This window comes from Escherichia sp. MOD1-EC4550 (assembly GCF_963876935.1).
Classification (GTDB): domain Bacteria; phylum Pseudomonadota; class Gammaproteobacteria; order Enterobacterales; family Enterobacteriaceae; genus Escherichia; species Escherichia coli_F.
On sequence record NZ_CAWNSE010000034.1, the window covers coordinates 57,672 to 114,872 of the forward strand.

Genomic DNA, 57,201 nt, shown 5'->3' on the forward strand with positions numbered 1-57,201 from the left:
AAAGGCTCCAAAATTCCCTTTATCCGTTATGAGATAGATATCATCGCTACTCATGAAAAATCGAAGTTAAAAGAAGAGATTGTGCCTGACAGCGTACAGGTATTTTACCCTTCAGCACCAGAGCAAGAAGCGATATTAGCAGAAGCTGTACGGAAAACCGCACCAATGTCTATTGATTATGACGATATCACCTTTACGACATTTCCTGATTATCAGGTGAAAGTGAAATCCCCCTCTATGCCAGAAGCGATGACTCAGTATTGCCGGGTGCAAACGAAAAAGTAGTGAATAAACCCGACGGCATTGTGCCGTCGGGCATGTCAGGTTTACACCAAACTCTTTAAGCGATAAATCCATTCCAGCGCCTGACGTGGGGTCAGTGAATCCGGGTCGAGATTTTCCAGTGCTTCGACCGCTGGCGAGGTTTCTTCCGGTACTGACAGCAAAGACATTTGCGTACCATCCACTTGCGTAGCGGCGGCGTTCGGCGAAATGCTTTCCAGCTCACGCAGTTTTTGCCGTGCGCGCTTAATCACCTCTTTTGGCACGCCCGCCAGAGCAGCAACCGCCAGACCGTAGCTTTTGCTCGCTGCACCGTCCTGAACGCTGTGCATAAAAGCGATCGTGTCGCCGTGCTCCAGTGCATCGAGATGCACGTTGGCGACGCCTTCCATTTTCTCCGGTAACTGGGTCAGCTCGAAATAGTGGGTAGCAAACAACGTCAACGCTTTAATCTTATTCGCCAGATTTTCAGCGCACGCCCATGCCAGCGACAGACCATCGTAAGTGGACGTTCCGCGCCCAATCTCATCCATCAACACCAGGCTGTACTCCGTGGCGTTATGCAGAATATTGGCGGTTTCGGTCATCTCCACCATAAAGGTTGAACGCCCGGATGCCAGATCGTCAGCCGCGCCCACACGGGTAAAGATACGGTCAATCGGGCCAATCTCGACTTTTTGCGCCGGTACGTAGCTGCCGATATAGGCCATCAGCGCAATCAGTGCGGTCTGGCGCATATAGGTACTTTTACCGCCCATGTTCGGACCGGTGATGATCAACATGCGACGCTGCGGCGACAGGTTCAGCGGGTTAGCGATAAACGGCTCATTCAGTACCTGTTCAACCACCGGATGGCGACCTTCGGTAATGCGAATGCCCGGTTTATCAATGAAGGTCGGGCAGGTGTAGTTCAGGGTATAGGCCCGTTCCGCCAGGTTTACCAGTACGTCGAGTTCTGCCAGTGCGCTCGCGCTCTGTTGCAACGCTTCCAGATGCGGCAACAACAGGTCGAACAACTCTTCATAAAGCTGTTTTTCCAGTGCCAGCGCTTTACCTTTCGAGGTGAGTACTTTGTCTTCATACTCTTTTAGCTCTGGAATAATGTAGCGTTCGGCGTTTTTCAGCGTCTGGCGACGCATATAGTTGATGGGTGCCAGATGGCTTTGTCCACGGCTAATCTGAATGTAATAACCATGCACCGCGTTAAAGCCGACTTTCAGCGTGTCCAGGCCGGTACGTTCACGCTCGCGAACTTCCAGACGCTCCAAATAATCTGTCGCGCCGTCAGCCAGCGCTCGCCACTCATCCAGCTCTTCGTTATAGCCTGATGCGATAACACCACCGTCGCGTACCAGCACCGGCGGTGTGTCGATGATTGCTCGCTCCAGCAGATCGCGCAGCTCTGCAAACTCGCCCATTTTCTCACGCAGCGCCTGTACCGGTGCACTAGCGACATTTTCTAACTGCGCACGCAGCTCCGGCAGTTGCTGGAAAGCGTGACGCATACGGGCCAGATCGCGTGGGCGGGCAGTCCGTAAAGCCAGACGTGCCAGAATACGTTCCAGGTCGCCGACCTGACGCAGTACCGGCTGCAGCTCAGCGGTGAAATCCTGCAATGCGCCAATAGTTTGCTGGCGCTCAAGCAACACGCGGGTATCGCGCACTGGCATATGCAGCCAGCGTTTCAGCATTCGACTCCCCATCGGCGTTACAGTGCAATCGAGCACGGAAGCCAGCGTGTTTTCCGCACCGCCCGCCAGGTTCTGGGTAATTTCCAGGTTACGACGCGTCGCGGCATCCATAATGATGCTGTCCTGCTCACGTTCCATAGTGATAGAACGAATATGCGGCAGAGTCGTACGTTGAGTATCTTTCGCATACTGCAACAGACAACCGGCGGCACAAAGTCCGCGCGGCGCGTTCTCGACGCCAAAACCGACCAGATCGCGAGTGCCAAATTGTAGATTCAACTGCTGGCGCGCGGTGTCGATTTCAAACTCCCACAGCGGACGACGACGCAAGCCGCGACGACCTTCAATTAACGACATTTCAGCAAAATCTTCTGCATACAGCAGTTCCGCCGGATTAGTGCGTTGCAGTTCTGCCGCCATCGTTTCGCGGTCAGCCGGTTCGCTCAGGCGAAAACGACCAGAACTGATATCCAGCGTCGCATAGCCGAATCCTTTGCTGTCCTGCCAGATAGCCGCCAGCAGGTTGTCCTGACGCTCCTGCAACAGCGCTTCATCGCTGATGGTGCCCGGCGTAACGATACGCACAACTTTGCGCTCAACCGGACCTTTGCTGGTCGCCGGATCGCCAATTTGTTCGCAGATGGCAACGGACTCGCCCTGATTCACCAGTTTGGCGAGGTAGTTTTCCACCGCATGGTAGGGAATCCCCGCCATCGGGATCGGCTCGCCCGCTGAAGCGCCGCGTTTGGTCAGTGAAATATCCAGCAGTTGTGACGCACGTTTTGCGTCGTCATAAAACAGTTCGTAAAAGTCACCCATCCGGTAGAACAGCAGGATCTCGGGATGCTGGGCTTTCAGCTTGAGATACTGCTGCATCATTGGCGTGTGGGCGTCAAAATTTTCTATTGCACTCATGGGGTTATGTCCAGCTCCCTGATATTAAATGGGGTGTGATGGTTTTTATTTTCGTTGTAATCACATAAGGCGCACATGATACCGGAGTTAATCATTTCAGGGGAAGAAGCGAACGGCGAGTTCTTGATGTTGGTTCCGGGAAAGATGCTGTTTTGCAGCTTTTGCGTGATGCTTATGAAACAAGTACGCAAAATTGTGTCGGTTGGATAATCCTTCTTCTTTAGAGTCATAGTGCCCTTTAAGACTAAGTTGTAATATAAATGCATCTTAATGAGGTGGAGGCAGCATGTCCGGCAAGCGTATCTCTCGTGAAAAATTGACGATTAAAAAAATGATCGATCTTTATCAAGCGAAATGCCCGCAGGCGTCAGCGGAGCCGGCGCATTACGAGGCATTGTTTGCTTATGCGCAAAAACGGCTGGATAAATGTGTGTTCGGCGAAGACAAACCCGCCTGTAAGCAGTGTCCGGTGCACTGTTACCAGTCTGCAAAGCGTGAAGAGATGAAACAGATTATGCGTTGGGCCGGGCCGCGCATGCTGTGGCGTCATCCGATCCTAACCGTACGCCATCTCATTGATGACAAGCGTCCGGTGCCGGAGTTGCCAGAAAAATATCGCCCGAAAAAACCTCGTGAATAGTATACCGGACAGGCAGATCTGTCCGGTACCTCATGCAGTTAAACCAATGCCGATTTATCAATCCCCAGTCGTTTCATCCGTGATAGCAGTGTGGTGCGTTTTAGCCCCAGACGTTGGGCCGCGCCTTTCGGCCCCGCTACCACACCGTTTGTCTCTTTCAACACCCGGACAATAAGCTGATATTCGTCTTCCCCTTCCTGGGCGACTTCTTTCTCAACAGGAGGCTGTACTTGCGTCGCTGGGGCAATATCGGGTAACGAAAGTTGCAGCACGTTACCGCGTGTCAGTAACACCGCACGTTCAATCACGTTCTCCAGTTCCCGCACATTGCCAGGCCATTCCATATCACACAAGGCGCGAAGGGTTTCGGCAGGAATACTGTCGATATTACGCCCCATACGGCGGGCAATTTTATGAGTGAACGCTTTAACCAACAACGGGATATCTTCTGGCCGCTCACGCAATGGCGGTAAATGGATCGGGAACACGTTCAGACGGTAGTAAAGATCGCTACGGAATTCACGATCCGCGACCATTTTTTGTAGATCGCGGTTGGTTGCGGCGATCAATCGCACATCTGTCTGAATGATCTTATTACTGCCAAGCCGTTCAAACTCTTGTTCCTGCAGCACGCGAAGCAACTTCGGTTGCAATTCCAGTGGCATATCGCCCACTTCATCAAGGAACAGCGAGCTTTTATCCGCCAGTTCGAAACGGCCAATACGCTGTGTGCTGGCACCGGTAAAAGCTCCACGTTCGTGGCCAAACAGGTCGCTTTCCAGCAGTCCGGCTGGCATTGCGGCGCAGTTCATCTTTACCATCCGCCGACTATTACGTCCGCTCAGATTGTGAATCGCTCTGGCAATCAGTTCCTTACCAGTACCAGTTTCACCAAGAATTAATACGGTACTGTCACTTTGCGCCACCATCTCGACCTGTTTCATCACCCGATACATGGCATCGCTGCGCCCGATGATTTCACCAAAATCACTCTCGACGTTATTCAGTTGTTCGGTCAGGGCGAGGTTCTCATCGACAAGACGCTCTTTCAAACGATGAATTTCCTGGTAGGCAAGGGCATTATCGACGGCGATAGCCACACGTTCGGCAATCTGGCGCAGTAGATTCAGGTTAGCGGTGGTGAAGACTTTCTCTTCGCACTGTGCCAGTTTCAATACGCCGAGCATGGTATTACCCGACTTCAATGGCAGCAGGCATAACGTTTGAATTTGATTCCCCCAGGTTTCAAACAGCATCCGTTCATAAGGTGCCAGCGAATCACGCTCGTGGAGGTTAATCAGCAGCATCTCTTTGCTTTTAAAGACCCGTTCGGTCAGGGTTCCGGCTTCATCCACTTCACTCTGTTCGTGGGCAGGATGATGTTTATCGAGATAGTGCGTGGAATAGATATTGAGCTTATGTTTGCGATGACTACGCAGAACAATGCTGATGTCATCGATATTGAAATAATGGTGGATCTCTTTGGCAACTTCACTCACCAGTTCGTCCATATCCAGTCGTGATAACACCGCATTGGTTATCGCCACCAGGATGCGGAAATTATCCCGCTCACGACAAAGCAGGTCATAGTCGATATTGTTACTCACCCGGCTTTGAATTTGCTCGGCAACCACTGAGACAATTTGGGTAAAGGTTTGCAGGCGTGAAAACTCTTTTTCGCTCCACGGACGATCATCAACACGGGTAAATTCACAGCCACCAAAAATCCGCCCTTCAGCGGCGAGTGGTAATAAGCAGTAGTGTCCAAATTGTGGGTAAAGTGTACCGGCGGCCAGTTGCGGCCAGGTTTCACTAAATTCTGCATAGTTACAGTGCAGGGTATCCGGGCGCGATAAAATCCGCCTAATCGGCCCGTGAGCCAGTACGGTTTCATCTTCGTAAGCAATCGGACCGCTACTGCTACGCGTCGTATAGTACGACGCACGTTGCGTCTGCGCTTGCCACAACACGATGGCGGCGTTGTCGGCCAGCGCAGACTGCTTTACCAGTTGCGAAAGAGCCTCGCTCAGTGAGGCCAAATCGGGCTGCTGTAATAACGTACGAGTGATATCGAACAGCCCTTGTTGTCCGAGATCGCTCATTGGTGTATACGACATTTTGCTATCCAGGAATGCACCGCAACCTGCGGTGCTAAAAGAAAATTACTACAAGAAAAGAGTAGATCGAGAATGATGATAATGCCGCTTAATATCCCCAGATGCGTTGTATTAGGGGAGCGGCAATATCACTATCAACGATCTTAATTAGCATATACGCGGAAGCGGTTCGGCGTGTGGTAAATCGAGGGTTCGTTTCACGCCATACAGACCGGCAAGACGAACACCTTTACGTTCCACCACTTCACCAATCAGCGCTGCGTCTTTCCCCAGTGGATGGGAATGTAACGCCGCCAGCACTTGCTCTGCTGCGTTGCGTTCAACGGCGATCACCAGTTTGCCTTCGTTGGCAAAGTTAAGGGCGTCCAGCCCCAGCAGTTCGCAAACGCCGCGCACGGCAGGTTTAACCGGCAGTGCCGCTTCTGAAATTTCAATACCACAGCCACAGGCTGCCGCGAACTCATGAACTACCGCGTTCACTCCACCACGGGTGGCGTCACGCAGTGCCTTCACACCGGGAATATCACGCAGCGTCTGGATGAGCGGCGTCAGCACCGCGCAGTCGCTGACCAGTTCGCCATCCAGCCCCAGTTGCTCGCGCAGATTAAGAATAGTTGCTCCGTGGTCGCCGAGAGTTCCACTCACCAGCAGAACATCGCCTGCGGTTAGCGTCTGTGCGCCCCAGTGAATATTCGCTGGGATCGCGCCCATGCCAGCGGTGTTGATAAACAGTTTATCTGCCGCGCCGCGTTGCACAACTTTAGTGTCGCCAGTAACGATGGCAATGCCTGCCGCGCGGGCGGTTTCTGCCATGCTGGTCACCACGGCTTTTAGCGTCTCCATCGGCAATCCCTCTTCGAGAATAAAGCCACAAGAGAGATAGCGCGGAATAGCGCCACTGACCGCAACGTCATTCGCGGTGCCACAAATCGCCAGCTTGCCGATATTGCCACCAGGAAAGAACAGCGGGTCGATGACGTAGCTGTCGGTGGAGAACGCCAGACGGTCGCCTTCCGCCACCAGTTGCGCCAGATCAAGACGTGCCTGATCTTCCTGCTCTGCCAGCCACGGGTTGGCAAAGGCTTCCATAAACAGGCTGTTGATTAATTGCTGCATCGCCTGGCCGCCGCTACCGTGGGCGAGTTGGATATTATTCACGCTTCACTCTCCTGCTGACGATACTGATACCACGCGGCGCACGCTCCTTCGGAGGAAACCATCAGCGCACCAAACGCGGTTTGAGGATTACAGGTGTTACCAAACAGCGGGCATTGATGCGGCTTACATTTGCCCGTCAAGACTTCGCCACAACGCGCGCGCGGGTCATCGCAAACCTGCTGCGGTGCCGGGCGGAAATGCGCTTCGGCGTCAAATCGTTGATAGTCTGGCGTCAGGTGTACACCAGAAGATTCAATCACGCCTAAGCCACGCCATTCGCTGTCGCCGTTGACGCAGAAGACATCCGCAATCGCCTGTTGCGCCAGCAGGTTACCGGCATCCGGCACCACGCGCCGATACTGATTTTCTACCTTGCTGTGGGCCGCTATTTTCTGCTCCACCAGCATGACCACGCCTTGTAGTAGATCAAGCGGTTCGAATCCAGCAACCACCAGAGGACGATGAAAATCACTGGCGATAAAATTATAGGCGTCGGTGCCGATAACCATACTGACGTGACCCGGCGCGAGGAACGCATCGATACCGTTATCCGGCTGTTCCAGCAAACTGCGTAGCGTTGGGATCAGCGTAATATGCTGGCAGAAAAAGTAAAAATTTTGCACATCGCGGGCTTTCGCCTGTTGCAGAGTGATGGCCGTCGTCGGCATGGTGGTTTCAAACCCTAAGCCGAAGAACACCACTTTACGAGTTGGATTCTCCTGCGCCAGTTTCAACGCATCCATTGGCGAGTAAACGATGCGAACATCGGCACCGCGCGCTTTTGCCTGTAACAGCGACCCCTGTTTCCCTGGTACGCGCATGGCGTCGCCAAAGGTACAGAAGATGACTTCCGGATGGCTGGCAATCTCCACGCAGGTGTCGATTCTTCCCATCGGCAGTACACATACCGGGCAACCCGGACCGTGGATAAACTCAACGTTTTCCGGCAGTAACTGGTCGAGGCCGAATTTAAAAATGGCGTGGGTATGACCGCCGCACACTTCCATAATCCGCAGAGGGCGTTCAGCGGTGTAAGAGAGATGTGAAGCACGTTCGCGTAGATGCTCAATTAACTGCATCACCTGTTCCGGCGCGCGATATTCATCAACAAAACGCATTATTTTTCCTCGCCATACAACAGCGCGCCGACATCCGGCTCAACGTCAAACATGTTTTGTAAGGCGTCGAGGGTGTCGCGCGCTTCGGCTTCATTAATTACGCTCATGGCAAAGCCAACGTGAACCAGTACCCACTGGCCCACGCGTGGCTGACCGTTTTCATCGCAGCTGCCGACTAACGTTAGGTCGACGTCGCGTTGAATACCGCAGACGTCGACTTTCGCCTGGTTGCCGTCAATGGTGCGGATCTGGCCGGGAACGCCTATGCACATCGCTGTGTCTCCAGCCAGTTCAGCCACTGGTCCATCCCTTCGCCGCTGGTGGCGGAAATAAGGATGATTTCAATTTCTGGATTGACTTCGCGGGCGCAGGCGATGCACTTCTCAACGTCGAAATTGAGATACGGCAGCAGGTCAACTTTGTTGAGCAGCATCAGCGAGGCGGCGGCAAACATATGTGGATATTTCAGCGGTTTGTCTTCACCTTCGGTAACGGAAAGCACCGCCACTTTGTGTTTTTCACCGAGATCGAAGCTCGCCGGACATACGAGGTTGCCAACGTTTTCGATAAACAGAATACCGTTATCGTCCAGTGGCAGGCGCGGCGCGGCGTCGGCAATCATCTGTGCGTCAAGATGGCAGCCTTTACCGGTATTCACCTGAATCGCTGGTGTGCCGGTAGCGCGAATGCGCGCGGCATCGTTCACGGTTTGCTGGTCACCTTCAATAACTGCGCACGGAACGCTGTCTTTCAGGCGCATTAAGGTTTCCGTCAGCAGGGTGGTTTTACCGGAACCAGGGCTGGAAACCAGGTTGAGCACCAGTTGCTTACGGGCAGCAAAGCGCGCGCGGTTGCGTTCAGCCAGACGGTTGTTTTTGTCCAGCACGTCAATTTCGACTTCCAGCATCCGGCGCTGGCTCATACCCGGCGCGTGAGTGCCCGCTTCGCCATGACCGTAATGCAGGTCGCCTTCTTCAGTCTGGCTGGGGGTAAATTCAGGCGCTTTAATGCCGGTGATTTTCATCTTCGGGCGTGCCGCCGGGGCAAATGGCGCGCTACGAAACGCGGAATGAGGGTTATGTTCATCACCCTCGATATACAGGTTGCCTTCACCGCAACCGCATGTTGTACACATCGCTCACTCCTGGTCTATTTCTATCCGCCGAATCTGTAAACCGTCGTCTGCCACAATTTGTAGCATGTCGCCATGACACTGTGGACAGCGCCGGACGCGCTGAGTCAGTAGCGTCACATACTGTTGGCATGTTTCACACCAGCATTCGGCCTCTTGTTCTTCGAGGTGCAGTTTACAACCTTCCGCCACGCTGCCGCGGCAAACCAGATCAAAACAAAAGGCAAGAGAGCTGGTTTCGACACAAGAAAATGCGCCAATTTTGAGCCAGACCCCAGTTACGCGTTTTGCGCCGTGTTTTGCGGCCTGCTGTTCGATCAATTCCAGTGCCCGTTGGCAGAGGGTTATTTCGTGCATATCGCCTCCCATTAACTATTGCCAGCTACAAGCAATAATTGTGCCAGTGTTGATTATCCCTAAAGTGAATAATGTCGATGATGTCGAAATGACACGTCGACACGGCGACGAAATTCATCTTTAGCTTAAAAATTGCTTTAATAACAATAAATTAAAAGTTGGCACAGAAAATGCTTAAAGCTGGCATCTCTGTTAAACGGGTAACCTGACAATGACTATTTGGGAAATAAGCGAGAAAGCCGATTACATCGCACAGCGGCATCGTCGCCTACAGGACCAGTGGCATCTCTACTGCAATTCGCTGGTTCAGGGGATCACGTTATCGAAAGCGCGCCTGCATCACGCCATGAGCTGTGCGCCAGACAAAGAACTCTGTTTCGTCCTTTTTGAACATTTTCGCATTTACGTCACCCTGGCGGATGGCTTTAACAGCCACACCATCGAGTATTACGTCGAAACGAAAGAGGGTGAAGAAAAACAGCGGATTGCGCAGGCTCAGTTAAGCATTGACGGAATGATAGATGGCAAGGTCAACATCCGCGATCGCGAACAGGTGCTGGAACACTATCTCGAAAAAATTGCTGGTGTTTACGACAGCTTATACACCGCCATTGAAAACAATGTACCGGTGAATTTAAGCCAACTGGTAAAGGGACAAAGCCCGGCGGCATGAGCTGAGGCTTTGCCCGTTTTGCAGGCGTTACGCCTGTTTGGGGATGGGCGTGTCGATGAGTGTCGAAAATGACATTTCATCGGCATGTTTTCGTCAAAAATGACAATCACCTGAGGAATGCCTGGTGAATCGTTTTGTAATTGCTGACTCCACGCTCTGTATCGGCTGCCACACCTGTGAGGCCGCCTGTTCAGAGACGCATCGCCAGCACGGCCTGCAATCAATGCCGCGCCTGCGAGTGATGCTAAATGAAAAAGAATCTGCGCCGCAGCTCTGTCACCACTGTGAAGATGCACCCTGTGCGGTGGTCTGCCCGGTTAACGCTATCACCCGCGTTGATGGGGCAGTGCAGCTGAATGAAAGCCTGTGCGTAAGCTGCAAACTGTGCGGCATCGCCTGCCCGTTTGGCGCAATCGAATTTTCCGGCAGCCGTCCGCTGGATATTCCGGCAAACGCCAATACCCCGAAAGCACCACCGGCACCGCCTGCTCCGGCGCGTGTCAGCACGTTGCTTGACTGGGTGCCGGGTATTCGCGCGATCGCCGTCAAATGTGACCTCTGTAGCTTTGATGAACAAGGTCCGGCCTGCGTGCGGATGTGCCCAACCAAAGCCCTGCATCTGGTGGATAACACCGATATCGCCCGCGTCAGCAAGCGTAAGCGTGAGCTGACCTTTAACACGGACTTTGGCGATCTCACCTTGTTTCAGCAGGCTCAAAGTGGAGAGGCTAAATGAGCGCAATTTCCCTGATCAATAGCGGCGTGGCGTGGTTTGTTGCTGCTGCTGTTCTGGCATTTCTCTTTTCTTTTCAAAAGGCGTTAAGCGGCTGGATTGCCGGAATTGGCGGCGCGGTGGGTAGCCTGTATACGGCAGCCGCAGGCTTCACTGTGCTGACTGGCGCGGTTGGCGTGAGCGGCGCGTTGTCGCTGGTAAGCTACAATGTGCAAATCTCTCCGCTTAATGCGATTTGGCTGATAACCCTCGGCCTGTGCGGTCTGTTTGTCAGCCTTTACAACATTGACTGGCATCGCCATGCGCAGGTGAAATGCAACGGTTTGCAAATCAATATGTTGATGGCTGCTGCCGTCTGTGCCGTCATTGCCAGCAATCTGGGCATGTTCGTAGTAATGGCAGAAATCATGGCCCTGTGTGCGGTGTTCCTCACCAGCAACAGCAAAGAGGGCAAACTGTGGTTTGCGCTGGGGCGTCTTGGCACTTTGCTGCTGGCGATTGCTTGCTGGCTGCTGTGGCAACGTTACGGCACGCTGGATCTGCGCCTGCTGGATATGCGCATGCAACAGCTGCCGCTTGGTTCCGATATCTGGCTGCTCGGTGTGATTGGTTTTGGCCTGCTGGCCGGGATTATCCCGCTGCACGGCTGGGTGCCACAGGCTCATGCTAACGCCTCTGCGCCAGCTGCCGCGCTGTTTTCCACGGTGGTGATGAAAATTGGCCTGCTGGGTATTTTAACCCTGTCTCTGCTGGGCGGTAATGCGCCGCTGTGGTGGGGAATTGCACTTCTGGTACTCGGCATGATCACCGCGTTCGTCGGCGGTCTGTATGCGCTGATGGAGCACAACATTCAGCGTTTGCTGGCTTACCACACTCTGGAAAATATCGGCATCATCCTGCTGGGGCTGGGCGCTGGCGTAACGGGTATCGCGCTTGAACAACCGGCGCTGATTGCCCTTGGCCTGGTCGGTGGTCTGTACCATCTGCTTAACCATAGCCTGTTCAAGAGCGTACTGTTCCTCGGGGCTGGGAGCGTCTGGTTCCGTACCGGTCATCGCGATATCGAAAAACTCGGTGGTATTGGCAAGAAAATGCCGGTTATCTCCATCGCCATGTTAGTCGGGCTGATGGCAATGGCTGCGCTGCCACCGCTGAACGGTTTTGCCGGGGAATGGGTTATCTATCAATCCTTCTTCAAACTGAGCAATAGTGGCGCGTTTGTTGCCCGTCTTCTCGGGCCGCTGCTCGCCGTGGGGCTGGCAATTACCGGTGCACTGGCAGTGATGTGTATGGCGAAAGTTTATGGCGTTACTTTCCTTGGCGCGCCGCGTACCAAAGAAGCCGAAAACGCCACCTGTGCGCCGCTCCTGATGAGCGTAAGCGTAGTGGCACTGGCGATTTGCTGCGTGATTGGCGGTGTTGCTGCGCCGTGGCTGCTGCCGATGTTGTCTGCTGCCGTACCTCTGCCGCTGGAGCCTGCTAATACAACCGTTTCTCAACCAATGATCACGTTGCTGCTGATTGCCTGCCCGCTGCTGCCATTCATCATTATGGCGATTTGCAAAGGCGATCGTTTGCCGTCGCGTTCCCGCGGCGCGGCCTGGGTGTGCGGCTACGACCATGAAAAATCAATGGTGATTACCGCTCACGGTTTTGCCATGCCGGTGAAACAGGCATTTGCGCCAGTGCTGAAACTGCGCAAATGGCTGAATCCGGTGTCGCTGGTACCAGGCTGGCAGTGCGAGGGGAGTGCGTTGCTGTTCCGCCGGATGGCGCTGGTTGAACTGGCGGTGCTGGTGGTGATTATTGTTTCACGAGGAGCCTGAGAATGAGTGTTTTATATCCGTTAATTCAGGCGCTGGTGTTATTTGCCGTTGCGCCGCTGCTCTCTGGTATTACCCGCGTGGCGCGCGCCCGCTTGCATAACCGTCGCGGGCCGGACGTGTTGCAGGAGTATCGCGACATTATCAAACTGCTGGGTCGTCAGAGCGTTGGCCCCGATGCCTCCGGCTGGGTGTTCCGCCTGACGCCGTATGTGATGGTGGGCGTCATGCTGACTATCGCTACCGCGCTGCCGGTGGTGACCGTCGGTTCTCCGCTGCCGCAACTGGGGGATTTGATCACTTTACTGTATCTCTTCGCCATTGCGCGTTTCTTCTTTGCCATTTCTGGTCTGGATACCGGTAGTCCGTTTACTGCTATTGGCGCGAGCCGTGAAGCGATGCTGGGCGTGCTGGTCGAACCGATGTTGTTGCTTGGTCTGTGGGTCGCCGCGCAGGTGGCTGGTTCCACCAACATCAGCAACATCACCGACACCGTTTATCACTGGCCGCTGAGCCAGAGCATTCCGCTGGTGCTGGCGCTCTGTGCCTGCGCATTCGCCACCTTTATCGAAATGGGCAAACTGCCGTTCGACCTGGCGGAAGCCGAGCAGGAGCTGCAGGAAGGTCCGCTCTCTGAGTACAGCGGCAGCGGCTTTGGCGTCATGAAATGGGGTATCAGCCTGAAACAGCTGGTGGTGTTACAGATGTTCGTCGGGGTGTTTATTCCGTGGGGACAAATGGAAACCTTCACTGCCGGTGGGCTGCTGCTGGCGCTGGTGATTGCCATCGTCAAACTGGTGGTCGGCGTACTGGTTATCGCGCTGTTCGAAAACAGCATGGCCCGTCTGCGTCTTGATATTACTCCACGCATTACCTGGGCTGGTTTTGGCTTTGCATTTTTAGCGTTCGTCTCCTTGCTGGCGGCGTGATTAAAGAGAGTTTGAGCATGTCTGAAGAAAAATTAGGTCAACATTATCTCGCCGCGCTGAATGAGGCATTTCCGGGCGTCGTGCTGGACCACGCCTGGCAGACCAAAGATCAGCTGACTGTCACCGTGAAGATGAACTATCTGCCGGAAGTGGTGGAGTTCCTCTACTACAAGCAGGGGGGCTGGCTGTCGGTGCTGTTTGGTAACGACGAACGCAAACTGAATGGTCATTACGCCGTTTACTACGTGCTGTCGATGGAGAAGGGCACCAAGTGTTGGGTAACTGTTCGCGTCGAAGTTGACGCCAACAAACCAGAATATCCGTCCGTGACGCCGCGCGTTCCGGCGGCGGTGTGGGGCGAGCGTGAAGTGCGCGATATGTACGGTTTGATTCCGGTAGGGCTTCCGGATGAACGCCGTCTGGTGCTGCCGGATGACTGGCCGGATGAACTCTACCCGCTGCGTAAAGACAGCATGGATTATCGTCAACGTCCGGCACCAACTACTGATGCTGAAACCTACGAGTTCATCAACGAACTGGGCGACAAGAAAAACAACGTCGTGCCGATTGGTCCACTGCACGTCACTTCTGACGAACCGGGCCACTTCCGTCTGTTCGTCGATGGCGAAAACATTATCGACGCCGACTACCGCCTGTTCTATGTCCATCGCGGCATGGAAAAACTGGCGGAAACCCGCATGGGTTACAACGAAGTGACCTTCCTCTCCGACCGTGTGTGCGGGATCTGCGGCTTCGCCCACAGCACCGCTTACACCACGTCGGTGGAAAACGCGATGGGTATTCAGGTGCCAGAACGTGCGCAGATGATTCGCGCCATTTTGCTGGAAGTGGAACGCCTGCACTCGCATCTGCTCAACCTTGGACTTGCCTGCCACTTCACTGGCTTTGACTCCGGTTTTATGCAGTTCTTCCGCGTGCGTGAAACCTCCATGAAAATGGCGGAGATCCTTACCGGTGCGCGTAAAACTTACGGCCTGAACCTGATCGGCGGGATTCGTCGCGATCTGCTGAAAGATGACATGATCCAGACCCGTCAACTGGCGCAGCAGATGCGTCGTGAAGTGCAGGAGCTGGTGGATGTGCTGCTGAGCACACCGAACATGGAACAGCGCACTGTCGGCATTGGTCGTCTGGACCCGGAAATTGCCCGCGACTTCAGTAACGTCGGCCCGATGGTCCGTGCCAGCGGTCACGCCCGCGATACCCGTGCCGATCACCCGTTTGTTGGTTATGGCCTGCTGCCAATGGAAGTCCACAGCGAGCAGGGCTGCGACGTGATTTCCCGTCTGAAAGTGCGTATCAACGAAGTCTATACCGCGCTGAACATGATCGACTACGGTCTGGATAACCTGCCGGGCGGCCCACTGATGGTGGAAGGCTTTACCTACATTCCACACCGTTTTGCGCTGGGCTTTGCCGAAGCGCCGCGTGGCGATGATATCCACTGGAGCATGACCGGCGACAACCAGAAGCTGTACCGCTGGCGCTGCCGTGCCGCGACCTACGCGAACTGGCCGACCCTGCGCTACATGCTGCGCGGCAACACCGTTTCTGATGCGCCGCTGATTATTGGTAGCCTGGACCCTTGCTACTCCTGTACCGACCGCATGACCGTGGTCGATGTGCGTAAGAAGAAGAGCAAAGTGGTGCCGTACAAAGAACTTGAGCGCTACAGCATTGAGCGTAAAAACTCGCCGCTGAAATAAGGAATCGCCATGTTTACCTTTATCAAAAAAGTCATCAAAACCGGCACGGCGACCTCGTCTTACCCGCTGGAGCCGATTGCGGTTGATAAAAACTTCCGTGGTAAGCCAGAGCAGAGCCCGCAACAGTGCATCGGCTGTGCAGCCTGCGTCAATGCCTGCCCGTCAAACGCCTTAACGGTTGAAACTGATCTCGCCACCGGTGAGCTGGCATGGCAGTTCAATCTCGGTCGCTGCATCTTCTGTGGACGCTGCGAAGAAGTCTGCCCGACGGCGGCGATCAAACTGTCGCAAGAGTACGAACTGGCGGTGTGGAAGAAAGAAGATTTCCTGCAACAGTCTCGCTTCGCGCTGTGCAACTGCCGCGTCTGCAATCGTCCTTTCGCCGTCCAGAAAGAGATCGACTACGCCATTGCGCTGCTTAAGCACAATGGTGACAGCCGTGCGGAAAACCACCGCGAAAGCTTTGAGACTTGCCCGGAATGTAAGCGCCAGAAATGCCTGGTGCCGTCCGACCGTATTGAACTGACTCGCCATATGAAAGAGGCCATCTGATGAGCAATTTATTAGGCCCCCGTGACGCCAACGGCATTCCGGTCCCGATGACGGTGGATGAATCCATCGCCAGTATGAAGGCGTCGTTACTGAAAAAAATCAAACGTTCTGCCTACGTTTACCGCGTGGACTGCGGCGGCTGCAACGGCTGCGAAATTGAAATTTTCGCAACCTTATCGCCGCTGTTCGATGCAGAACGCTTCGGCATTAAAGTCGTTCCTTCTCCGCGTCATGCGGATATTTTACTGTTTACCGGCGCGGTCACCCGTGCAATGCGATCCCCTGCGCTGCGTGCGTGGCAGTCCGCGCCGGACCCGAAAATCTGTATCTCCTACGGTGCCTGCGGTAACAGCGGCGGGATCTTCCACGATCTCTACTGCGTGTGGGGGGGTACGGATAAAATCGTCCCGGTGGATGTCTACATTCCGGGGTGCCCGCCAACGCCAGCCGCCACGCTGTACGGCTTTGCAATGGCGCTCGGCCTGCTGGAGCAGAAAATTCACGCCCGTGGGCCGGGTGAACTGGATGAACAACCGGCAGAGATCCTGCATGGCGATATGGTGCAGCCGCTGCGTGTAAAAGTAGATCGCGAAGCACGCCGCCTGGCGGGTTATCGTTACGGTCGCCAGATTGCCGATGATTTCCTGACGCAGTTAGGGCAGGGTGAAGAGCAGGTTGCACGCTGGCTGGAAGCGGAAAACGATCCGCGTCTGAACGAGATTGTCAGCCATCTGAATCATGTTGTTGAAGAGGCGCGTATTCGATGAGTGAAAAGGTGGTGTTCAGTCAACTGAGCCGTAAATTTATTGATGAGAACGATGCTACGCCCGCCGAGGCGCAGCAGGTGGTCTATTACAGCCTGGCGATTGGTCACCACCTTGGGGTTATCGATTGCCTGGAAGCCGCGCTCACCTGCCCGTGGGATGAATATCTGGCATGGATTGCCACTCTGGAGGCGGGCAGTGAAGCCCGCCGTAAAATGGAAGGCGTGCCGAAATATGGTGAGATCGTTATCGACATTAACCATGTGCCGATGCTGGCCAACGCATTCGATAAAGCCCGGGCAACGCAAACTTCGCAGCAGAAAGAATGGAGTACCATGCTGTTAAGTATGCTGCATGATATTTATCAGGAAAATGCCATCTATTTGATGGTGAGGAGACTGCGTGACTGACGTTTTACTCTGTGTTGGCAATAGCATGATGGGCGATGATGGCGCAGGTCCGCTGCTGGCGGAAAAGTGCGCCGCCGCGCCGAAAGGTAACTGGGTGGTGATTGACGGCGGTAGCGCACCGGAAAACGACATTGTCGCCATCCGTGAACTGCGCCCTACGCGACTGCTGATTGTCGACGCCACTGATATGGGGCTAAACCCCGGCGAGATCCGCATCATCGACCCGGATGACATCGCCGAGATGTTTATGATGACTACCCATAACATGCCGCTGAACTACCTTATCGACCAGTTGAAAGAAGATATTGGCGAAGTGATTTTCCTCGGTATCCAGCCGGATATCGTCGGTTTTTACTACCCGATGACCCAGCCGATTAAAGATGCGGTAGAAACCGTTTATCAACGACTTGAAGGCTGGGAAGGGAATGGTGGATTTGCGCAGTTAGCGGTGGAAGAAGAGTAGTTTTTCAGTAAGGAATTCAGGGAATTGAAAATCAGAACAGGGATGTGCGCTTTTTTATTTTGCTTAGTGCTTCCTGCGCAGGCTACCAGCTTTACCGAATATCTGCCAATGAGTGACAGCGAATACGCGCAAAAGCGGGCGCTGAAACCTCTCCTGACTATGCCTTATTATACCGAGCAAACCTGGCATTTTAGAAAAGTGGGCGTTGCTGGCGTGACGCTTGAGAAGATGCCAAATGAAGAGGATTACTGGCAATTAACTGCTAAAGACCGCGCCGGTAAATCCTGGAAGGTGCCTGTGGGTATGCTGGCAAATATGGCGGGCAAAGGGCAACTCTATCGCGCCGATCTGGATCGTAACGGCATTCAGGATCTGGTTATCTGGTTACCAAGTGCTGGTAATGGTCTGGCTCCTTATGCACATTTAATCCTTATGACGTTCACGCGCGATGGTCGTCCCTGTGTCTTTGAACCCTGGGGATTCTACACCGCAAGCAAAACTGGCGTAGATGATTTGCTGGATTTGCAAGGCAATGGCCACACACAATTGCTGGATATGCAGTTTAATTCTGGTTACTGGATAACCAGTCTGTATCAGGTAAAAGACGCCAAATGGCAACGTGTTCACGGCTGGTTTGGCAAGTTAAGCTATCCCGCGCTCACGCGTTTCACTTATACCCCCAACCGTAAACTCGTCCTCAAACCCATTGCCGGGCGTGACCCGCAAACGGAAGATTTAGCGCTGACGCAGCGTTGTTTGATAACAGGGGATGTGCTTGATGGGGTGAATCAGAACTGACTTTTTGCAGAGTGGGTATGAGGATTTTGGGGGAGAATTATATCGCGCGCAAGTGTTTACATATTGTGAACTTGGATTTGGTGAGCTATAGTTTCTGAACACATAAGGATAGAACTCGCAGATGTGGCTGTTTACTTACTATAAGGAAGTTAAAACTTAAAAATGCACATCATTTCGAAAGCGCCATTTGAAGAGTCTGCGCGCAAATATCCTAACGACGCTCTGGCTCTACACTCATTGTATCGGGTTATTAAGGAAACGGATTTTTCTACGCCAGAAGAAATGCGAACGGCGTTTCCCAACCTCGACAATTTTAAATATCGCAACAAATGGTACGTTCTGGATGTCGGCGGGAACAATCTTAGGGTTATTGCCTACATAAACTTTGTTAATAAGCGGTTCTTTGTGAAGCACATAACGAATCATGCCGAGTATGACAAACTGACACGTTACTACAGAGAGAACAAAGAATGACTGCTAATGCTGCACGCGCTGTTAAAGCAACAAGAGAACTGGTCAATGCAGTCCCCTTTCTGGGAGGCAGTGACTCAGAAGATGATTATCGTGAAGCACTGGAACTGGTCGAATATTTGATTGAAGAAGATGACACCAATCCACTTATCGACTTTCTGGCGAGCCGTATTGCAGAATATGAAAACAACCACGAAAAGTTTGCAGAGTTCGATAAAGCCGTTGCAGCAATGCCGATTGGCGTGGCGTTACTTCGCACGTTGATTGATCAACATAATCTGACCTATGCGGATTTGAAGAACGAAATCGGCTCTAAATCCCTGGTCAGTCAGATTTTGTCTGGACAACGATCTCTGACGATATCCCACATTAAGGCACTTTCAGCCCGATTTGGCGTTAAGCCGGAATGGTTTCTTTGATTTTTGACAGATGCCAAACGCCAGATTGCCCGATGTGCTGCGCTTATCGGGCCTACATGTCGCACGAACTATGTAGGCCGGATAAGGCGTTCACGCCGCATCCGGCACGTTTGCTTACTCTAAATCTTCACCGTTACTGGCAATCACTTTTTTATACCACCAGAATGATTTCTTACGCGTGCGCGCCAGCGTGCCGTTGCCTGCATCGTCACGGTCTACATAGACAAAACCGTAGCGTTTGCTCATTTCACCCGTTGACGCGGAAACTAAATCAATACAGCCCCAGGTGGTGTAGCCCATCAGCGGAATGCCGTCTGCAATCGCTTCGCCCATTGCGCGGATATGTTCGCGTAAATAGCTGATGCGATAGTCGTCGTTAATCTCACCGTTGGCAGCAAATTCATCTTTTGCGCCCAGGCCGTTTTCCACCAGAAACAGCGGCTTCTGATAACGGTCATACATCATGTTCATAGTGATACGCAGACCGAGTGGATCAATACCCCAGCCCCAGTCGCTTACCTGCAGATACGGGTTACGCAGCGATTTCACCACGTTCGCCGCACTGCTGTTGTTGGCGCTCATCTCCGCTGAGGCGCAGCGCGAGGCGTAATAGCTGAAAGAGACAAAATCGACGGTGTTTTTCAGGATCTCATCATCGCCCGGAGCTTTGTCGATGGTTACCCCTTTTTCGCGAAATACGTGGGCAGAGTAAGCCGGATACGCGCCCCGCGCCTGCACATCGATAAAAAACAGGTTTTCCCTGTCTTTCTCCAGCGCTGCCCAGACATCTTCCGGCTTGCAGCTGTAAGGGTAGAAGTTGCCGCCCGCCAGCATACAGCCCACCTGATTTTGCGGGTTAACCTCATGGGCGATTTTGGTAGCTAACGCACTGGCAACCAGCTGGTGGTGCGCAGCCTGATATTTCACCTGCTCCTGATTTTCCCCTTCTTCAAACACCAGACCCGCGCCGGAGAACGGGCTATGCAACATAATGTTGATTTCATTGAAGGTGAGCCAGTATTTCACCAGGCCATCAAATGCTTCAAAGCAGGTCCGGGCGTAGCGGCTGAAAAACTCCACCAGCTTGCGGTTACGCCAGGAGCCATATTCAGTGACCAGATGCATCGGCACGTCGAAGTGACACAACGTGACCAGCGGTTCGATACCGTACTTTTTACACTCTTCAAATACCGCGCGGTAAAAAGCAATGCCCTGCTGGTTGGGCGTCAGTTCATCGCCCTGCGGAAAGAGGCGGCTCCAGGCAATCGAGGTGCGAAAAACCTTGAATCCCATCTCTGCCATCAGGGCGATATCTTCTTTATAACGATGATAAAAATCCGTCGCCTCATGGCTGGGATAAAACTCGTCATCGCGCAACTGAAAACGTTTTTCCAGCCCCAGTTTCACCGCCATTCGATGTTCGCCGTGCGGGATCATATCGACCGTGGTCAGCCCTTTGCCACCTTCACGGTACGCACCTTCAGATTGGTTGGCGGCAAGCGCGCCGCCCCATAAAAAATCTTGCGGAAATACTGACATTTTCATCCTCAATTAAGACTTACTTCTTTGGCGACGGTCGGTTGTACGCTCTGATGCTTTCGCGTCTGGGCAGCCGCTTCCTCAACAGGAATATCCTCAAAGCCGAGCAACAGTGTGAGGATAAATGACAGCACGACCGCCAGCGCCATGACGGCGAACACCCAGACGATGCTCATTGGATTCGCCGGATCGAAGAACTGCACGCTGGTAAATAATCCCGGCGCTGCCATTGAGTGGCTGGCAAGCCCCGCCATACCGGCAACCGCGCCGCAAATAAAACCGCTGATAAGACTGGCGATAAGCGGACGTTTCAGGCGGATCGCCACGCCGTATAACGCGGGTTCGGAAATCCCCGCCATAATGGCTGATGCCGCCGCAGCCAGCGCCGTCTGGCGCAGTTCCGGGTTTTTCGTTTTCCACGCCACCGCCAGCGATGAACCACCCAGCGACAGGTTAGCGCCGATTTCTGACGGCATGACCATCCCTTCTTTGCCGGTTTCGGCAATAGTTTGAATGATGGTTGGCGTAAAGACGCGGTGCATTCCAGTCATTACCAGCAGAGGCCACAGTGCGCCCATAATGGCGACTGAAAGCCAGCCCAGATAACCATGAATGGTGTAAACCAGCGCCGAAATGGCGCTACCGATCCAGATACCAATCGGGCCAATCAGCAGGATTGCCAGCGGTGCGGCAATCAACACAATCAGCATCGGCTTGAGGAAGTTTTTCGTCACCGCTGGCGTAATGCTGTCCACCCAGCGTTCGATATATGACAGGCACCAGGTCATCACCAGCGCCGGGATCACTGTGTAGGTGTATTTCACCGCGGTGACCGGAATCAGGGCAAATTCAACATGTTCACCCTGGGCCGCTTTCGCCATCAGCTCAATAAAACTCGGATGTACCAGCACACCCGCAATGGCAATCGCCAGCGACATATTGGTTTTAAATTTGATGGCGGCAGAAGCAGCGACCATCAGCGGCAGGAAGAAGAAAGCACCATCACCAATCACATTGAGAATAGTTAAGGTCGGCGATCCTTTTGTCAGCACGCCGCTCATCTCGAGGATCATCGCCAGCAGTTTGACCATCGATCCGCCGATGATCGCCGGGATCAGCGGTGACATGGTGCCGATCAGCGCATCCAGGATCCCCGCACCAATGCGACGTAGCGTGAGTTTGGGTTTCCCCACGGGCTGCGTGGGCTGCATATCTCCAGGTAACAAGCTGACAACTTCCTGAAAGGCCTGCGAAACCGTATTACCTATAATCACCTGACACTGGTTGTCACTACGTACCACACCGAGCACGCCGGAGATAGTTTTTAACGTTGGGCTGTCGATCAGTGCATCATCTTTGATAACAAAGCGTAAACGCGTCATACAGTGCGTGACTGCCGAGATGTTATCAACGCCGCCCAGTGCCGCTATCACCGAGCGTGCCAGCGCCGCATAATTTTTGGCCATCGGATTTTATCCTGTTATCAGTAGGGTAGAGGTAGTTGTTATCAGTCGACGTGACGGGAAATTGCCGATGCTGAAACGGAATTAAGAAACCGGTTTCACAAAATCATGAATAGTTGATACTGATTAAGCAAGAGAGTTAATTGCTTATTTTTTATATTTGTGAAACCGGTCACCTGAATATTTTTCCCGCTGCTTGCGTAAGGACAATCAGCCAACGGTGCAGTACACTGCGTTCATTGCGTGTAAAGGGATGAAAATGATGACGACGATGCTGGAAGTGGCGAAGCGCGCCGGGGTTTCAAAAGCGACCGTTTCCCGCGTGCTTTCAGGTAATGGCTACGTCAGCCAGGAAACTAAAGATCGCGTGTTTCAGGCGGTGGAAGAGAGCGGTTACCGCCCAAATTTGCTGGCGCGCAATCTGTCAGCGAAGAGTACTCAGACGCTGGGGCTGGTAGTGACCAACACGCTTTACCATGGCATTTATTTTAGTGAATTACTGTTTCATACCGCGAGAATGGCGGAAGAGAAAGGGCGTCAGCTGCTATTGGCAGATGGCAAACATAGCGCCGAAGAAGAGCGCCAGGCGATTCAGTATCTGCTGGATCTGCGCTGCGACGCCATTATGATTTATCCACGCTTTTTAAGCGTGGATGAGATTGATGACATCATTGATGCGCACAGTCAGCCGATAATGGTGCTCAATCGACGCCTGCGCAAAAACAGCAGCCATAGTGTCTGGTGCGATCATAAACAGACCAGCTTTAACGCCGTGGCAGAGTTGATAAACGCCGGACATCAGGAGATTGCTTTCCTTACCGGTTCGATGGATTCCCCCACCAGCATTGAACGCCTTGCCGGATATAAAGACGCGCTGGCGCAGCATGGTATTGCACTCAATGAAAAACTTATCGCTAACGGTAAATGGACGCCCGCCAGCGGGGCCGAAGGGGTAGAAACGTTGCTCGAACGTGGGGCTAAATTTAGCGCGTTAGTTGCCAGTAACGACGATATGGCGATAGGTGCGATGAAAGCGTTGCATGACCGTGGTGTAGCGGTGCCGGGGCAAGTATCGGTTATTGGATTTGATGATATCGCAATTGCCCCCTACACCGTTCCGGCGCTCTCCAGCGTAAAAATTCCGGTGACTGAGATGATTCAGGAAATAATTGGGCGGCTGATATTTATGCTCGATGGTGGTGCTTACACACCGCCGAAAACCTTCAGCGGAAAACTAATCCGCCGCGACTCACTCATTGCTCTTTCGCGATAAACATTGTCATCACATGTCATCGTCACTAGTGTCGATGACATCGTTTTTTCTGCATTGCAGAATTTAATTTCTTTAAATAACAATGAATTAAAAATTGGCATGATTTGTGAATGTATCGGCGCATTAACTGTCATTGCTGGAGAATTTGATGAACCGTTTCATCATTGCTGACGCGAGTAAATGTATTGGTTGTCGTACCTGTGAAGTGGCGTGCGTGGTTTCTCATCAGGAGAATCAGGACTGTGCATCGCTGACCCCGGAAACTTTTTTACCGCGAATCCATGTCATTAAAGGTGTGAACATTTCCACGGCAACAGTCTGCCGTCAGTGTGAAGATGCACCGTGCGCTAACGTCTGCCCGAATGGTGCTATCAGCCGTGATAAAGGGTTTGTTCATGTGATGCAGGAACGTTGCATTGGTTGCAAAACCTGCGTTGTGGCTTGCCCGTATGGTGCGATGGAAGTGGTAGTGCGTCCGGTGATTCGCAACAGCGGCGCAGGGCTTAACGTACGCGCTGACAAAGCCGAAGCTAATAAATGCGACCTCTGTAACCATCGTGAAGACGGCCCGGCCTGTATGGCTGCTTGCCCGACCCATGCGCTGATTTGTGTCGATCGTAATAAACTTGAACAACTGAGCGCAGAAAAACGCCGCCGCACGGCGCTGATGTTCTAAAAATCTTACAGAACTGTTCTGGCATCAAAGGAATTCCCGGAAATATTCGTAGAATACGGAGCGGGCGGTATCGCCAACCTGAGACTACCGGATGCGACGCGGTCGTGTCCGGCCGGGCGGGTTACGCAATTCATGATGGCGGGAATAACTCAATGGCAAAAAACACATCTTGCGGTGTCCAACTGCGTATTCGTGGCAAAGTGCAGGGCGTCGGTTTTCGTCCCTTTGTCTGGCAACTGGCACAGCAATTAAATCTTCACGGCGATGTCTGTAATGACGGCGATGGCGTAGAAGTCCGGTTGCTGGAAGATCCGGAAACGTTTCTTGCGCAGTTGCATCAGCACTGCCCGCCGCTGGCGCGTATTGATAGCGTCGAATGTGAGCCGTTTATCTGGATGCAGCCGCCCACTGAGTTCACCATCCGCCAGAGCGCGGGCGGCGTCATGAATACGCAAATTGTTCCCGATGCCGCAACTTGCCCTGCCTGTCTTGCCGAAATGAATACCCCAGGCGAACGGCGTTATCGTTATCCGTTTATCAACTGTACCCACTGCGGCCCGCGTTTCACCATTATTCGCGCGATGCCTTACGACCGTCCGTTTACCGTGATGGCGGCGTTTCCGCTATGTCCGGCCTGCGATAAAGAATATCGCGACCCGCTCGATCGTCGCTTTCACGCCCAGCCGGTGGCCTGCCCGGAGTGTGGCCCACATCTTGAATGGCTAAGTCATGGTGAACATGCGGAACAAGAGGCGGCATTACAGGCGGCTATCGCTCAGTTAAAAATGGGCAACATTGTCGCTATCAAAGGGATTGGCGGATTTCATCTCGCCTGCGATGCGCGTAACAGTAACGCGGTGGCGACACTACGGGCGCGCAAACATCGCCCGGCGAAACCGCTGGCGGTTATGTTGCCAACGGCAGAAGGTTTGCCCGACGCTGCCCGTCAGTTGCTCACCACGCCCGCCGCGCCGATTGTACTGGTGGATAAAATATATGTTCCGGAACTTTGTGACGATATCGCCCCTGGCCTTAACGAAGTCGGGGTGATGTTGCCTGCGAATCCGCTCCAGCATTTGCTGTTACAGGAACTGCAATGCCCGCTGGTGATGACCTCCGGCAACCTGAGCGGTAAACCACCGGCTATCAGCAACGAACAGGCGCTGGAGGACTTGCAGGACATTGCCGACGGATTCTTGATTCATAACCGCGACATCGTGCAGCGGATGGATGATTCAGTGGTGCGCGAAAGTGGCGAAATGTTGCGCCGCTCGCGGGGGTATGTACCGGATGCGCTGGCTTTGCCTCCGGGCTTTAAAAATATTCCTCCTGTGCTGTGTCTCGGTGCGGATCTGAAAAATACCTTCTGTCTGGTGCGTGGTGAACAGGCGGTGTTGAGTCAACATTTGGGCGATTTAAGTGACGATGGCATTCAGATGCAGTGGCGCGAAGCGTTGCGTCTGATGCAAAACATCTACGATTTTACCCCGCAATACGTTGTGCATGACGCGCATCCGGGCTATGTCTCCAGCCAGTGGGCGCGCGAAATGAATCTGCCGACGCAAACGGTGCTGCATCATCATGCTCATGCGGCGGCGTGTCTGGCAGAACATCACTGGCCGCTGGATGGCAGTGATGTCATTGCTTTGACGCTCGACGGTATTGGTATGGGCGAAAACGGCGCTTTATGGGGCGGCGAGTGCTTGCGGGTGAACTATCGCGAATGCCAGCACCTGGGTGGCTTGCCTGCGGTGGCGCTTCCGGGGGGCGATCTTGCGGCAAAGCAGCCGTGGCGAAACCTGCTGGCGCAGTGCCTGCGCTTTGTGCCGGAGTGGCAGAATTACCCTGAAACGGCAAGTGTGCAACAGCAAAACTGGAGCGTGCTGGCGCGGGCCATTGAGCGTGGAATTAACGCGCCGCTGGCGTCATCGTGCGGGCGTTTGTTCGATGCTGTGGCGGCGGCACTGGGCTGTGCGCCAGCCACGTTAAGTTATGAAGGTGAAGCGGCTTGCGCCCTCGAGGCGCTGGCGGCTTCATGCCAGGGAGTGACGCATCCGGTGACGATGCCGCTGGTGGACAATCAGCTGGATCTCGCCACTTTCTGGCAGCAGTGGCTGAACTGGCAGGCACCGGTTAATCAACGCGCGTGGGCATTTCATGATGCGCTGGCGCAGGGTTTTGCCGCGTTGATGCGTGAGCAGGCCACGATGCGTGGTATCACTACGCTGGTATTTAGCGGCGGGGTTATTCATAACCGTTTGCTGCGTGCACGTCTGGCGCATTATCTTGCTGATTTTACGTTGCTCTTCCCGCAGAGTTTACCTGCGGGGGATGGCGGGTTGTCTCTGGGGCAGGGGGTTATTGCTGCGGCCCGTTGGGTGGCGGGTGAAGCCCAGAACGGATAAACGTGTTGCATTTGGGCGCAGTGCCGGATGCGGCGTGAACGCCTTATCCGGCCTACACATGCGCTCCCCGTAGGTCGGATAAGACGCGCCAGCGTCGCATCCGACATTTTGGGCACACTAGCCCGCCTACATCGGCAAGGTTTTCAACAATCCAAACGCCTCTTTCATCCGATCCTCACTGACTACAAAGGCGCGAAGCTGGTCGGCATCGTCAACGCCGCGCGCCACCATTCCCTGGCTTTCGGTACAAATCTGCCAGTGCAAATCCCGACGCTGGGTTTCGCCTGCCAGATGCAGCGGTAATTCCGGCGTTTTGATTTTCACCAGCATCGCCGGTAGTTTCAGCGACGTGTTATTGCCGAGAAGATTTTTTGCCAGCACCATCGCGCTAAGTTGAATCGGCTGGAGGAACGGCAATACCTGACCGTTAATTTCCGCGCAATCGCCCAGCGCATAAATATCGGCATTACTGGTTTGCAGATAACTATCGACGCAAACGCCGCGATTAATCGTCAGCCCGGCGCGTCGTGCCAGGGCGGTTTCCGGGCGCAGTCCGGTGGCGGCAATTACCGCATCCACTTCGATGCTGCGCTGGCGGTCCAGCGTTGCCAGAATGCCAGAATCCGTTTTTTCCAGCCCCTGCAACTGAGATTTCAACAGCAGATGAACGCCCATCTCCGTCAACCGATGCTGCAAGCGGCTGCTTACTTCCGGTGGCATTAACGACGCCAGAATACTGGCAGCGTTGTCGATGAGCGTGACCGCTTTGCCTGCCCGACAAAAATCCATCGCCAGTTCGCTACCAATCAAACCACCGCCTACAATCAACACCCGTCGGGCATCCCGCAGTTGTGTTTCACAGGCGCGATACTCTTGCTGACTATTTAACGTCAGCATTAACTCACGCCCAGGCACCGGCGGGACAAAGGCGTTGGCACCGGTTGCCAGCACTAGCTTGTCGTATTGCCACTGATTATTCTGGCTTTTCACCACATGGGCTTCGGCATCGATATCCGTCACCCAGGTGTGCGGAAACAGGCGCAGATTAAACTGCTCGGTAAATTCACCCGCCGTCTGGCGGGTAAGGTCGTCGGCACGTTGCCCCTGACTGATCACATGGCTAAGATCAGGTTTGTTGTACTCATCCATGCTGTCGGCGGCAATCAGGGTCAATGGAATACCGGTATCCTGTTTACGAATATTTTTCACCAGTTGGCGGGCGGCGAAGCCTGAACCAATGATCACAATGCCGTTGCTCATTTTGCCTCCGATGCCAGTTCGTCAAAGACGTCTTTGCCGAGGGAGCATTCCGGGCACAGGAAGTTATCCGGGACTTCACTCCACGGCGTGCCTGGCGCAACGTCCTGCATTGGCTCGCCTTTTGCCGGATCGTAAATCCACTGGCAGACACTGCACTGCATCCGCGGACCGAGATCAGCCGTCGTGGCGGCACAGGTTTCTTCTTTAACCACCGTATTCACCGTGCTCTGCGGCAGCGGTGCGAGCGCCCACTGACGGGCGATTTCGCGACCGTGTTCACGGCATAATTCCAGTGCATCCTGGTCCGGTCGCCATTTGGCTTTCAGGCTAAGCGACATTTCGAAACCCGCATCTTGCAGGCGCGTGGAAAGACGATCCACGGCACCGCCGCTCCAGCCGTGAGAGCCGAAAGCACTGGCGCGTTTATTACGGAAGCGTAATCCGGTCATCTCCTCCACCAGCCCGGCGATTTTCGGCATCATCACGTTATTCATCGTAGAAGTGCCGACCAGCACGCCTTTTGAGCGGAAGACATTGGTCAGGATTTCGTTTTTATCGCTTCGGGCAACGTTGAAAATTTTCACCGCCACGCGTGGGTCGGTTTCCGCAATACCCTGGGCGATAGCATCGGCCATCATGCGGGTATTATTCGACATGGTGTCGTAGAAAATGGTGATTCTGTCTTCCTGATAATCTGCCGCCCATTTCAGGTACAGCTCGACAATTTGCGTCGGGTTATCGCGCCATACCACGCCGTGAGAGGTGGCAATCATATCGACCGGCAAGTTAAAGCCCAGGATCTCGGTGATTTTCGGCGTTACCAGGCGGCTGAACGGTGTCAGGATATTGGCGTAGTAACGCTGACACTGCTCGAAAAGCTCGGTCTGATCCACTTCATCGTTGAACAGATGCTCGTCGCAGTAGTGCTGACCGAAAGCATCGTTACTGAACAGCACCGCGTCGCCCGTCAGGTAAGTCATCATGCTGTCCGGCCAGTGCAGCATTGGCGTTTCGACAAAAATGAGCTGTTTACCGTTGCCGATATCCAGCGTGTCACCAGTTTTCACCACATTAAAATTCCACTCCGGATGATGGTGATGACCATTTATTGAGTCGATAGCGTTGGCAGTACAATAGATCGGCGTATCGGGAATTTGCGCCATCAGTTCGGTCAGCGCCCCGGCGTGATCCTCTTCAGCATGGTTAATCACGATGTAATCGATATCTGCCAGATCGATTTCATTACGCAGGTTCTGCACAAATTCGCGGCTGAATTTATGGTCGACGGTGTCGATCAGCACGTTTTTTTCTTCGCGAATGAGGTAGCTGTTGTAGCTGCTGCCGCGCAGCGTTTTATATTCCGTGCCGTGAAAATCACGCACTTCCCAGTCACGTTGACCAACCCAATGAATGTTATTTTTCACCACAATAGACATAGCAACCTCAATTTATTCAGCGTGTTCTAAAAAGATGTCTTGCTAATTGCAGATTGCGTGCCAGTTTTTTATCTGATTGTTTTTACTATATAAATAAAATTATGCTCATTAATGAGTAGTCAAAATGACTATCAATAAAATGGTCGATATGACAATATCTATAGTCAAATTGACAGTGAGGCAAAGATGAGTTTTTCCGTTGATGTGCTGGCGAATATCGCCATCGAATTGCAGCGTGGGATTGGTCATCAGGATCGTTTTCAGCGCCTGATCACCACGTTGCGTCAGGTGCTGGAGTGCGATGCGTCTGCGTTGCTACGTTACGACTCGCGGCAGTTTATTCCGCTTGCCATCGACGGACTGGCGAAGGATGTTCTCGGTAGACGCTTTGCCCTGGAAGGGCATCCACGGCTGGAAGCGATTGCCCGCGCCGGGGACGTGGTGCGCTTTCCCGCAGACAGCGAATTGCCCGATCCCTATGACGGTTTGATTCCCGGGCAGGAGAGTCTGAAGGTTCACGCCTGCGTTGGTCTGCCGTTATTTGCCGGACAAAACCTGATCGGTGCATTGACACTCGACGGGATGCAGCCCGATCAGTTCGATGTTTTCAGCGACGAAGAGTTACGGCTGATTGCCGCGCTGGCGGCGGGAGCGTTAAGCAATGCGTTGCTGATTGAACAACTGGAAAGTCAGAATATGCTGCCGGGCGATGCCGCGCCGTTTGAAGCGCTGAAAGAGACGCAGATGATCGGCCTGTCGCCAGGCATGACGCAATTGAAAAAACAGATTGAGATTGTGGCGGCGTCCGATCTCAACGTCCTAATTAGCGGTGAGACGGGAACCGGTAAGGAGCTGGTGGCGAAAGCGATTCATGAAGCCTCGCCACGGGCGGTGAATCCGCTGGTCTATCTCAACTGTGCCGCACTGCCGGAAAGTGTGGCGGAAAGTGAACTGTTCGGGCATGTGAAAGGAGCGTTTACTGGCGCTATCAGTAACCGCAGCGGGAAGTTTGAAATGGCGGATAACGGCACGCTGTTTCTGGATGAGATCGGCGAGTTGTCGTTGGCATTGCAGGCCAAGCTGCTGAGGGTGTTGCAGTATGGCGATATTCAGCGCGTTGGCGATGACCGTAGTTTGCGGGTCGATGTGCGCGTGCTGGCGGCGACTAACCGCGACTTGCGCGAAGAGGTGCTGGCAGGGCGATTTCGTGCTGACTTGTTTCATCGTCTGAGCGTGTTTCCACTTTCAGTGCCGCCGCTGCGTGAGCGGGGCGATGACGTCATTCTACTGGCGGGGTATTTCTGTGAGCAGTGCCGCCTGCGGTTGGGACTTTCCCGCGTGGTGTTAAGTTCCGGGGCGCGGAATTTATTGCAACATTATAGTTTTCCGGGAAACGTGCGTGAACTGGAACATGCTATTCACCGGGCGGTAGTGCTGGCGAGAGCGACCCGCAGCGGCGATGAAGTGATTCTTGAGGCGCAACATTTTGCTTTTCCTGAGGTGACGTTGCCGCCGCCAGAAGCGGCGGCGGTGCCTATTGTTAAGCAAAACCTGCGTGAAGCGACAGAAGCGTTCCAGCGTGAAACTATTCGCCAGGCGCTGGCACAAAATCATCACAACTGGGCTGCCAGCGCACGGATGCTGGAAACCGACGTCGCCAACCTGCATCGGCTGGCGAAACGTCTGGGGCTGAAGGATTAAATAATCCCGGCCTGATAGAAATCCTGCAGGTTAATTGCGCCGGTAAGTTTGCCATTTTCATCCACCACTGGTGCGGCGGTGATTTTGCGCTTCATCAGGATCTCTTTGGCGTCGATGGCGCGACTTTGCGATAGCAACGTCGTGCCGCCTGCCGTCATCGCTTCATTAACTGGCGTGGTGAGTGCACCGCCGCCAACCAGCCAGCGACGTAAATCCCCGTCGGTAAAGACGCCTTTCACCAGCCGTTGATCGTCGCACACGGCTACCAGTCCCAGACCGGTGCGACTAAGTTCCAGCATCGCATCCATCACGCTGGCGGTTAACGCCACCTGCGGGATGGCGTCATCACGGCGCATCAGATGATGCACTTTGTTCAGCAAGCGAGCGCCCAGAGCCCCAGCTGGGTGGGAGCGGGCAAAATCTTCTTCATTAAATCCGCGCGCCTGCATGACCGCCATCGCCAGCGCGTCGCCCATCATCAGGGTATTGACGGTGCTGGAGGTCGGCGCAAGATGCATCGGGCAGGCTTCGCGTTCTACAGAGATATCCAGCACCGCTTTCGCCGCCAGGCCCAGCGGTGATGTCGGTTTACCGGTCATCGCCAGCAGCGCGATAGATTTGTCTTCCAGACGCGGAATAATCAGATCCAGCTCCTTTGCGCCACCGGAGTAAGAGATAAACAGCATCACATCGCGGCTTTCAATCATCCCCAGATCGCCGTGCAGTGCTTCTGCCGGATGGACAAAAAAAGCAGGCGTGCCGGTACTGGCAAGCGTTGCGGCGATTTTCTTACCAATGTGGCCCGATTTGCCAATTCCCGAAACCACCACTTTGCCTTCGCAGTGCAGGATGATATTGGCGGCGCGAACAAAATCATCGCCCAGACGTTCTGGTAAACGGCTTGCTTCCTGCAACTCCAGCATTAACGTCTGACGTCCCGCGTTCAGTAGTGCTTCACTCATTGCTCTCTCCGGTTATGATCACGTCGATCCCTTTTTCTTCCAGCGCCTGACGAAACGCTGGATCGATACCTGCGTCGGTAATCAGTTTATCGACGCTTTCAAGACTACAAACCACGTTGGGGCTTTTACGGCCAAACTTCGATGAGTCAGCCATCAAAATAACTTCGCGCGCGGCATTACACATCGCTTTACTGACGGTATAGACCTCGTTGAAGGTGGTTACGCCTGCAGTGAGATCGATGCCATCGGTGCCCATAAACAATTTATCGAAGCTGAAATGTTCGAAGGCATTCTCTGCCAGCTGCCCGTGAAATGAGGCCGATTTTTTACGAAATGTGCCGCCTGGCATCAGGATAGTTTGTTCGTTATCCAGTTCGGATAGCGCATTGACGATGTGCAGGCTGTTGGTCATCACCGTGATGTTATTAAAGCGCGAGAGCAGAGGCACCATCTGTAATACGGTACTGCCAGCATCAAGAATGATTGAATCGCCATCATGAATAAAACTGACGGCAGCTTCTGCAATCAGCTCTTTCTTGTGGGTGTTGATGAGCGTTTTATGATCGATAGGTGGATCGGATTCCTCTTTATTTAACACCACGCCGCCATAGGTACGAATGACGGTTCCAGCATGTTCCAGAATGACCAGATCTTTGCGAATGGTTGTGCCTGTGGTGTCAAAGTATTGCGCCAATTCTTCAACCGAGCATTTACCCTGCTTTTGCAGGTACTCCAGAATGGCGGCCTGACGCTGACGAGGTTTCATGGGCGTGATTACCTGATTTAGGTTTCAAAATGATAACTTCGCAAGCAAGTAACATTCACAACGAAATTATCCACGTTTCAGTTTAAGCGCCAATGATAGAGCATTCTGTGATAGTGGATCATGGGGAAAGATCACATCGGGCCGTAAATCACCAAGATACATACCCGTAATTGCGGGAATTTTTTGCGGTTTAGCGAAAACGGTCAGTCCTTTCATAAACAAGGTATCGACGATGCGCTGCTGATCGTCCAGCGCGATGGCGACCACGACCCGCGGTTTAAAGCGCCCGCTGGAACGGCCCACGCCAACCCGCCCTTGCTGGCATAGTGTGTCGAAGGCACGGTTAAAACGAGAAATTTGCCAGCCGCCTAAGGCCAGTTGCGCACACCAGGCGATAACGGCGACGGTGATGAGTGCGGATACCATAAATTTTCCTTAATGTAGTGGCGAAAGTCCTGTATGCCTGATGCGCGTAGCGCATCAGGCATTCTATTAGTCTCACGGAGATCCTTAACGGATCTGCGCTGTTGATCAGAACATCACCTGACCGCCGGTGACATTAATCGACTGTCCAGTGCAGTACGATGCCTTTGGACTGGCGTAGAACAGCAGCATATTCAGCACATCCTGATAATCGCAGCCGCGTTTGAGCGGTACTTTGTCGATGTAATACTGCTCGACTTGATCCGGTTTGATACCTAGCTTGGTCGCGTATTGTGGCAACAGTGACTGGAACATCGGCGATTTCAGCAGATTACCGAGCATTAGTGAATGCACCGTAATGCCGTACTCCGCCAGATCCAGAGCCAGTGATTGAGTCAGTCCGACGCCACCAAATTTCGCTGCGCTGTAGCCAGAGTTGTGTTTGCTGCCCACTTTGCCGGATTTCGAGTTGATCTGAATAATGCGCCCCTGAATCCCGTCGCGGATCATCAAACGCGAAAATTCACGCGCACACAGGAAATAACCCACCAGATTCACTTGTAGCGAACGATCAAAATCGCCGAGCTGGAAATCGCTGATAAAGGCTGCTTTTGCTATTCCGGCGCTGTAGACCAGCAAATCCACGCGACCAAAGATTTCATCTACCCCACGAGAGAGCGCCAGCACGCTCTGCTCGCTGGTGGCGTCAGCACCAAAACCGTACGCCATACCTTCACCATATTCGGCGTTAATTTCTTGTGCCACATTTGCGGCTTTGTCGCTCTGAATATCGACAACCGCTACGCGATACCCCTCGGCAGCCAGACCGTGGCACAGGAACGCGCCTAGGGTTTGCCCACCACCGATGACAACGGCAACCTGATTCATTTTTTACTCCTTAACAGATTCAAACTTCAAAACCGATCCCGGCGCGATATCGTCGGGTACAGGGCCTGCCACATGGACAGTGCCCGGAAATTCCGCTTCGCTTAAACCATCGAAGCGCAGGGTGACATGACCCAGTTCGCGAAGGTTGTCTTCCGCCACGCTGCCAACGGCGGTCACCGGATAGCGATGCTGCCCGAGTGAAAATTGCAAACCGGGTTGAAGTTCACCTTTTAACTCGCCGTGGCAATGGATGAAGCAATACTCTTCGAGATCCGCAGGCGCGCCTTCACGAAAGGTGATGAGCATCTGGTCGCTGAGTGCGTCAGTAGCACTCGCGCCGATACGGGTGATGGTGGTCTGATAAATAATGGTCATGTTTCAGCCTCTATTGATAGATAAAACCGGAGACAAACCAGGCGATCAGTACAGTCGGCGCGCCGGTTAAAAAGCGGCTCACCAGTACAGAAGGGACACCGACGCGAACCGTGTCCTGACGGGCTTCCGCCAGCGACAAACCGACCGGGATGAAGTCGCAGGCCGCCTGCGCGTTGATGGCAAACAGTGCAGGTAAAGCCAGATGCGGCGGAATATTGCCGAGACCAATCTGCACGCCAATCAATACGCCGATAACCTGTGCGATAACTGCGCCTGGGCCGAGGAAAGGTGAAAGCAGCGGGAAGGAGCAGATGAGCGCCAGCATGACCAGACCCAGTGGATGGCTCGCCAGCGGAGCAAGACCGTGGGCAATCCAGTCACCAAGGCCAGAAGCCATAATGATGCCAATGAGCGCCGAGACGAACGCCATAAACGGCAGAATGGTTTTTAATACAGTGTCGATGGTGTCACGGCCAGATTGAAACAGCACGGCAACGGCAGAACCCATACCCATTCCCACCTTCGCCAGTAAACCATCGCTTTGTTCGGTGATTTTCTTGCTGGTGTCATAGTCACGGCCCACGGAAGAGGGTTGTGGTGTCGCATCACCCACTACAGTGATGTTTTCTTCTTTCACGCCAGAGACATAAATATCTTCCACAATGTACTGCGCCAGTGGACCGGACTTGCCCGTCGAGTGGATATTAATGGTGGGAATACGCCGTTTTGGATAGATGCCGCAGCGTAATGTGCCGCCACAGTCGATTACCGTGACACCAATTTCTTCCTCCGCAGGTTCACCTTCTTTAAATCCGTCGATAGCCTGCCAGCCAGTAAGCTGTGCCAGTTTGTCGACAATCGCAGGCCGGGTACCGGCGGTGATATAGACAATTTTTTTGCCCGGCGTGGCTTCCAGCTCAAGCGGGCCGCCCCAGCCACCCGTTCCTTTTTCGATCCGAATACGCGTCATGATGTTGCTCCTGCCAGGTGAACTTTTTGTTCAAGTTGAATGCCCATCTTTTTCTCAAAAATAGCGGTGGTTAGATCGGTCACCCAGCCGCGGAAGAAGTTAGTGACCAGACCAACCAACAGATAGCTCACCGCCAGTGGGCCAAGTGGCAGGTTCAGCGTTGTCAGACCGCTGGCAATGCCAAGATAAACAAACAGTTCGCCAGGGTTGATATGGGGGAAGAGGCCATTCATTGAGTGACAGCTATAAGAGGCCGCCGCGTAATAGCTGGGTTTGTACTTTTCCGGCATAAAGCGACCCAGGCTTAAGGTCATCGGATTGCAAAAGACAAACGTGCCAATGCACGGTAACAGCAGGTAACGGGAAACAGGGTTACCGGCGCAACGTTGAGCAAAACGTTCAATACGATGCTGACCGATAAAATTAATCAGTGCGTTCATGATAACCAGCAGGCTAATCAACAGCGGAAGAATGCCGGTCACCATACCGGTAAATACCTCTCCGCCCTTTTGGAACAGCCCGATAAACCACTCTGCACCATGAGTAATGGTTTCTATCATTGTTCTCTCCTTCAGGATTTATTGTTTTATTACCAAACGGCAACCTAATCTAATCAGATTGAAAGATTTAAAAGTGTTATTTTGATCGCAAAATGAAAGATAAATATTTTAACTTGAAAGTTTAAGTGAAAGGATAGCGAGGAGAATGAGTTGAGTTATGTAAAGTCCGTATCGGGCAGTGACTACCGCTTCCTTGTGCGGGGCGTGATGCTTTACCATACTTGCCCCTGGTTGAATCTGTTAAATGGACCCCTCATGTTCAAGCGTCGTTATGTAACATTGCTTCCCCTTTTTGTGTTGCTTGCCGCCTGTAGCAGCAAGCCAAAACCTACTGAGACTGAAACGACCACCGGAACGCCGTCTGGCGGCTTCCTGCTTGAGCCGCAGCACAATGTGATGCAGATGGGCGGCGATTTCGCTAACAACCCGAATGCGCAGCAGTTCATCGATAAAATGGTGAACAAACACGGTTTCAATCGTCAGCAGTTGCAGGAAATTCTCTCCCAGGCGAAACGTCTGGATTCGGTATTGCGGCTGATGGATAACCAGGCACCAACCACATCGGTGAAGCCGCCATCAGGTCCGAACGGCGCATGGCTGCGTTATCGCAAAAAATTTATTACGCCGGACAACGTGCAAAACGGCGTGGTTTTCTGGAATCAGTATGAAGATGCGCTGAATCGTGCGTGGCAAGTGTATGGCGTACCGCCAGAAATCATCGTCGGGATTATCGGCGTCGAAACTCGCTGGGGACGCGTGATGGGGAAAACTCGTATCCTCGATGCGCTGGCAACGTTGTCATTTAACTACCCACGCCGCGCGGAGTATTTCTCTGGTGAGCTGGAAACCTTCTTGCTGATGGCGCGCGATGAGCAGGACGATCCGCTCAATCTGAAAGGTTCCTTTGCCGGGGCGATGGGCTACGGTCAGTTTATGCCATCGTCTTATAAACAATATGCAGTGGATTTTAGCGGCGACGGGCATATCAACCTGTGGGATCCGGTTGATGCCATCGGTAGCGTGGCGAACTATTTCAAAGCGCACGGCTGGGTGAAAGGCGATCAGGTCGCAGTGATGGCAAACGGTCAGGCACCAGGCTTACCGAATGGCTTCAAAACCATGTACAGCATTTCACAACTTGCTGCAGCTGGACTAACGCCACAGCAGCCGCTGGGCAATCATCAGCAGGCCAGCTTACTGCGCCTGGATGTTGGCACCGGTTACCAGTACTGGTACGGTTTGCCGAACTTCTACACTATCACCCGTTACAATCACAGCACCCATTACGCAATGGCCGTCTGGCAGTTAGGACAAGCCGTGGCACTGGCGCGCGTTCAGTAACTCTTTGCAAGAGGGAGGTTAAACTTCCCTCTGTTTTCTTACTGTTTATTCGAATGACGTAATTGCTTGATTTTTTTTCGACAGCGATATCGCATATCCCAGGCAGACAACGCCTAACGCAGCCTGACCGAAGTCGAAAGGTTCAAGGTAGCCAGAAGATAAAATTTTACATATCACTGAAACCAGTGCGCCGATGCCACCAATGATGACCCAAATACGCATTTGCGTGGTTTGTTTAAGCACGTTTTGTGGCGTGTTATCCGTTTTCTTTGTTGCCATTGCTATTCTCTCCCTGTGAATACATATCAATGTGAACGCGGCATGGTAGCGCTTTTTCTTTACCGACTGGTCGCAACAGTCTTTTTCCGGAACGCAACTCGTAAAATCAATCGCTCGTCCCCATCTTCTGCGGGAAAGTGCTATCTTGTCCGGCATATATTTTTTGACTGACTGAGGTTGTGATGATTGACAGTGAACTGATGCAGTTAAGCGAACAGGTAGGGCAGGCGCTGAAAGCCCGTGGCGCAACCGTAACAACTGCCGAGTCTTGTACCGGCGGTTGGGTAGCGAAAGTGATTACCGATATTGCCGGTAGTTCCGCCTGGTTTGAACGCGGATTTGTCACCTACAGTAACGAAGCCAAAGCGCAGATGATCGGCGTACGCGAAGAGACGCTGGCGCAGCACGGCGCGGTGAGCGAACCCGTCGTGGTGGAAATGGCGATAGGCGCACTGAAAGCGGCTCGTGCTGATTATGCCGTGTCTATCAGCGGTATCGCTGGGCCGGATGGCGGCAGTGAAGAGAAACCTGTCGGCACTGTCTGGTTTGCTTTTGCCACTGCCCGCGGCGAAGGCATTACCCGCCGGGAATGCTTCAGCGGTGACCGTGATGCGGTGCGTCGTCAGGCTACTGCGTATGCATTGCAAACCTTGTGGCAACAATTTCTACAAAACACTTGATACTGTATGAGCATACAGTATAATTGCTTCAACAGAACATATTGACTATCCGGTATTACCCGGCATGACAGGAGTAAAAATGGCTATCGACGAAAACAAACAGAAAGCGTTGGCGGCAGCACTGGGCCAGATTGAGAAACAATTTGGTAAAGGCTCCATCATGCGCCTGGGTGAAGACCGTTCCATGGATGTGGAAACCATCTCTACCGGTTCGCTTTCACTGGATATCGCGCTTGGGGCAGGTGGTCTGCCGATGGGCCGTATCGTCGAAATCTACGGACCGGAATCTTCCGGTAAAACCACGCTGACGTTACAGGTGATCGCCGCAGCCCAGCGTGAAGGTAAAACCTGTGCGTTTATCGATGCTGAACACGCGCTGGACCCAATCTATGCACGTAAACTGGGCGTCGATATCGACAACCTGCTGTGCTCCCAGCCGGACACCGGCGAGCAGGCACTGGAAATCTGTGACGCTCTGGCGCGTTCTGGCGCAGTAGACGTTATCGTCGTTGACTCCGTGGCGGCACTGACACCGAAAGCGGAAATCGAAGGCGAAATCGGCGATTCTCACATGGGCCTTGCGGCACGTATGATGAGCCAGGCGATGCGTAAGCTGGCGGGTAACCTGAAGCAGTCCAACACGCTGCTGATCTTCATCAACCAGATCCGTATGAAAATTGGTGTGATGTTCGGTAACCCGGAAACGACTACCGGTGGTAACGCGCTGAAATTCTACGCTTCTGTTCGTCTCGACATCCGTCGCATCGGCGCGGTGAAAGAGGGCGAAAACGTGGTGGGTAGCGAAACCCGCGTGAAAGTGGTGAAGAACAAAATCGCTGCGCCGTTTAAACAGGCTGAATTCCAGATCCTCTACGGCGAAGGTATCAACTTCTACGGCGAACTGGTTGACCTGGGCGTGAAAGAGAAGCTGATCGAGAAAGCGGGCGCGTGGTACAGCTACAAAGGTGAGAAGATCGGTCAGGGTAAAGCGAATGCGACTGCCTGGCTGAAAGACAACCCGGAAACTGCGAAAGAGATCGAGAAGAAAGTACGTGAGTTGCTGCTGAGCAACCCGAACTCAACGCCGGATTTCTCTGTAGATGACAGCGAAGGCGTAGCAGAAACTAACGAAGATTTTTAATTGTCTTGTTTGATACACAAGGGTCGCATCTGCGGCCCTTTTGCTTTTTAAGTTGTAAGGGTATGCCATGACAGAATCAACATCCCGTCGCCCGGCATATGCTCGCCTGTTGGATCGTGCGGTACGCATTCTGGCGGTGCGCGATCACAGTGAGCAAGAACTGCGGCGTAAACTCGCGGCACCGATCATGGGCAAAAATGGCCCCGAAGAGATTGATGCCACGGTAGAAGATTACGAGCGTGTTATTGCCTGGTGCCATGAACATGGCTATCTCGATGACAGCCGATTTGTTGCGCGCTTTATCGCCAGCCGTAGCCGCAAAGGTTATGGACCTGCGCGTATTCGCCAGGAACTGAATCAGAAAGGTATTTCCCGCGAAGCGACAGAAAAAGCGATGCGTGAATGTGACATCGACTGGTGCGCACTGGCGCGCGATCAGGCGACGCGAAAATATGGCGAACCTTTGCCAACTGTCTTTTCAGAAAAAGTTAAGATCCAGCGTTTTCTGCTCTATCGCGGCTATCTGATGGAGGATATCCAGGATATTTGGCGAAATTTTGCCGACTGAACGCATACGGTATTTTACTTCCCAGTCAAGAAAACTTATCTTATTCCCACTTTTCAGTTACCAGCCCGGCGGTTAAGACACGCTGTAGCTGGTGGCGATATTTCGTTAGCTTGATTTCAGGATAATTATGAGCAAGAGCACCGCTGAGATCCGTCAGGCGTTTCTCGACTTTTTCCATAGTAAGGGACATCAGGTAGTTGCCAGCAGCTCCCTGGTACCCCATAACGACCCAACTTTGTTGTTTACCAACGCCGGGATGAACCAGTTCAAGGATGTGTTCCTTGGGCTCGACAAGCGTAATTATTCCCGCGCTACCACTTCCCAACGCTGCGTGCGTGCAGGTGGTAAACACAACGACCTGGAAAACGTCGGTTACACCGCGCGTCACCATACCTTCTTCGAAATGCTGGGCAACTTCAGCTTCGGCGACTATTTCAAACACGATGCTATTCAGTTTGCATGGGAACTGCTGACCAGCGAAAAATGGTTTGCCCTGCCGAAAGAGCGTCTGTGGGTTACCGTCTATGAAAGCGACGACGAAGCCTACGAAATCTGGGAAAAAGAAGTAGGGATCCCGCGCGAACGTATTATTCGCATCGGCGATAACAAAGGTGCGCCATACGCATCTGACAACTTCTGGCAGATGGGTGACACTGGTCCGTGTGGCCCGTGCACCGAAATCTTCTACGATCATGGCGACCACATTTGGGGTGGCCCTCCGGGAAGTCCGGAAGAAGACGGCGACCGTTACATTGAGATTTGGAACATCGTCTTCATGCAGTTCAACCGCCAGGCAGATGGCACGATGGAACCGCTGCCGAAGCCGTCTGTAGATACCGGTATGGGTCTGGAACGTATTGCTGCGGTGCTGCAACACGTTAACTCTAACTATGACATCGACCTGTTCCGCACGCTGATCCAGGAGGTAGCGAAAGTCACTGGCGCGACCGATCTGAGCAATAAATCGCTGCGCGTAATCGCTGACCACATTCGTTCTTGTGCGTTCCTGATCGCGGATGGCGTAATGCCGTCCAACGAAAACCGTGGTTATGTACTGCGTCGTATCATTCGTCGCGCAGTGCGTCACGGTAATATGCTCGGCGCGAAAGAAACTTTCTTCTACAAACTGGTTGGTCCGCTGATCGACGTTATGGGCTCTGCGGGTGAAGACCTGAAACGCCAGCAGGCACAGGTTGAGCAGGTGCTGAAGACTGAAGAAGAACAGTTTGCCCGCACTCTGGAGCGCGGTCTGGCGCTGCTGGACGAAGAGCTGGCGAAACTTTCTGGCGATACGCTGGATGGCGAAACTGCTTTCCGTCTGTACGACACCTACGGTTTCCCGGTTGACCTGACGGCTGATGTTTGTCGTGAACGCAACATCAAAGTTGACGAAGCTGGTTTTGAAGCAGCAATGGAAGAGCAGCGTCGTCGTGCGCGCGAAGCCAGCGGCTTTGGTGCCGATTACAACGCAATGATCCGTGTTGACAGTGCATCTGAATTTAAAGGCTATGACCATCTGGAACTGAACGGCAAAGTGACCGCGCTGTTTGTTGATGGTAAAGCGGTTGATGCCATTAATGCAGGCCAGGAAGCGGTAGTCGTGCTGGATCAAACGCCATTCTATGCGGAATCTGGCGGTCAGGTTGGCGATAAAGGCGAACTGAAAGGTGCTAACTTCTCCTTTGCGGTGGAAGATACGCAGAAATACGGCCAGGCGATTGGTCATATCGGTAAACTTGCTGCGGGTTCTCTGAAAGTGGGCGACGCGGTGCAGGCTGATGTTGATGAGGCTCGTCGCGCTCGTATTCGTCTGAATCACTCCGCAACGCACCTGATGCACGCTGCGCTGCGCCAGGTTCTGGGTACTCATGTATCGCAGAAAGGTTCACTGGTTAACGACAAAGTGCTGCGCTTCGACTTCTCACACAACGAAGCGATGAAACCAGAAGAGATTCGTGCGGTTGAAGACCTGGTGAACGCGCAGATTCGCCGTAACTTGCCGATCGAAACCAACATCATGGATCTCGAAGCGGCGAAAGCGAAAGGTGCGATGGCGCTGTTTGGCGAGAAGTATGATGAGCGCGTACGCGTGTTGAGCATGGGCGATTTCTCCACCGAGCTGTGTGGCGGTACTCACGCAAGCCGCACCGGTGATATTGGTCTGTTCCGCATCATCTCTGAATCGGGTACTGCTGCAGGTGTTCGTCGTATCGAAGCGGTAACCGGAGAAGGCGCTATCGCCACCGTCCATGCAGACAGCGATCGCTTAAGCGAAGTCGCACATCTGTTGAAAGGCGATAGCAATAATCTGGCTGATAAAGTGCGCTCAGTACTGGAACGTACGCGTCAGCTGGAAAAAGAGTTACAACAGCTTAAAGAACAAGCTGCCGCACAGGAGAGCGCAAATCTTTCCAGTAAGGCAATTGATGTTAATGGTGTTAAGCTGTTGGTTAGCGAGCTTAGCGGTGTTGAGCCGAAAATGTTGCGTACCATGGTTGACGATTTAAAAAATCAGCTGGGGTCGACAATTATCGTGCTGGCAACGGTAGCCGAAGGTAAGGTTTCTCTGATTGCAGGCGTATCTAAGGACGTCACAGATCGTGTGAAAGCAGGGGAACTGATTGGTATGGTCGCTCAGCAGGTGGGCGGCAAGGGTGGTGGACGTCCTGACATGGCGCAAGCCGGTGGTACGGATGCTGCGGCCTTACCTGCAGCGTTAGCCAGTGTGAAAGGCTGGGTCAGCGCGAAATTGCAATAATATAAGCGTCAGGCAATGCCGTGGACTCGCTTCACGGCATTCGCATTAACGCTATCGACAACGATAAAGTCAGGTTGAAGTTGTGTATATCGGCTAAACTTAGGTTTAACAGAATGTAATGCCATGACTGCTTACATGTAATGTGTTTGTCATTGCTTACTTTTTGGCGTTATATGATGGATAATGCCGGGATACAGAGAGACCCGACTCTTTTAATCTTTCAAGGAGCAAAGAATGCTGATTCTGACTCGTCGAGTTGGTGAGACCCTCATGATTGGGGATGAGGTCACCGTGACAGTTTTAGGGGTAAAGGGCAACCAGGTACGTATTGGCGTAAATGCCCCGAAGGAAGTTTCTGTTCACCGTGAAGAGATCTACCAGCGTATCCAGGCTGAAAAATCCCAGCAGTCCAGTTACTAATCTTTCCGCGTCTCATCTTTATCGGTGAGACGCACCCTCAAAATTCCTCCTTCACTCCATTGTTTTTTCGCTTTACTCCCGTTCATTCAACTTTAGTCTCCATTTTTTTGCATTACTGCTATCTGTCAGACCTCCGTTTTTCTGTTGATAAAACACTCTTTTTGACGTTTTTACAGACTAATTGAGCGTGAAGTGTGCAAACGATAAAAGTGTGGGAAAAATTGTTTGACTTATAAGTCTCAGAAAGTAATATGTGCGCCACGCAGCGACGATGAGCGATAAACAAGTTCTTCGAAGCACTCGTAAGAGGCGTGTGGTGAGGTGGCCGAGAGGCTGAAGGCGCTCCCCTGCTAAGGGAGTATGCGGTCAAAAGCTGCATCCGGGGTTCGAATCCCCGCCTCACCGCCATTTGCATCCGTAGCTCAGCTGGATAGAGTACTCGGCTACGAACCGAGCGGTCGGAGGTTCGAATCCTCCCGGATGCACCATATTCTACGAAATCTTCAGCGATGAAGGTGTCGAAGAGGTGGTGGTACTAACCGCAAGCACCAGGGAGGATAACGTTGCTTTAGCAACGGCCCGAAGGGCGAGCCGTAAGGCGAGTAATCCTCCCGGATGCACCATCTCTTACTTGATACGGCTTTAGTAGCGGTATCAAAAAATCTGCAGTAAAGTAAGTTTCCCGATGCATCCGTAGCTCAGCTGGATAGAGTACTCGGCTACGAACCGAGCGGTCGGAGGTTCGAATCCTCCCGGATGCACCATCTCTTACTTGATATGGCTTTAGTAGCGATATCAATATCAGCAGTAAAATAAATTTCCCGATGCATCCGTAGCTCAGCTGGATAGAGTACTCGGCTACGAACCGAGCGGTCGGAGGTTCGAATCCTCCCGGATGCACCATATTTTCCGTAATCATCAGTGATGATGGTTAAGATGGATTTTCTTATTTGATATGGCTTTAGTAGCGGTATCAATATCAGCAGTAAAATAAGTTTTCCCGATGCATCCGTAGCTCAGCTGGATAGAGTACTCGGCTACGAACCGAGCGGTCGGAGGTTCGAATCCTCCCGGATGCACCATATTCTCCGTAACCTTCAGCAATGAACGTATCGAAGAGGTAGCGGTACTAACCGCAGGCACCATCTTCTCCCACAAATTTCCTTCAAAAATATTTCATTTCTAAATAACTACTTTATCTATAACCTGAATATTCTTCTCCTTCGCCATCAGCGACAAAATCAAGCAATTACGCTAAAGTAGCGTCATATTTTTCGACTTGCGAGAAGACCATGTACGAGCGTTATGCAGGTTTAATTTTTGATATGGATGGCACAATCCTGGATACGGAGCCTACGCACCGTAAAGCGTGGCGCGAAGTATTAGGACACTATGGTCTTCAGTACGATGTTCAGGCGATGATTGCGCTTAATGGCTCGCCCACGTGGCGCATTGCTCAGGCGATTATTGAACTGAATCAGGCCGATCTCGACCCGCATGCGCTGGCGCGTGAAAAAACAGAAGCAGTCAGAAGCATGTTACTCGATAGCGTCGAACCACTCCCCCTTGTTGAAGTGGTGAAAAGCTGGCACGGACGTCGACCAATGGCTGTAGGAACGGGGAGTGAAAGCGCCATCGCTGAGGCACTGCTAACGCACCTGGGATTACGCCGTTATTTTGACGCCGTCGTTGCTGCCGATCACGTCAAACATCATAAACCTGCGCCAGACACATTTTTGTTGTGCGCGCAGCATATGGGCGTGCAACCAACACAGTGTGTGGTCTTTGAAGATGCTGATTTCGGTATTCAGGCGGCCCGTGCTGCAGGCATGGACGCTGTGGATGTTCGCTTGCTGTGAGTGAAGCTTTATCGCTTTTATCGTTGTTTGCCAGTAGTTTCCTCAGCGCTACACTATTACCCGGTAATTCCGAAGTCGTGCTGGTTGCAATGTTGCTTTCCGGGGTAAGTCATCCCTGGGTTTTAGTGTTAACAGCAACAATGGGTAATAGCCTTGGAGGGTTAACTAACGTTATCCTTGGGCGTTTCTTTCCATTGCGTAAAACATCGCGCTGGCAAGAGAAAGCTACTGGTTGGCTGAAACGCTATGGTGCAGTCACGCTATTATTAAGCTGGATGCCCGTGGTTGGTGATTTACTGTGTCTGTTAGCGGGATGGATGCGCATCTCCTGGGGGCCAGTAATCTTTTTTTTGTGTCTTGGTAAAGCGTTACGTTATGTTGCAGTTGCAGCAGCGACCGTTCAGGGCATGATATGGTGGCACTAATTGTAGGCCTGCACACATGGTCACCATTACAGTTATGCTAATTAAAACGATTTTGACAGGCGGGAGGTCAATTTGATCCCGGACGTATCACAGGCGCTGGCCTGGCTGGAAAAACATCCTCAGGCGTTAAAGGGGATACAGCGTGGGCTTGAGCGCGAAACTTTGCGTGTTAATGCTGATGGCACACTGGCAACAACAGGTCATCCTGAAGCATTAGGTTCCGCACTGACGCATAAATGGATTACTACCGATTTTGCGGAAGCATTGCTGGAATTTATTACACCAGTGGATGGTGATATTGAACATATGCTGACCTTTATGCGCGATCTGCATCGCTATACGGCGCGCAATATGGGCGATGAGCGGATGTGGCCGTTAAGTATGCCATGCTATATCGCAGAAGGTCAGGACATCGAACTGGCACAGTACGGCACTTCTAACACCGGACGCTTTAAAACGCTGTACCGTGAAGGGCTGAAAAATCGCTATGGCGCGCTGATGCAAACCATTTCCGGCGTGCACTACAATTTCTCTTTGCCCATGGCATTCTGGCAAGCGAAGTGCGGCGATATCTCGGGCGCTGATGCCAAAGAGAAAATTTCTGCGGGCTATTTCCGCGTTATTCGCAATTACTATCGTTTCGGTTGGGTCATTCCTTATCTGTTTGGCGCGTCTCCGGCGATTTGTTCTTCTTTCTTGCAAGGAAAACCAACGTCGCTGCCGTTTGAGAAAACTGAGTGCGGTATGTATTACCTGCCGTATGCGACCTCTCTTCGTTTGAGCGATCTTGGCTATACCAACAAATCGCAAAGCAATCTTGGTATCACCTTTAACGATCTCTACGAGTACGTAGCGGGCCTTAAACAGGCAATCAAAACGCCATCGGAAGAGTACGCAAAGATTGGTATTGAGAAAGACGGTAAGCGGTTGCAAATCAACAGCAATGTGCTGCAGATTGAAAACGAACTGTACGCGCCTATTCGTCCAAAACGCGTGACCCACAGCGGCGAGTCGCCTTCTGATGCGTTGCTACGTGGCGGCATTGAATATATTGAAGTGCGTTCGCTGGACATCAACCCGTTCTCGCCGATTGGTGTAGATGAACAACAGGTGCGATTCCTCGACCTGTTTATGGTCTGGTGTGCGCTGGCTGATGCACCGGAAATGAGCAGTAGCGAACTTGCCTGTACACGCGTTAACTGGAACCGGGTGATCCTCGAAGGTCGCAAACCGGGCCTGACGCTGGGTATCGGCTGCGAAACCGCGCAGTTCCCGTTGCCGCAGGTGGGGAAAGATTTGTTCCGCGATCTAAAACGCGTGGCGCAAACGCTGGATAGCATTAACGGCGGCGAAGCGTACCAGAAAGTGTGTGATGAACTGGTCGCCTGCTTCGATAATCCCGATCTGACTTTCTCTGCCCGTATCTTAAGGTCTATGATTGATACTGGTATTGGCGGAACAGGTAAAGCGTTTGCTGAAGCGTACCGTAATCTGCTGCGTGAAGAGCCGCTGGAAATTCTGCGTGAAGAGGATTTTGTAGCCGAGCGCGAGGCGTCTGTACGCCGTCAGCAGGAAATGGAAGCCGCTGATACCGAACCGTTTGCGGTGTGGCTGGAAAAACACGCCTGACAGAAAAGAAAAAGGCCACTCGTGAGTGGCCAAAATTTCATCTCTGAATTCAGGGATGATGATAACAAATGCGCGTCTTTCATATACTCAGACTCGCCTGGGAAGAAAGAGTTCAGAAAATTTTTAAAAAAATTACCGGAGGTGGCTAAATGCCGTTGTTAGATAGCTTCACAGTCGATCATACCCGGATGGAAGCGCCTGCAGTTCGGGTGGCGAAAACAATGAACACCCCGCATGGCGACGCAATCACCGTGTTCGATCTGCGCTTCTGCGTGCCGAACAAAGAAGTGATGCCAGAAAGAGGGATCCATACCCTGGAGCACCTGTTTGCTGGTTTTATGCGTAACCATCTTAACGGTAATGGCGTTGAGATTATCGATATCTCGCCAATGGGCTGCCGCACCGGTTTTTATATGAGTCTGATTGGTACGCCAGATGAGCAGCGTGTCGCTAATGCCTGGAAAGCGGCAATGGAAGACGTGCTGAAAGTGCAGGATCAGAATCAGATCCCGGAACTGAACGTCTACCAGTGTGGTACTTATCAGATGCATTCGTTGCAGGAAGCGCAGGATATTGCGCGTAATATCCTGGAACGTGACGTACGCATCAACAGCAACGAAGAGTTGGCGCTGCCGAAAGAAAAGTTGCAGGAATTGCACATCTAGTCAATTGAAGAGGCCGGGCAGGTGATATCACCGCCCGGTTTTTATTACCTGTCAGTCACCCGATATTCCACGCTATGTGCTTCATCAGGTTGAGGAACTTCCAGCCTTGAGGCCATCCGCATCACGACCGCTTCAGGAACGGCATACTCGCGCCTGGCATTTTGCTGCTTCCATTGCGCCCACGGTACTTCCAGATAAACGATTTTTACTCGTGCACCGTAAGCCGTAAACAGACTGATGAGCTGGCTACGCAACTGGCGGGTAATGTTCGTTGCATTCCAGATGAACGGCTTCTTCTGGCGTAAAAAAACGCGCGCTTCTTCTTTTGCCTGTTGCACAATACGCCCGGTGGCGGTTTTGTCGTCCGGACTGGCATTGATTCGCCGCCGCATATCATCAAGGCTGATAACGTTCACTCTCTGGCACTGTTCACTGATAAAGCGATCTTTGCCCATACCCGGTAAACCACACAGCAAAATAACCTCAAAAGATTCAGCCTCCCAGGGAACAAAATCAGGAGAACTTTGTTCATGGGTCAGGTAATGCCAGCGTGCGGAATCCGAAGCGAATGAACGCACTTTTCCCCAGCATTGTTGCTCCTGGCAAAATAGCTCGAACAGCTCGATGCGTTCCAGCATTGATTGCTGATCATGACAATGGCGACCAAGCAGATCGGCACGAGCAAGCAAAGCGAGCAGACGTGTGTCGATACGCATTGCAGCCGTGAGCAGCAAACGCTCCGGTTCCGGACGTTCCAGTAACCATAGCGGTAACCCATGCAGACGCACCAGTGCAACAATTTGCTCGCGTAGCACGAACGGCGTCGGGATATCGCGCCATAAAATTTGTCGGGCCGTCAATTCACCCCGACGAGCATGGCCTGGAGACTGAATACGTCCGTTTTCCTGCACGGTAGTACTGCGCTTTTCAACGTCATGCAATAACGCCGCCGCCCATAAAATTTCCTGCTGCTGAGCGGGGAGTTGCTGAAACTCAGCCATCGCAACGAGTGCGTTCAGCACCATTTCAGTATGCACACCAACGTCGCCTTCACCATGATGCTCCGGGGCTTGCGGCGTGTTATGCATATCCTCAACCCAGCTAAAACGCTGGCGTAGCGTCGACCAGCGTTTGTCGTCGGTAAGTTGCCAAATCATGACTGTTCTCCATAAGCGAACTCATGGGCCATCCGCGCCCGTCGCCAGTGGCGTTTCCAGTGCTCGGTGGTTTTGACATGATTTTTGCGTACATACTTGAAGACGTTATGCGAAAAGTCAGCGACGGAAAACGCATCACTATTCCGGCTGACAATGCCTTCCAGCGTACAGGGTTGCCCGGTTTGCGTATCCCAGGGATCGAACGCGCCGCGCGCATTGGTCAGCGCCAGAAAATCACGTTGCCAGCTTTTTTCATCATTCCCCGGCTGCGGGCCGGAGATTTTGGGAACGCAGGGGAAATCAAACAGAGCGGCGTAAAACTGCACCTCTTCCCAGCTCAGCCATATATCCTGGCAGCGAACGGCAAACAGATAAAAATCCTGCTCCAGGGCGCGATATTCAATCGAATGAACGGCATAAAGATTTTCACCAAACAACTCCAGATCGCCGAGATCGTTTTTCAGCAGTTGCCAGCGTTGGCGAATTTTATAGGTCCATGCCGATTGTGTAGGCGCGGCATGGGAACGGGCAAACACGCCGTAGCGGTTAAGGCAGTTATTTTCACCGTCGAGTTTTTCTGTGTGCACCAATTGCGTGATGGCCTGTAAATCCTGCCAGTAATCGGTGTTAATACGGTCATCGCTGGTGGTGCCAGGGGAGAAGGGGTAATGCCAGGTTCTCCCGTATTTACGTTGGGTATTCATAATAATCCATTATTTTTTGTGTAATAAACGTACGCCCGCGAGGGTGCGAGTTATGGGGTTAAAAAAATGTGAGTATCACCCGCGAAAGCGAGGGCGAAGAAAAAAGTGAGTTAACAACCTGAGCGAATGCTCAGAACCGGTTAATGGTGAATGGAAGAGTTTGGGGCGGCGAAAAGATACACCGTTTGAGATGATAAAACAACCGTTTACAGAATGAGCAAATAAAAAGGGAGCCGCAGCTCCCTTTAACAACCTTAGTGCGCACCGCCCGCACCGCCACCTGCGCCAAATGGCGGTTTAGCAAACCACACCAGCCCCAGCAGGACGAGGAATATCCCGGCTGACATCCAGAAGATCTCATTGGCGGAAATAATCAGCCCCTGATTAGTGATCTGCTGGGCAATCCAACCTGATGCCTGTTGTTGCGTCATCCCCAGCCCTTCCAGTTGGCTGTACATCGCCTGAGCGTTCGGGTTAAACGGGTTTACCGACTCGGTTAACTGTGCGTGGTGCATCGACTCGCGGTTAGTCCACATGGTGGTGGTGATGGATGTGCCGATAGACCCCGCCAGCGTTCGCGTAAAGTTAGAGAGGCTCGATGCCGCCGCCAGTCGTTCCGGTGGCAAACCAGACAGCGTAATGGTGGTCAGCGGCATAAAGAAGCAGGCCACTGCGAAGCCCTGGATAAACTGCGGCCAGGCCGACGCGCCAAAATCCATACCCGGTTCAAAGGTATAAGCACGCCAGTAGAAGCAGACGGCATACATGATAAAGCTGAAGGTTACCAGTCGCCGCATATCCAGTTTATGCGCGAAGCGGCCGATAATCGGCGACAGGATCACCGGAATAATCCCTACCGGCGCAGAGGCCAAACCTGCCCAGGTCGCCGTGTAACCGTAGACCTCCTGCAACAACTGCGGCAGCAGAACAATCGCGCCGAAGTAGAGCATATACGCGAGGCTGATACACAAGCAGCCGATGGTGAAGTTGCGCGACTTAAACAACGACAGATCGACTATCGGGTTATCGTCGGTCAGCTCCCAGACAATCAGGAAGCAGATAGCCACCACCGCCACCACGGTGAGAATGATAATTTCCTGTGATGAGAACCAGTCCAGCTCTTTACCCCGGTCGAGCATAATCTGCAGGCTGCCGATGCCAATTACCAGCAGCGCCAGCCCCACGGCATCAATCCGCCGCCGTTCGGTGCGGGTTTCGCGTCCGCGCAGGGTTTGCAGTGTCATCAACACCACCGCCACGCCAATCGGCACGTTGATGAAGAATATCCAGCCCCAGTGGTAATTATCGCTGATATAACCGCCGAGGATCGGGCCGCAAATTGGCGCGACAATCACCGTCATCGACCACAACGCCAGCGCGATCGAGCGTTTTGCTGGCGGGTAGTTATTCAGTAACAGACTTTGCGAAAGCGGGATCAGCGGCCCAGCGACAATCCCCTGAATCACGCGGAAGAAGATCAGCATATTCAGGCTGCTGGAGACACCACACGCCCACGACGCAATAGCAAAGGCGATGGTTGACCAGAGGAACAGTTTCACTTCCCCGACGCGCTTTGCCAGCCAGCCGGTAAGCGGGATCGAGATGGCATTCGCCACCCCGAAAGAAGTGATTACCCACGTTCCCTGGCTGAGCGATGAGCCCAGATTCCCGGCGATAGTGGGGATCGCCACGTTAGCAATGGTGGAGTCTAGCACCTGCATGAATGTCGCCAGTGACAGCGCAATCGTCATAATGACCAGTTGCGCGCCTTCCAGCGGTTTTTGCTGTTGCATCACACGCACCTCTGGATTAGCCAGCGTTAGCTTTTACGATATCGTCGATCAGTTTATTGACAGGTGCCAGGCTGATTTCACGCGCGGTGCTTACCGCTACCGGTGTGGAACGTACTTTATTTGCCAGTACCTGACCGTCACGGTTAGTGGTATTGACGCTCACCAGCGTGGACAAACCGATACGCAGCGGGTATTGCTCGAGCTGTTTCTGGTCCAGTTCAATACGAACAGGCAGACGCTGAACGACTTTGATCCAGTTACCGGTGGCGTTTTGCGCCGGAAGCAGCGAGAACGCGCTACCTGTCCCCATATCCAGACCAACCACTTTACCGGTGTATTTCACATCATCGCCGTAAATATCGGTGGTGATGGTGACCGGCTGACCGATACGCATATTGGCAATCTGCGTCTCTTTAAAGTTGGCATCCACCCACATATTGGTGGCTGGAACGACCGCCATCAGCGGCGTCGTTGGGCTAATTTGCGCCCCAGGCTGTACTGCTCGGCGGGAGACATAACCGGTCATCGGACTGACAATACGGGTACGCTCCAGCGCCAGCCAGGCGTTACGTACTTCGGTGGCAGCCTGTTGCACGGCAGGCTGATCTTCCAGTTTAGTCCCCAGAATCATCGCCTGATTGGCATTGTATTGTTGAATGGCGACATCCAGTTGCGCCTGGGCACTGGTCACCGCGTCGCGGGCGTGTTGCAGCTCTTCGCGACCAATCAGGTTGGCATTGCCCAGCGGCACACGGCGGTTGTAGTCGCTTTGTGCTTTCGCGAGGGCGATTTTTTGCACCTCAATATTCGCCTGCAACTGTTTGCTGTTAATCATCAGCTGGTGGGTTTGGCGCACGCTGGAAGCCAGTGCCGTTTTGGCTTTTTCAAACGCCTGGCGAGCATCTGTCGGGTCGAGAGTGACCAGCACATCGCCTTCTTTTACAAAATCGGTGTTATCGGCCCAGACTTTCGTCACGCTGCCAGACACCTGAGACATAATTTGAATCTGATTCCCTGCCACGTATGCGTCATCGGTTTCTTCGAAATGACGCAGTACCAAAAACCAATAAATCCCTATCGCTACGGCAATAATTATAAAGAGCAAGGTGAGAAGGAGGAGCAGACGCTTACGTTTGCCGCTCTTCTTTACCGGTTGCTGCGGGGTTTGAGTCTCCGCATTTGCGCTCATATTGTTCTCCACGATCTTCTTAACTCATCGGCTGAGCCGACCTGCTTGCCAAAAAGGCCAGCATGTTGCGATGCTGGCCGGTCATTTTTTCTGTTATAAATCTGGATTTTTGAGCGAGATGACGCGTTAGCTCATCGCTTCGAGAACCACACCGTCTTGTTCCATCTGGTCGAGACGGGAGAGCAATTTGCGGGTGATTTGCTCGAGCTGATCTTTTTCTGTTGTGCTGAGCGCGGACCAGAGTTGATGCAGGCAGTTATGCTGTGGCGGTAAAACCTCGCGCAAAAACTCGTGACCTTTTTCCGTTAATTGCAGATGCAGGCAACGACGATCGTTATCGCTTTCACGACGTTCGATCCAACCCCGTTTTTCCAGTTCATCGGCAATACGCGTCGCGTTGGTACGGGATGATCCAAGAGCACAACTCAATTCAGAAGGCTGAATACTGTGGTTTTCCTGAGACTCCAGCGTAATCAACGCCATAAACAACGTCTCGTTAATCCCCTGAGCCTTCAGCATTTTATTGCGGTTCTCCAGCAGCTTGCTTTGCATATGCATGCAAAGACGGGTCAGAAGGATCTCCTGATAAGGAAAATCTTCGTGGCGGCTGGCGCGAAATTTTAGCATTTGTTCAATGGGCGTAAACGAACTATCCATTTGGGTATGACCTCATTAATTTCAGCCGATATAGTAACAACAGTGACAAATAAAGTAAATGTATTGTTTTAGAAAAATGATTCTTGTGGGTTATATAATCGCCATCACTTTCCAGGCGAGCCCATAGGCCAGCGCACTAAGCAGTGTTGGGATGATAATGCTGCGTGTTTTATAGAAACTGGCACCCAGTACCGCGAAGCCGACCAGAGTGGGCACGAAACGGCGTGTATCGTGCATCACTTCTGGTGCGGCAGAGACAACCAGCAGAGCGCATATCGAGGCGATGCCAATGGTGTCGAGCAAAATACCTACCGCGCCACGTTTGGTTGGGCGGGCATTACCCACACGCAGGCGCAGCGGCAAATAGCGGAAGCAATAATTCGCCGCGCCAACCAGTAACCCAAGCAGCAGAACCTCATAGCTCATCGGGCGCTCCTTGCCAGAATGCCTGGATTAACGCAGTGAGGCAGCCACAGACAATGCCTGCCAGAATGGCGACGGGAATAGAAAATAGCGTTACGCCTGCAAGGGCACCAACTAACGCTGCGGTAACGCAAAGAGATTGTTTGCGCTGGAAAGAGGCGAGCAGGAAACTCATAAAGAGTGCCGGAAGCATAAAACCTAATGCTGCTTCAACGGCGGGATATCCTTGCAGCAAGCCGCTGCCGGAGAATGCCCCTATTACCGTACCAAATACCCACGATGACCATGAACTGAAGGCAATGCCGATCATCCAGTTCTCGCTCCAGCGGCGATTATTGCGTACCAGTTTTGCGGTTGCGGCGGCAAAAACCTCATCCGTCAGGCCAAACGCCCACAGGGCGGTTTTCGATTTTTGCAGACGCTGAATAATACGGCTACGCAGTGACGGGCCATACAAAACATGGCGAACATCCATTGCCATGACGGTCAGTGCAGCAACCCACAAACTACTCCCGGCTGCCAGCATCGCGGTAATGACGAACTGGCTCGCGCCTGCATAAATGATGCAGGAGAAAAAAACGCTTTCGAGAGGAGAGAATCCCAGACGGGTCGCATTCAGACCGAACGCAAAGGCCACCGGAATATAACTAATAACAATCGGTAAACTGTCTTTGCATCCTTCCATGAAGGTCGCCGAACCAGGAGCAGGCTGTGGAGTAGGGCTTTCCATAGAGTGTACGCTTAACGATTGTTAATATTATAAATAGACTGAATGAATATCTTAACCTTATCAGACTGATGGGCTTCTTAACACCCTTATAAGTGTAAAGCCACGAAAACGGTTGCTGATTGCTTAAATTGCGGCTTCCTGACGATGAAAACCTCGCCACCAGACCAGTAAGTTAACCAGGGCAATCGTCGCGCCAGCCAGACAAACGCCAGCCCAACCGCCATGTTGCCAGGCTGAGGCTGAAATTAGCGAACCAGCGGCACCGCCAATAAAGTAGCTGGTCATGTAACCTGCGGTCAGGCGATTACGCGCATCAGGGTGTATTCGATAAATTACCGTCTGGTTAGTGATATGCACGCCCTGCACGGTGAGATCCAGCACCAGGATGCCGATAATCAAGGCCAGTACGGAAGTGTGGCCAAACCAGATAGCAAGCCATGAAAGTAACAGCAGCAGCAGACCGAAAGTTGTGGTGTGGTGCGATTTGCCCTTATCGGCAAAACCGCCCGCCGGACGAGCGCCTAACGCCCCGGCAGCCCCTGCAAGTCCAAACAGACCAATTACGCCATCGCTGTAATTAAAAGGCGGTGCGGCGAGCAAAAAGGCCATTGAGGTCCAGAGAATGCTGAAGTTGGCAAAGGTCAGGCAGCCCAGCAACGCGCGGGTGCGCAGGATCTTATCGCTGATAAACATGCTGAAAACGGAACCTAACAACTGCGGGTAGTTGAGGTGGGTTTCTGATTTCATTTGTGGCAGACCACGCCATAATGCCAGCGCCATCAGTGCCATTAACACCGAGGCAACCCAAAAGACGGTGCGCCAGCCGCCGAGGTTTGCCAGCAAACCGGCAACGGTTCGTGCCAGCAAGATCCCCAACAGCAGCCCGCTCATAATGGTGCCGACCACTTTGCCGCGTTTGTCCGGTGAAGCCAGCGTCGCTGCCAGCGGAACCAGAATTTGTGCCACGACCGAGAATAAACCGGTTAATGCCGTACCGAGGATCATCATCGCCAGCGACTGACTGCTGGCGGTAATCAACATACCGCCCGCTGCCAGTAAGGTCATCGAGACAATCAGGCGGCGGCGTTCAAACATATCACCGAGGGGAACAAGAAACAGCAGACCTGCGGCATAGCCCAACTGCGCGGCGGTAACAATAAAGCCCGCCGAACTGGCGGAAAGGGAAAAGTTACGCGCGATGGTGTCGAGTAATGGCTGGGCGTAATAGTTACTGGCTACCGCCAGACCGGTGGCGATAGACATCAGCACGATCAGTGCCGGGCTAAGCTCATGATTAGGTTTAGTCATTATTTTTGTTCATCAGGTGATGATTAAGCTGGAAATCAATAATAGCGGATGTTGATGAATATGGGATGAAAGATAGATTGTTGAAATGTGCGGTGTGGTTTGCAGGCATGATAAGACGCGGCCGCGTCGCATCAGGCATTGTGTACAGAGCGGCGGATGAGGCAAAAGCGCCTTATCCGCCCGAATAAAAATTACTTCTGCGCTGCCAGCGCCTCATTCACCCAGCCATCGAACTGCTGCTGGTGGGCTTTGATCCAGCCATCAACGTGGCCCTGGATATCGCCTTCTGAGGCTTTGCCGTCATGCATGATGGCGTTCTGGGCGTTAATGTCTGCCACCGGCAACTGCATAATGGCAAATAGTTTGGCTGCCGCCGGGTTTTTCTCAGCCCAGGCTTTGTTGGCAACGATATGCATTGTACTTACCGGGAAGCCATAATTCGCGCCATTCGGCAGTTTGGTATCGGCATTTTTATCGCCCGGCAGTGCGGAGAACGGCACCTGCAACCAGACGACATCTTTCCCTGGCTTCAGTTCGTTACTCACCCAGTACGGCGTCCAGGTGTAGTAAAACACCGGCTTACCCTCTTTGTAACGACTGATGGTGTCAGCCATCATCGCTGCGTAGTTCCCCTGATTATGCGTCACGGTATTGGTCAGTCCATACGCGGCAAGCTGGTGGTTGATCGCACCTTCGCAGCCCCAGCCTGGGTTACAGCCGGTTAAATCCGCTTTACCGTCGCCGTTGGTATCGAACAGTTTGGCGATCTTCGGATCTTTCAGTTGCGCGATGTTGGTAATTTTATACTGGTCGGCGGTTTTCTTATCGATCAGGTAACCCTGTGCCGCGCCGTTAACAAATACTCCTTCACGATAAAATTTCTTATCGCCACCGGCAGCTTCGTACATGTTGTCATGCAGTGGCGTCCAGTTCACTGCGGTAAAGGTTGCATCGCCGGAAGCAAGCGAGGTGTAGCCAACGTTGTAATCCACTTCGCTGGGTTTATTGACGGTATAACCTAATTTCTCCAGCGCGCGGCTGACCAGCAGCGTCTGGAAAGTTTCTTCGGTGATGGTGCTCTGAACCGGATTAACAGTAATGCCTTTGCCCGGCAGGTCGGCAGCAAAAGTTTGTGTAGAGATAAGCGTGGCAAACGCTGTCGCAAAAAGTACGCTATGTCGCATTGTTATTCCTTTTTTTGGCAGGGTGATAATGCCCGGCGTCACCGGGCAAGTGCAGAGTTACTTAATGAATGGGCGGGTCAGCAGACCGACAGGGCCAGTGGTGTACCAGCGACGGTTGCCGCGACTGCGTGAGTCGCGCCCAACGGCCTGCGTCAGGCGGTCGAGGATAATGGCGAGGATCACAATCCCGACGCCGCCAACGGTGGCAAGGCCCATATCCAGACGACCGATACCGCGAAGTACCATCTGACCCAGCCCACCGACGGCAATCATCGAGGCAATGACCACCATAGAAAGGGCCAGCATCAGCGTCTGGTTAACGCCCGCCATAATGGTCGGCATCGCCAGCGGTAACTGAACTTTGAACAGCATTTGACGCGGGCTGGCACCGAATGAGCGCGAGGCTTCAATTAAATCCGCCG

General features: G+C 52.9%; 58 protein-coding genes and 5 tRNA genes (2 of these 63 running past the window's edge). 34 read left to right on the forward strand and 29 right to left on the reverse strand.

The window, feature by feature from the left end:
• Positions 1-285, forward strand: partial view of a hypothetical protein gene (locus AACU19_RS19645; protein ID WP_105278414.1) — the 3' portion only. Its footprint begins 249 nt before the window's first position; 285 of the gene's 534 nt are visible here — the last part of the coding sequence; its start codon lies off the left edge, out of view; it ends in the stop codon at positions 283-285.
• 41 nt (positions 286-326) lie between these two features.
• Here the strand turns inward: AACU19_RS19645 and mutS are convergent, their stop codons facing one another.
• Complete coding sequence (gene mutS / locus AACU19_RS19650; RefSeq protein WP_105267251.1) at positions 327-2,888, reverse strand: DNA mismatch repair protein MutS; 2,562 nt, start codon at positions 2,886-2,888, stop codon at positions 327-329.
• Between the two features lie 75 nt (positions 2,889-2,963).
• Between mutS and AACU19_RS19655 the strand changes: the two genes are divergently transcribed.
• Together AACU19_RS19655 and AACU19_RS19660 are read left to right on the forward strand one after the other, a co-directional pair.
• Positions 2,964-3,098: a hypothetical protein gene (locus AACU19_RS19655; RefSeq protein ID WP_000611932.1), complete on the forward strand. Its 135-nt coding sequence runs from the start codon at positions 2,964-2,966 to the stop codon at positions 3,096-3,098.
• A gap of 76 nt (positions 3,099-3,174) precedes the next feature.
• Entirely contained in the window at positions 3,175-3,528 is a 354-nt protein-coding gene (locus tag AACU19_RS19660; protein WP_105272169.1) for a nitrous oxide-stimulated promoter family protein, read from the forward strand.
• A 38-nt stretch (positions 3,529-3,566) separates the two neighbouring features.
• On the opposite strand, the gene flhA is transcribed toward AACU19_RS19660, so the two are convergent.
• From flhA to hypA, 6 genes are all read right to left on the reverse strand, one after another.
• The gene (flhA, locus tag AACU19_RS19665; protein ID WP_105278415.1) at positions 3,567-5,645 is read right to left on the reverse strand and encodes a formate hydrogenlyase transcriptional activator FlhA; all 2,079 of its coding nucleotides are present in this window, start codon (positions 5,643-5,645) and stop codon (positions 3,567-3,569) included.
• Between the two features lie 147 nt (positions 5,646-5,792).
• Complete coding sequence (gene hypE / locus AACU19_RS19670) at positions 5,793-6,803, reverse strand: hydrogenase maturation carbamoyl dehydratase HypE (RefSeq protein ID WP_001059912.1); 1,011 nt, start codon at positions 6,801-6,803, stop codon at positions 5,793-5,795.
• A complete protein-coding gene (hypD, locus tag AACU19_RS19675; RefSeq protein WP_001212982.1) occupies positions 6,800-7,921 on the reverse strand; it encodes a hydrogenase formation protein HypD in 1,122 nt (373 codons plus the stop codon). Before hypD ends, hypE begins: the two co-directional genes overlap by 4 nt.
• Entirely contained in the window at positions 7,921-8,193 is a 273-nt protein-coding gene (gene hypC, locus AACU19_RS19680) for a hydrogenase 3 maturation protein HypC (RefSeq protein ID WP_000334881.1), read from the reverse strand. The genes hypD and hypC overlap by 1 nt, the downstream gene beginning before the upstream one ends.
• A complete protein-coding gene (hypB, locus tag AACU19_RS19685; RefSeq protein ID WP_000337665.1) occupies positions 8,184-9,056 on the reverse strand; it encodes a hydrogenase nickel incorporation protein HypB in 873 nt (290 codons plus the stop codon). Before hypB ends, hypC begins: the two co-directional genes overlap by 10 nt.
• A 3-nt stretch (positions 9,057-9,059) precedes the next feature.
• Positions 9,060-9,410 carry a hydrogenase maturation nickel metallochaperone HypA gene (hypA, locus tag AACU19_RS19690; protein ID WP_001299100.1) on the reverse strand — a complete coding sequence of 117 codons (351 nt, stop codon included), beginning with the start codon at positions 9,408-9,410 and terminating at the stop codon, positions 9,060-9,062.
• Positions 9,411-9,621: 211 nt separating this feature from the next.
• Between hypA and hycA the strand changes: the two genes are divergently transcribed.
• From hycA to AACU19_RS19750, 12 genes are all read left to right on the forward strand, one after another.
• A complete protein-coding gene (gene hycA / locus AACU19_RS19695) occupies positions 9,622-10,083 on the forward strand; it encodes a formate hydrogenlyase regulator HycA (protein WP_000158081.1) in 462 nt (153 codons plus the stop codon).
• A gap of 124 nt (positions 10,084-10,207) precedes the next feature.
• Positions 10,208-10,819, forward strand: coding sequence for a formate hydrogenlyase subunit HycB (hycB, locus tag AACU19_RS19700; RefSeq protein ID WP_001079186.1), 612 nt, complete (start codon positions 10,208-10,210; stop codon positions 10,817-10,819).
• Positions 10,816-12,642 (forward strand): formate hydrogenlyase subunit 3, encoded by a 1,827-nt coding sequence (hycC, locus tag AACU19_RS19705; RefSeq protein ID WP_001274427.1) that lies wholly within the window; start codon positions 10,816-10,818, stop codon positions 12,640-12,642. The genes hycB and hycC overlap by 4 nt, the downstream gene beginning before the upstream one ends.
• 2 nt (positions 12,643-12,644) lie before the next feature.
• Positions 12,645-13,568: a formate hydrogenlyase subunit HycD gene (gene hycD / locus AACU19_RS19710; RefSeq protein ID WP_000115196.1), complete on the forward strand. Its 924-nt coding sequence runs from the start codon at positions 12,645-12,647 to the stop codon at positions 13,566-13,568.
• Between the two features lie 17 nt (positions 13,569-13,585).
• Positions 13,586-15,295 (forward strand): formate hydrogenlyase subunit HycE, encoded by a 1,710-nt coding sequence (gene hycE, locus AACU19_RS19715; protein WP_105276645.1) that lies wholly within the window; start codon positions 13,586-13,588, stop codon positions 15,293-15,295.
• Between the two features lie 9 nt (positions 15,296-15,304).
• Positions 15,305-15,847: a formate hydrogenlyase subunit HycF gene (hycF, locus tag AACU19_RS19720; RefSeq protein ID WP_105276644.1), complete on the forward strand. Its 543-nt coding sequence runs from the start codon at positions 15,305-15,307 to the stop codon at positions 15,845-15,847.
• On the forward strand, positions 15,847-16,614 hold the full coding sequence (gene hycG / locus AACU19_RS19725) for a formate hydrogenlyase subunit HycG (RefSeq protein ID WP_000067390.1): 768 nt from the start codon (positions 15,847-15,849) through the stop codon (positions 16,612-16,614). The genes hycF and hycG overlap by 1 nt, the downstream gene beginning before the upstream one ends.
• Positions 16,611-17,021: a formate hydrogenlyase assembly protein HycH gene (gene hycH / locus AACU19_RS19730; protein WP_001291923.1), complete on the forward strand. Its 411-nt coding sequence runs from the start codon at positions 16,611-16,613 to the stop codon at positions 17,019-17,021. Before hycG ends, hycH begins: the two co-directional genes overlap by 4 nt.
• Positions 17,014-17,484 (forward strand): hydrogenase maturation peptidase HycI, encoded by a 471-nt coding sequence (hycI, locus tag AACU19_RS19735; protein WP_000132961.1) that lies wholly within the window; start codon positions 17,014-17,016, stop codon positions 17,482-17,484. Before hycH ends, hycI begins: the two co-directional genes overlap by 8 nt.
• A gap of 42 nt (positions 17,485-17,526) precedes the next feature.
• Positions 17,527-18,282, forward strand: coding sequence for a hypothetical protein (locus AACU19_RS19740; RefSeq protein ID WP_039021019.1), 756 nt, complete (start codon positions 17,527-17,529; stop codon positions 18,280-18,282).
• Between the two features lie 162 nt (positions 18,283-18,444).
• On the forward strand, positions 18,445-18,756 hold the full coding sequence (locus AACU19_RS19745) for a type II toxin-antitoxin system HigB family toxin (RefSeq protein ID WP_000547560.1): 312 nt from the start codon (positions 18,445-18,447) through the stop codon (positions 18,754-18,756).
• Positions 18,753-19,172, forward strand: a complete 420-nt coding sequence (locus AACU19_RS19750; RefSeq protein WP_000126290.1) for a helix-turn-helix domain-containing protein — start codon at positions 18,753-18,755, stop codon at positions 19,170-19,172. The genes AACU19_RS19745 and AACU19_RS19750 overlap by 4 nt, the downstream gene beginning before the upstream one ends.
• 114 nt (positions 19,173-19,286) lie before the next feature.
• Here the strand turns inward: AACU19_RS19750 and ascB are convergent, their stop codons facing one another.
• Positions 19,287-20,711 carry a 6-phospho-beta-glucosidase AscB gene (gene ascB / locus AACU19_RS19755; protein ID WP_105278439.1) on the reverse strand — a complete coding sequence of 475 codons (1,425 nt, stop codon included), beginning with the start codon at positions 20,709-20,711 and terminating at the stop codon, positions 19,287-19,289.
• Between the two features lie 8 nt (positions 20,712-20,719).
• Positions 20,720-22,177, reverse strand: a complete 1,458-nt coding sequence (ascF, locus tag AACU19_RS19760; RefSeq protein WP_105278416.1) for a PTS cellobiose/arbutin/salicin transporter subunit IIBC — start codon at positions 22,175-22,177, stop codon at positions 20,720-20,722.
• A gap of 259 nt (positions 22,178-22,436) precedes the next feature.
• Between ascF and ascG the strand changes: the two genes are divergently transcribed.
• The 3 genes from ascG to hypF all read left to right on the forward strand — a co-directional run bounded on the left by ascG (position 22,437) and on the right by hypF (position 26,528).
• The gene (gene ascG / locus AACU19_RS19765) at positions 22,437-23,447 is read left to right on the forward strand and encodes a DNA-binding transcriptional regulator AscG (RefSeq protein ID WP_105278440.1); all 1,011 of its coding nucleotides are present in this window, start codon (positions 22,437-22,439) and stop codon (positions 23,445-23,447) included.
• Positions 23,448-23,595: 148 nt separating this feature from the next.
• Positions 23,596-24,123 carry an electron transport protein HydN gene (hydN, locus tag AACU19_RS19770; protein WP_001078777.1) on the forward strand — a complete coding sequence of 176 codons (528 nt, stop codon included), beginning with the start codon at positions 23,596-23,598 and terminating at the stop codon, positions 24,121-24,123.
• Positions 24,124-24,275: 152 nt separating this feature from the next.
• Complete coding sequence (gene hypF / locus AACU19_RS19775; RefSeq protein ID WP_105278417.1) at positions 24,276-26,528, forward strand: carbamoyltransferase HypF; 2,253 nt, start codon at positions 24,276-24,278, stop codon at positions 26,526-26,528.
• A gap of 126 nt (positions 26,529-26,654) precedes the next feature.
• On the opposite strand, the gene norW is transcribed toward hypF, so the two are convergent.
• Together norW and norV are read right to left on the reverse strand one after the other, a co-directional pair.
• Positions 26,655-27,788 carry an NADH:flavorubredoxin reductase NorW gene (gene norW, locus AACU19_RS19780; protein WP_105278418.1) on the reverse strand — a complete coding sequence of 378 codons (1,134 nt, stop codon included), beginning with the start codon at positions 27,786-27,788 and terminating at the stop codon, positions 26,655-26,657.
• Positions 27,785-29,224: an anaerobic nitric oxide reductase flavorubredoxin gene (gene norV, locus AACU19_RS19785; RefSeq protein ID WP_000029614.1), complete on the reverse strand. Its 1,440-nt coding sequence runs from the start codon at positions 29,222-29,224 to the stop codon at positions 27,785-27,787. Before norV ends, norW begins: the two co-directional genes overlap by 4 nt.
• Before the next feature lie 186 nt (positions 29,225-29,410).
• Here norV and norR point away from each other — a divergent pair, with 186 nt between their 5' ends.
• Complete coding sequence (gene norR / locus AACU19_RS19790) at positions 29,411-30,925, forward strand: nitric oxide reductase transcriptional regulator NorR (protein ID WP_105278419.1); 1,515 nt, start codon at positions 29,411-29,413, stop codon at positions 30,923-30,925.
• Here the strand turns inward: norR and gutQ are convergent.
• The 7 genes from gutQ to srlA all read right to left on the reverse strand — a co-directional run bounded on the left by gutQ (position 30,922) and on the right by srlA (position 35,869).
• Positions 30,922-31,887: an arabinose-5-phosphate isomerase GutQ gene (gene gutQ / locus AACU19_RS19795; RefSeq protein ID WP_001287422.1), complete on the reverse strand. Its 966-nt coding sequence runs from the start codon at positions 31,885-31,887 to the stop codon at positions 30,922-30,924. The two genes, norR and gutQ, sit on opposite strands and share 4 nt — an antisense overlap.
• Positions 31,880-32,653, reverse strand: coding sequence for a glucitol operon DNA-binding transcriptional repressor SrlR (gene srlR, locus AACU19_RS19800; RefSeq protein ID WP_105278420.1), 774 nt, complete (start codon positions 32,651-32,653; stop codon positions 31,880-31,882). The genes gutQ and srlR overlap by 8 nt, the downstream gene beginning before the upstream one ends.
• Positions 32,654-32,719: 66 nt before the next feature.
• On the reverse strand, positions 32,720-33,079 hold the full coding sequence (gene gutM / locus AACU19_RS19805) for a transcriptional regulator GutM (protein ID WP_105278421.1): 360 nt from the start codon (positions 33,077-33,079) through the stop codon (positions 32,720-32,722).
• Between the two features lie 105 nt (positions 33,080-33,184).
• The gene (gene srlD / locus AACU19_RS19810) at positions 33,185-33,964 is read right to left on the reverse strand and encodes a sorbitol-6-phosphate dehydrogenase (RefSeq protein ID WP_001077342.1); all 780 of its coding nucleotides are present in this window, start codon (positions 33,962-33,964) and stop codon (positions 33,185-33,187) included.
• A 3-nt stretch (positions 33,965-33,967) separates the two neighbouring features.
• Positions 33,968-34,339: a PTS glucitol/sorbitol transporter subunit IIA gene (gene srlB, locus AACU19_RS19815; RefSeq protein WP_105278422.1), complete on the reverse strand. Its 372-nt coding sequence runs from the start codon at positions 34,337-34,339 to the stop codon at positions 33,968-33,970.
• A 10-nt stretch (positions 34,340-34,349) separates the two neighbouring features.
• Positions 34,350-35,309 (reverse strand): PTS glucitol/sorbitol transporter subunit IIB, encoded by a 960-nt coding sequence (gene srlE, locus AACU19_RS19820; protein ID WP_105278423.1) that lies wholly within the window; start codon positions 35,307-35,309, stop codon positions 34,350-34,352.
• Positions 35,306-35,869, reverse strand: a complete 564-nt coding sequence (gene srlA, locus AACU19_RS19825) for a PTS glucitol/sorbitol transporter subunit IIC (protein WP_000573321.1) — start codon at positions 35,867-35,869, stop codon at positions 35,306-35,308. The genes srlE and srlA overlap by 4 nt, the downstream gene beginning before the upstream one ends.
• Positions 35,870-36,124: 255 nt before the next feature.
• Between srlA and mltB the strand changes: the two genes are divergently transcribed.
• Positions 36,125-37,210, forward strand: coding sequence for a lytic murein transglycosylase B (gene mltB / locus AACU19_RS19830; protein ID WP_039021026.1), 1,086 nt, complete (start codon positions 36,125-36,127; stop codon positions 37,208-37,210).
• Between the two features lie 45 nt (positions 37,211-37,255).
• Here mltB and AACU19_RS19835 read toward each other — a convergent pair whose 3' ends face one another.
• Positions 37,256-37,489 carry a hypothetical protein gene (locus AACU19_RS19835; protein ID WP_223662847.1) on the reverse strand — a complete coding sequence of 78 codons (234 nt, stop codon included), beginning with the start codon at positions 37,487-37,489 and terminating at the stop codon, positions 37,256-37,258.
• 182 nt (positions 37,490-37,671) lie between these two features.
• On the opposite strand from AACU19_RS19835, the gene pncC reads away from it, so the two are divergent.
• The 14 genes from pncC to luxS all read left to right on the forward strand — a co-directional run bounded on the left by pncC (position 37,672) and on the right by luxS (position 47,634).
• Entirely contained in the window at positions 37,672-38,169 is a 498-nt protein-coding gene (gene pncC / locus AACU19_RS19840) for a nicotinamide-nucleotide amidase (RefSeq protein WP_032184981.1), read from the forward strand.
• A 79-nt stretch (positions 38,170-38,248) separates the two neighbouring features.
• Positions 38,249-39,310 carry a recombinase RecA gene (gene recA / locus AACU19_RS19845; protein ID WP_000963143.1) on the forward strand — a complete coding sequence of 354 codons (1,062 nt, stop codon included), beginning with the start codon at positions 38,249-38,251 and terminating at the stop codon, positions 39,308-39,310.
• 67 nt (positions 39,311-39,377) lie between these two features.
• Positions 39,378-39,878 (forward strand): recombination regulator RecX, encoded by a 501-nt coding sequence (gene recX, locus AACU19_RS19850; RefSeq protein ID WP_000140516.1) that lies wholly within the window; start codon positions 39,378-39,380, stop codon positions 39,876-39,878.
• 127 nt (positions 39,879-40,005) lie between these two features.
• Positions 40,006-42,636: an alanine--tRNA ligase gene (gene alaS / locus AACU19_RS19855; protein WP_105276637.1), complete on the forward strand. Its 2,631-nt coding sequence runs from the start codon at positions 40,006-40,008 to the stop codon at positions 42,634-42,636.
• A 234-nt stretch (positions 42,637-42,870) separates the two neighbouring features.
• Positions 42,871-43,056, forward strand: a complete 186-nt coding sequence (gene csrA / locus AACU19_RS19860) for a carbon storage regulator CsrA (RefSeq protein WP_000906486.1) — start codon at positions 42,871-42,873, stop codon at positions 43,054-43,056.
• Positions 43,057-43,371: 315 nt separating this feature from the next.
• A tRNA-Ser gene (locus AACU19_RS19865) sits at positions 43,372-43,464 on the forward strand.
• Between the two features lie 3 nt (positions 43,465-43,467).
• Positions 43,468-43,544 (forward strand) — tRNA-Arg (locus AACU19_RS19870).
• 199 nt (positions 43,545-43,743) lie between these two features.
• Positions 43,744-43,820 (forward strand) — tRNA-Arg (locus AACU19_RS19875).
• A 62-nt stretch (positions 43,821-43,882) separates the two neighbouring features.
• Positions 43,883-43,959, forward strand: a tRNA-Arg gene (locus AACU19_RS19880).
• Positions 43,960-44,061: 102 nt separating this feature from the next.
• Positions 44,062-44,138: transfer RNA gene (locus tag AACU19_RS19885), tRNA-Arg, on the forward strand.
• A 210-nt stretch (positions 44,139-44,348) separates the two neighbouring features.
• Entirely contained in the window at positions 44,349-44,915 is a 567-nt protein-coding gene (gene yqaB / locus AACU19_RS19890) for a fructose-1-phosphate/6-phosphogluconate phosphatase (RefSeq protein ID WP_039021923.1), read from the forward strand.
• Complete coding sequence (locus tag AACU19_RS19895) at positions 44,912-45,340, forward strand: YqaA family protein (RefSeq protein ID WP_039021924.1); 429 nt, start codon at positions 44,912-44,914, stop codon at positions 45,338-45,340. The genes yqaB and AACU19_RS19895 overlap by 4 nt, the downstream gene beginning before the upstream one ends.
• A 72-nt stretch (positions 45,341-45,412) precedes the next feature.
• On the forward strand, positions 45,413-46,969 hold the full coding sequence (gshA, locus tag AACU19_RS19900; protein WP_000611789.1) for a glutamate--cysteine ligase: 1,557 nt from the start codon (positions 45,413-45,415) through the stop codon (positions 46,967-46,969).
• A 149-nt stretch (positions 46,970-47,118) separates the two neighbouring features.
• Entirely contained in the window at positions 47,119-47,634 is a 516-nt protein-coding gene (gene luxS, locus AACU19_RS19905) for an S-ribosylhomocysteine lyase (protein WP_039021925.1), read from the forward strand.
• A gap of 44 nt (positions 47,635-47,678) precedes the next feature.
• Here the strand turns inward: luxS and AACU19_RS19910 are convergent, their stop codons facing one another.
• From AACU19_RS19910 to proW, 10 genes are all read right to left on the reverse strand, one after another.
• A complete protein-coding gene (locus AACU19_RS19910) occupies positions 47,679-48,791 on the reverse strand; it encodes an ATP-binding protein (protein ID WP_039021926.1) in 1,113 nt (370 codons plus the stop codon).
• A complete protein-coding gene (locus AACU19_RS19915) occupies positions 48,788-49,495 on the reverse strand; it encodes an RNA ligase family protein (RefSeq protein ID WP_105278424.1) in 708 nt (235 codons plus the stop codon). The genes AACU19_RS19910 and AACU19_RS19915 overlap by 4 nt, the downstream gene beginning before the upstream one ends.
• Before the next feature lie 254 nt (positions 49,496-49,749).
• Positions 49,750-51,288 (reverse strand): multidrug efflux MFS transporter permease subunit EmrB, encoded by a 1,539-nt coding sequence (gene emrB / locus AACU19_RS19920; RefSeq protein WP_032184969.1) that lies wholly within the window; start codon positions 51,286-51,288, stop codon positions 49,750-49,752.
• Between the two features lie 16 nt (positions 51,289-51,304).
• On the reverse strand, positions 51,305-52,477 hold the full coding sequence (gene emrA, locus AACU19_RS19925) for a multidrug efflux MFS transporter periplasmic adaptor subunit EmrA (RefSeq protein WP_001295175.1): 1,173 nt from the start codon (positions 52,475-52,477) through the stop codon (positions 51,305-51,307).
• 126 nt (positions 52,478-52,603) lie between these two features.
• A complete protein-coding gene (gene emrR, locus AACU19_RS19930) occupies positions 52,604-53,134 on the reverse strand; it encodes a multidrug efflux transporter EmrAB transcriptional repressor EmrR (protein ID WP_000378442.1) in 531 nt (176 codons plus the stop codon).
• Positions 53,135-53,224: 90 nt separating this feature from the next.
• Entirely contained in the window at positions 53,225-53,560 is a 336-nt protein-coding gene (gene ygaH / locus AACU19_RS19935) for an L-valine transporter subunit YgaH (protein ID WP_105278425.1), read from the reverse strand.
• Positions 53,550-54,287 (reverse strand): L-valine exporter subunit YgaZ, encoded by a 738-nt coding sequence (gene ygaZ, locus AACU19_RS19940; protein WP_000445658.1) that lies wholly within the window; start codon positions 54,285-54,287, stop codon positions 53,550-53,552. The genes ygaH and ygaZ overlap by 11 nt, the downstream gene beginning before the upstream one ends.
• Before the next feature lie 123 nt (positions 54,288-54,410).
• Positions 54,411-55,595 (reverse strand): MFS transporter, encoded by a 1,185-nt coding sequence (locus tag AACU19_RS19945; protein WP_105272283.1) that lies wholly within the window; start codon positions 55,593-55,595, stop codon positions 54,411-54,413.
• 191 nt (positions 55,596-55,786) lie between these two features.
• On the reverse strand, positions 55,787-56,779 hold the full coding sequence (gene proX, locus AACU19_RS19950; protein ID WP_001216531.1) for a glycine betaine/L-proline ABC transporter substrate-binding protein ProX: 993 nt from the start codon (positions 56,777-56,779) through the stop codon (positions 55,787-55,789).
• A 57-nt stretch (positions 56,780-56,836) separates the two neighbouring features.
• Positions 56,837-57,201: the final stretch of a glycine betaine/L-proline ABC transporter permease ProW gene (proW, locus tag AACU19_RS19955; protein WP_105278426.1), read on the reverse strand. It continues 700 nt past the right edge of the window; only the last 365 of its 1,065 coding nucleotides appear in the window; its start codon lies beyond the right edge, outside the window; the stop codon is at positions 56,837-56,839.

Coding starts and splice junctions, on each gene's coding strand:
- mutS (WP_105267251.1), bottom strand. CDS start 2,888: ATGAGTGCAATAGAAAATTTTGACGCCCACACGCCAATGATGCAGCAG.
- AACU19_RS19655 (WP_000611932.1), top strand. CDS start 2,964: ATGATACCGGAGTTAATCATTTCAGGGGAAGAAGCGAACGGCGAGTTC.
- AACU19_RS19660 (WP_105272169.1), top strand. CDS start 3,175: ATGTCCGGCAAGCGTATCTCTCGTGAAAAATTGACGATTAAAAAAATG.
- flhA (WP_105278415.1), bottom strand. CDS start 5,645: ATGTCGTATACACCAATGAGCGATCTCGGACAACAAGGGCTGTTCGAT.
- hypD (WP_001212982.1), bottom strand. CDS start 7,921: ATGCGTTTTGTTGATGAATATCGCGCGCCGGAACAGGTGATGCAGTTA.
- hypC (WP_000334881.1), bottom strand. CDS start 8,193: ATGTGCATAGGCGTTCCCGGCCAGATCCGCACCATTGACGGCAACCAG.
- hypB (WP_000337665.1), bottom strand. CDS start 9,056: ATGTGTACAACATGCGGTTGCGGTGAAGGCAACCTGTATATCGAGGGT.
- hypA (WP_001299100.1), bottom strand. CDS start 9,410: ATGCACGAAATAACCCTCTGCCAACGGGCACTGGAATTGATCGAACAG.
- hycA (WP_000158081.1), top strand. CDS start 9,622: ATGACTATTTGGGAAATAAGCGAGAAAGCCGATTACATCGCACAGCGG.
- hycC (WP_001274427.1), top strand. CDS start 10,816: ATGAGCGCAATTTCCCTGATCAATAGCGGCGTGGCGTGGTTTGTTGCT.
- hycD (WP_000115196.1), top strand. CDS start 12,645: ATGAGTGTTTTATATCCGTTAATTCAGGCGCTGGTGTTATTTGCCGTT.
- hycE (WP_105276645.1), top strand. CDS start 13,586: ATGTCTGAAGAAAAATTAGGTCAACATTATCTCGCCGCGCTGAATGAG.
- hycF (WP_105276644.1), top strand. CDS start 15,305: ATGTTTACCTTTATCAAAAAAGTCATCAAAACCGGCACGGCGACCTCG.
- hycG (WP_000067390.1), top strand. CDS start 15,847: ATGAGCAATTTATTAGGCCCCCGTGACGCCAACGGCATTCCGGTCCCG.
- hycH (WP_001291923.1), top strand. CDS start 16,611: ATGAGTGAAAAGGTGGTGTTCAGTCAACTGAGCCGTAAATTTATTGAT.
- AACU19_RS19740 (WP_039021019.1), top strand. CDS start 17,527: ATGTGCGCTTTTTTATTTTGCTTAGTGCTTCCTGCGCAGGCTACCAGC.
- AACU19_RS19745 (WP_000547560.1), top strand. CDS start 18,445: ATGCACATCATTTCGAAAGCGCCATTTGAAGAGTCTGCGCGCAAATAT.
- AACU19_RS19750 (WP_000126290.1), top strand. CDS start 18,753: ATGACTGCTAATGCTGCACGCGCTGTTAAAGCAACAAGAGAACTGGTC.
- ascB (WP_105278439.1), bottom strand. CDS start 20,711: ATGTCAGTATTTCCGCAAGATTTTTTATGGGGCGGCGCGCTTGCCGCC.
- ascF (WP_105278416.1), bottom strand. CDS start 22,177: ATGGCCAAAAATTATGCGGCGCTGGCACGCTCGGTGATAGCGGCACTG.
- ascG (WP_105278440.1), top strand. CDS start 22,437: ATGACGACGATGCTGGAAGTGGCGAAGCGCGCCGGGGTTTCAAAAGCG.
- hydN (WP_001078777.1), top strand. CDS start 23,596: ATGAACCGTTTCATCATTGCTGACGCGAGTAAATGTATTGGTTGTCGT.
- hypF (WP_105278417.1), top strand. CDS start 24,276: ATGGCAAAAAACACATCTTGCGGTGTCCAACTGCGTATTCGTGGCAAA.
- norW (WP_105278418.1), bottom strand. CDS start 27,788: ATGAGCAACGGCATTGTGATCATTGGTTCAGGCTTCGCCGCCCGCCAA.
- norV (WP_000029614.1), bottom strand. CDS start 29,224: ATGTCTATTGTGGTGAAAAATAACATTCATTGGGTTGGTCAACGTGAC.
- norR (WP_105278419.1), top strand. CDS start 29,411: ATGAGTTTTTCCGTTGATGTGCTGGCGAATATCGCCATCGAATTGCAG.
- gutQ (WP_001287422.1), bottom strand. CDS start 31,887: ATGAGTGAAGCACTACTGAACGCGGGACGTCAGACGTTAATGCTGGAG.
- srlR (WP_105278420.1), bottom strand. CDS start 32,653: ATGAAACCTCGTCAGCGTCAGGCCGCCATTCTGGAGTACCTGCAAAAG.
- gutM (WP_105278421.1), bottom strand. CDS start 33,079: ATGGTATCCGCACTCATCACCGTCGCCGTTATCGCCTGGTGTGCGCAA.
- srlD (WP_001077342.1), bottom strand. CDS start 33,964: ATGAATCAGGTTGCCGTTGTCATCGGTGGTGGGCAAACCCTAGGCGCG.
- srlB (WP_105278422.1), bottom strand. CDS start 34,339: ATGACCATTATTTATCAGACCACCATCACCCGTATCGGCGCGAGTGCT.
- srlE (WP_105278423.1), bottom strand. CDS start 35,309: ATGACGCGTATTCGGATCGAAAAAGGAACGGGTGGCTGGGGCGGCCCG.
- srlA (WP_000573321.1), bottom strand. CDS start 35,869: ATGATAGAAACCATTACTCATGGTGCAGAGTGGTTTATCGGGCTGTTC.
- mltB (WP_039021026.1), top strand. CDS start 36,125: ATGTTCAAGCGTCGTTATGTAACATTGCTTCCCCTTTTTGTGTTGCTT.
- AACU19_RS19835 (WP_223662847.1), bottom strand. CDS start 37,489: ATGGCAACAAAGAAAACGGATAACACGCCACAAAACGTGCTTAAACAA.
- pncC (WP_032184981.1), top strand. CDS start 37,672: ATGATTGACAGTGAACTGATGCAGTTAAGCGAACAGGTAGGGCAGGCG.
- recA (WP_000963143.1), top strand. CDS start 38,249: ATGGCTATCGACGAAAACAAACAGAAAGCGTTGGCGGCAGCACTGGGC.
- recX (WP_000140516.1), top strand. CDS start 39,378: ATGACAGAATCAACATCCCGTCGCCCGGCATATGCTCGCCTGTTGGAT.
- alaS (WP_105276637.1), top strand. CDS start 40,006: ATGAGCAAGAGCACCGCTGAGATCCGTCAGGCGTTTCTCGACTTTTTC.
- csrA (WP_000906486.1), top strand. CDS start 42,871: ATGCTGATTCTGACTCGTCGAGTTGGTGAGACCCTCATGATTGGGGAT.
- yqaB (WP_039021923.1), top strand. CDS start 44,349: ATGTACGAGCGTTATGCAGGTTTAATTTTTGATATGGATGGCACAATC.
- luxS (WP_039021925.1), top strand. CDS start 47,119: ATGCCGTTGTTAGATAGCTTCACAGTCGATCATACCCGGATGGAAGCG.
- AACU19_RS19910 (WP_039021926.1), bottom strand. CDS start 48,791: ATGATTTGGCAACTTACCGACGACAAACGCTGGTCGACGCTACGCCAG.
- AACU19_RS19915 (WP_105278424.1), bottom strand. CDS start 49,495: ATGAATACCCAACGTAAATACGGGAGAACCTGGCATTACCCCTTCTCC.
- emrB (WP_032184969.1), bottom strand. CDS start 51,288: ATGCAACAGCAAAAACCGCTGGAAGGCGCGCAACTGGTCATTATGACG.
- emrA (WP_001295175.1), bottom strand. CDS start 52,477: ATGAGCGCAAATGCGGAGACTCAAACCCCGCAGCAACCGGTAAAGAAG.
- emrR (WP_000378442.1), bottom strand. CDS start 53,134: ATGGATAGTTCGTTTACGCCCATTGAACAAATGCTAAAATTTCGCGCC.
- ygaH (WP_105278425.1), bottom strand. CDS start 53,560: ATGAGCTATGAGGTTCTGCTGCTTGGGTTACTGGTTGGCGCGGCGAAT.
- ygaZ (WP_000445658.1), bottom strand. CDS start 54,287: ATGGAAAGCCCTACTCCACAGCCTGCTCCTGGTTCGGCGACCTTCATG.
- AACU19_RS19945 (WP_105272283.1), bottom strand. CDS start 55,595: ATGACTAAACCTAATCATGAGCTTAGCCCGGCACTGATCGTGCTGATG.
- proX (WP_001216531.1), bottom strand. CDS start 56,779: ATGCGACATAGCGTACTTTTTGCGACAGCGTTTGCCACGCTTATCTCT.